Origin of the sequence: Microbispora sp. NPDC049125 (assembly GCF_040802045.1) — a bacterium.
GTDB lineage: Bacteria > Actinomycetota > Actinomycetes > Streptosporangiales > Streptosporangiaceae > Microbispora.
In genome coordinates, this window is record NZ_JBEZDW010000016.1 from 1 (window position 1) to 57261 (window position 57261).

52 protein-coding genes, 1 tRNA gene and 1 pseudogene are annotated in these 57261 nt (G+C 67.4%); 29 read left to right on the forward strand and 25 right to left on the reverse strand.

Annotated elements, in window-relative coordinates:
- The first annotated feature begins 351 nt into the window (after positions 1-351).
- The 5 genes and pseudogenes from AB0B72_RS19910 (at position 352) to AB0B72_RS19930 (ending at position 4047) form a co-directional block, all read left to right on the forward strand.
- Positions 352-741: an STAS domain-containing protein gene (locus tag AB0B72_RS19910; protein ID WP_367740316.1), complete on the forward strand. Its 390-nt coding sequence runs from the start codon at positions 352-354 to the stop codon at positions 739-741.
- Between the two features lie 143 nt (positions 742-884).
- Positions 885-1016, forward strand: a complete 132-nt coding sequence (locus tag AB0B72_RS19915) for a hypothetical protein (protein ID WP_367740317.1) — start codon at positions 885-887, stop codon at positions 1014-1016.
- On the forward strand, positions 1004-1312 hold the full coding sequence (locus AB0B72_RS19920) for a hypothetical protein (RefSeq protein ID WP_367740318.1): 309 nt from the start codon (positions 1004-1006) through the stop codon (positions 1310-1312). Before AB0B72_RS19915 ends, AB0B72_RS19920 begins: the two co-directional genes overlap by 13 nt.
- A gap of 23 nt (positions 1313-1335) precedes the next feature.
- Positions 1336-2138, forward strand: a pseudogene (locus AB0B72_RS19925) (IS5 family transposase); the annotation flags it as partial.
- A 148-nt stretch (positions 2139-2286) separates the two neighbouring features.
- Positions 2287-4047, forward strand: a complete 1761-nt coding sequence (locus AB0B72_RS19930; RefSeq protein WP_367740319.1) for a DUF262 domain-containing protein — start codon at positions 2287-2289, stop codon at positions 4045-4047.
- A 219-nt stretch (positions 4048-4266) separates the two neighbouring features.
- Here the strand turns inward: AB0B72_RS19930 and AB0B72_RS19935 are convergent, their stop codons facing one another.
- The 6 genes from AB0B72_RS19935 to AB0B72_RS19960 form a co-directional block, all read right to left on the reverse strand.
- Positions 4267-5415 carry a restriction endonuclease subunit S gene (locus AB0B72_RS19935; protein WP_367740320.1) on the reverse strand — a complete coding sequence of 383 codons (1149 nt, stop codon included), beginning with the start codon at positions 5413-5415 and terminating at the stop codon, positions 4267-4269.
- Positions 5402-6877 carry a class I SAM-dependent DNA methyltransferase gene (locus AB0B72_RS19940; protein ID WP_367740322.1) on the reverse strand — a complete coding sequence of 492 codons (1476 nt, stop codon included), beginning with the start codon at positions 6875-6877 and terminating at the stop codon, positions 5402-5404. Before AB0B72_RS19940 ends, AB0B72_RS19935 begins: the two co-directional genes overlap by 14 nt.
- A gap of 408 nt (positions 6878-7285) precedes the next feature.
- Complete coding sequence (gene hsdR, locus AB0B72_RS19945; protein ID WP_367740323.1) at positions 7286-9748, reverse strand: EcoAI/FtnUII family type I restriction enzme subunit R; 2463 nt, start codon at positions 9746-9748, stop codon at positions 7286-7288.
- 517 nt (positions 9749-10265) lie between these two features.
- Entirely contained in the window at positions 10266-14993 is a 4728-nt protein-coding gene (locus AB0B72_RS19950) for a hypothetical protein (RefSeq protein ID WP_367740324.1), read from the reverse strand.
- Entirely contained in the window at positions 14990-15379 is a 390-nt protein-coding gene (locus tag AB0B72_RS19955) for a hypothetical protein (RefSeq protein ID WP_367740325.1), read from the reverse strand. The genes AB0B72_RS19950 and AB0B72_RS19955 overlap by 4 nt, the downstream gene beginning before the upstream one ends.
- Positions 15380-15605: 226 nt before the next feature.
- Positions 15606-16361, reverse strand: a complete 756-nt coding sequence (locus AB0B72_RS19960; protein ID WP_367740326.1) for an XRE family transcriptional regulator — start codon at positions 16359-16361, stop codon at positions 15606-15608.
- Between the two features lie 161 nt (positions 16362-16522).
- Here AB0B72_RS19960 and AB0B72_RS19965 point away from each other — a divergent pair, with 161 nt between their 5' ends.
- From AB0B72_RS19965 to AB0B72_RS19980, 4 genes are read left to right on the forward strand one after another with little or no spacing between them, the layout of a single operon-like run.
- Positions 16523-16876: a hypothetical protein gene (locus AB0B72_RS19965; protein WP_367740327.1), complete on the forward strand. Its 354-nt coding sequence runs from the start codon at positions 16523-16525 to the stop codon at positions 16874-16876.
- Positions 16860-17351, forward strand: a complete 492-nt coding sequence (locus AB0B72_RS19970) for a GntR family transcriptional regulator (protein ID WP_367740328.1) — start codon at positions 16860-16862, stop codon at positions 17349-17351. The genes AB0B72_RS19965 and AB0B72_RS19970 overlap by 17 nt, the downstream gene beginning before the upstream one ends.
- A 57-nt stretch (positions 17352-17408) precedes the next feature.
- Positions 17409-17966, forward strand: a complete 558-nt coding sequence (locus AB0B72_RS19975) for an HD domain-containing protein (protein ID WP_367740329.1) — start codon at positions 17409-17411, stop codon at positions 17964-17966.
- Positions 17967-18025: 59 nt separating this feature from the next.
- Positions 18026-18601 carry a DUF6000 family protein gene (locus tag AB0B72_RS19980; RefSeq protein ID WP_367740330.1) on the forward strand — a complete coding sequence of 192 codons (576 nt, stop codon included), beginning with the start codon at positions 18026-18028 and terminating at the stop codon, positions 18599-18601.
- Positions 18602-18604: 3 nt separating this feature from the next.
- On the opposite strand, the gene AB0B72_RS19985 is transcribed toward AB0B72_RS19980, so the two are convergent.
- Positions 18605-19081 (reverse strand): NUDIX hydrolase, encoded by a 477-nt coding sequence (locus AB0B72_RS19985; protein ID WP_367740331.1) that lies wholly within the window; start codon positions 19079-19081, stop codon positions 18605-18607.
- A 4-nt stretch (positions 19082-19085) separates the two neighbouring features.
- Positions 19086-19826 (reverse strand): XRE family transcriptional regulator, encoded by a 741-nt coding sequence (locus AB0B72_RS19990; protein ID WP_367740332.1) that lies wholly within the window; start codon positions 19824-19826, stop codon positions 19086-19088.
- 150 nt (positions 19827-19976) lie between these two features.
- Here AB0B72_RS19990 and AB0B72_RS19995 point away from each other — a divergent pair, with 150 nt between their 5' ends.
- Positions 19977-20195, forward strand: coding sequence for a hypothetical protein (locus tag AB0B72_RS19995; protein ID WP_367740333.1), 219 nt, complete (start codon positions 19977-19979; stop codon positions 20193-20195).
- 177 nt (positions 20196-20372) lie between these two features.
- Here AB0B72_RS19995 and AB0B72_RS20000 read toward each other — a convergent pair whose 3' ends face one another.
- Positions 20373-20729, reverse strand: coding sequence for a GntR family transcriptional regulator (locus AB0B72_RS20000; RefSeq protein ID WP_367740334.1), 357 nt, complete (start codon positions 20727-20729; stop codon positions 20373-20375).
- Between the two features lie 111 nt (positions 20730-20840).
- Here AB0B72_RS20000 and AB0B72_RS20005 point away from each other — a divergent pair, with 111 nt between their 5' ends.
- The 8 genes from AB0B72_RS20005 to AB0B72_RS20040 all read left to right on the forward strand — a co-directional run bounded on the left by AB0B72_RS20005 (position 20841) and on the right by AB0B72_RS20040 (position 26783).
- Positions 20841-21182, forward strand: coding sequence for a hypothetical protein (locus AB0B72_RS20005; protein WP_367740335.1), 342 nt, complete (start codon positions 20841-20843; stop codon positions 21180-21182).
- Complete coding sequence (locus AB0B72_RS20010) at positions 21175-22515, forward strand: FtsK/SpoIIIE domain-containing protein (protein WP_367740336.1); 1341 nt, start codon at positions 21175-21177, stop codon at positions 22513-22515. Before AB0B72_RS20005 ends, AB0B72_RS20010 begins: the two co-directional genes overlap by 8 nt.
- Positions 22516-22533: 18 nt before the next feature.
- Positions 22534-23220 (forward strand): DUF2637 domain-containing protein, encoded by a 687-nt coding sequence (locus AB0B72_RS20015; RefSeq protein WP_367740337.1) that lies wholly within the window; start codon positions 22534-22536, stop codon positions 23218-23220.
- A gap of 18 nt (positions 23221-23238) precedes the next feature.
- Positions 23239-23586, forward strand: a complete 348-nt coding sequence (locus AB0B72_RS20020) for a hypothetical protein (RefSeq protein WP_367740338.1) — start codon at positions 23239-23241, stop codon at positions 23584-23586.
- Between the two features lie 22 nt (positions 23587-23608).
- Entirely contained in the window at positions 23609-23749 is a 141-nt protein-coding gene (locus AB0B72_RS20025) for a hypothetical protein (RefSeq protein WP_367740339.1), read from the forward strand.
- A 99-nt stretch (positions 23750-23848) separates the two neighbouring features.
- Positions 23849-25225 (forward strand): replication initiator, encoded by a 1377-nt coding sequence (locus tag AB0B72_RS20030; protein WP_367740340.1) that lies wholly within the window; start codon positions 23849-23851, stop codon positions 25223-25225.
- On the forward strand, positions 25225-25416 hold the full coding sequence (locus AB0B72_RS20035) for a helix-turn-helix transcriptional regulator (RefSeq protein ID WP_367740341.1): 192 nt from the start codon (positions 25225-25227) through the stop codon (positions 25414-25416). The genes AB0B72_RS20030 and AB0B72_RS20035 overlap by 1 nt, the downstream gene beginning before the upstream one ends.
- Positions 25413-26783 carry a tyrosine-type recombinase/integrase gene (locus AB0B72_RS20040; protein ID WP_367740342.1) on the forward strand — a complete coding sequence of 457 codons (1371 nt, stop codon included), beginning with the start codon at positions 25413-25415 and terminating at the stop codon, positions 26781-26783. The genes AB0B72_RS20035 and AB0B72_RS20040 overlap by 4 nt, the downstream gene beginning before the upstream one ends.
- Positions 26784-26987: 204 nt before the next feature.
- Here the strand turns inward: AB0B72_RS20040 and AB0B72_RS20045 are convergent, their stop codons facing one another.
- The 3 genes from AB0B72_RS20045 to AB0B72_RS20055 form a co-directional block, all read right to left on the reverse strand.
- A complete protein-coding gene (locus tag AB0B72_RS20045; protein ID WP_367740343.1) occupies positions 26988-27752 on the reverse strand; it encodes a DUF3800 domain-containing protein in 765 nt (254 codons plus the stop codon).
- Between the two features lie 378 nt (positions 27753-28130).
- Positions 28131-28219: transfer RNA gene (locus AB0B72_RS20050), tRNA-Ser, on the reverse strand.
- A gap of 76 nt (positions 28220-28295) precedes the next feature.
- Positions 28296-30752: an AAA family ATPase gene (locus AB0B72_RS20055; protein WP_367740344.1), complete on the reverse strand. Its 2457-nt coding sequence runs from the start codon at positions 30750-30752 to the stop codon at positions 28296-28298.
- Positions 30753-30938: 186 nt separating this feature from the next.
- On the opposite strand from AB0B72_RS20055, the gene AB0B72_RS20060 reads away from it, so the two are divergent.
- The gene (locus AB0B72_RS20060; protein ID WP_367740345.1) at positions 30939-31901 is read left to right on the forward strand and encodes an NAD(P)H-quinone oxidoreductase; all 963 of its coding nucleotides are present in this window, start codon (positions 30939-30941) and stop codon (positions 31899-31901) included.
- Positions 31902-31965: 64 nt separating this feature from the next.
- The gene (locus AB0B72_RS20065; RefSeq protein ID WP_367740346.1) at positions 31966-32493 is read left to right on the forward strand and encodes a bacterial proteasome activator family protein; all 528 of its coding nucleotides are present in this window, start codon (positions 31966-31968) and stop codon (positions 32491-32493) included.
- A gap of 48 nt (positions 32494-32541) precedes the next feature.
- Here AB0B72_RS20065 and AB0B72_RS20070 read toward each other — a convergent pair whose 3' ends face one another.
- Complete coding sequence (locus AB0B72_RS20070) at positions 32542-33336, reverse strand: HAD family hydrolase (RefSeq protein WP_367740347.1); 795 nt, start codon at positions 33334-33336, stop codon at positions 32542-32544.
- 272 nt (positions 33337-33608) lie between these two features.
- Here AB0B72_RS20070 and AB0B72_RS20075 point away from each other — a divergent pair, with 272 nt between their 5' ends.
- Together AB0B72_RS20075 and AB0B72_RS20080 are read left to right on the forward strand one after the other, a co-directional pair.
- Positions 33609-33812, forward strand: coding sequence for a cold-shock protein (locus AB0B72_RS20075; protein WP_030511000.1), 204 nt, complete (start codon positions 33609-33611; stop codon positions 33810-33812).
- A gap of 461 nt (positions 33813-34273) precedes the next feature.
- Positions 34274-35134, forward strand: coding sequence for an SAM-dependent methyltransferase (locus AB0B72_RS20080; protein ID WP_367740348.1), 861 nt, complete (start codon positions 34274-34276; stop codon positions 35132-35134).
- Between the two features lie 32 nt (positions 35135-35166).
- On the opposite strand, the gene AB0B72_RS20085 is transcribed toward AB0B72_RS20080, so the two are convergent.
- Entirely contained in the window at positions 35167-35718 is a 552-nt protein-coding gene (locus AB0B72_RS20085) for a TetR/AcrR family transcriptional regulator (RefSeq protein ID WP_367740349.1), read from the reverse strand.
- A 90-nt stretch (positions 35719-35808) separates the two neighbouring features.
- Here AB0B72_RS20085 and AB0B72_RS20090 point away from each other — a divergent pair, with 90 nt between their 5' ends.
- Positions 35809-36246 (forward strand): nuclear transport factor 2 family protein, encoded by a 438-nt coding sequence (locus AB0B72_RS20090; protein WP_367740350.1) that lies wholly within the window; start codon positions 35809-35811, stop codon positions 36244-36246.
- Positions 36247-36339: 93 nt separating this feature from the next.
- Here AB0B72_RS20090 and serS read toward each other — a convergent pair whose 3' ends face one another.
- From serS to AB0B72_RS20110, 4 genes are all read right to left on the reverse strand, one after another.
- Positions 36340-37605, reverse strand: coding sequence for a serine--tRNA ligase (gene serS / locus AB0B72_RS20095; RefSeq protein ID WP_367740351.1), 1266 nt, complete (start codon positions 37603-37605; stop codon positions 36340-36342).
- Positions 37606-37643: 38 nt separating this feature from the next.
- A complete protein-coding gene (gene pheA / locus AB0B72_RS20100) occupies positions 37644-38564 on the reverse strand; it encodes a prephenate dehydratase (protein WP_367740352.1) in 921 nt (306 codons plus the stop codon).
- Positions 38565-38838: 274 nt separating this feature from the next.
- Positions 38839-39258: a DUF4446 family protein gene (locus AB0B72_RS20105; protein WP_367740353.1), complete on the reverse strand. Its 420-nt coding sequence runs from the start codon at positions 39256-39258 to the stop codon at positions 38839-38841.
- Positions 39259-39428: 170 nt separating this feature from the next.
- Positions 39429-40859 carry a glycosyltransferase 87 family protein gene (locus AB0B72_RS20110; protein ID WP_367740354.1) on the reverse strand — a complete coding sequence of 477 codons (1431 nt, stop codon included), beginning with the start codon at positions 40857-40859 and terminating at the stop codon, positions 39429-39431.
- Between the two features lie 92 nt (positions 40860-40951).
- Here AB0B72_RS20110 and AB0B72_RS20115 point away from each other — a divergent pair, with 92 nt between their 5' ends.
- Positions 40952-43303, forward strand: coding sequence for a hypothetical protein (locus AB0B72_RS20115; RefSeq protein ID WP_367740355.1), 2352 nt, complete (start codon positions 40952-40954; stop codon positions 43301-43303).
- Here AB0B72_RS20115 and mptB read toward each other — a convergent pair.
- From mptB to AB0B72_RS20130, 3 genes are all read right to left on the reverse strand, one after another.
- Positions 43203-44720: a polyprenol phosphomannose-dependent alpha 1,6 mannosyltransferase MptB gene (gene mptB, locus AB0B72_RS20120; RefSeq protein ID WP_367740356.1), complete on the reverse strand. Its 1518-nt coding sequence runs from the start codon at positions 44718-44720 to the stop codon at positions 43203-43205. The genes AB0B72_RS20115 and mptB overlap by 101 nt on opposite strands.
- A gap of 253 nt (positions 44721-44973) precedes the next feature.
- The gene (locus AB0B72_RS20125; RefSeq protein ID WP_367740357.1) at positions 44974-45723 is read right to left on the reverse strand and encodes a glycosyltransferase; all 750 of its coding nucleotides are present in this window, start codon (positions 45721-45723) and stop codon (positions 44974-44976) included.
- A gap of 4 nt (positions 45724-45727) precedes the next feature.
- Positions 45728-46078: an STAS domain-containing protein gene (locus AB0B72_RS20130; RefSeq protein WP_367740358.1), complete on the reverse strand. Its 351-nt coding sequence runs from the start codon at positions 46076-46078 to the stop codon at positions 45728-45730.
- A gap of 222 nt (positions 46079-46300) precedes the next feature.
- Between AB0B72_RS20130 and AB0B72_RS20135 the strand changes: the two genes are divergently transcribed.
- A complete protein-coding gene (locus tag AB0B72_RS20135; RefSeq protein ID WP_367740359.1) occupies positions 46301-46753 on the forward strand; it encodes a hypothetical protein in 453 nt (150 codons plus the stop codon).
- 314 nt (positions 46754-47067) lie between these two features.
- Here the strand turns inward: AB0B72_RS20135 and AB0B72_RS20140 are convergent, their stop codons facing one another.
- The 4 genes from AB0B72_RS20140 to AB0B72_RS20155 all read right to left on the reverse strand — a co-directional run bounded on the left by AB0B72_RS20140 (position 47068) and on the right by AB0B72_RS20155 (position 50685).
- A complete protein-coding gene (locus AB0B72_RS20140) occupies positions 47068-47601 on the reverse strand; it encodes a hypothetical protein (protein ID WP_367740360.1) in 534 nt (177 codons plus the stop codon).
- Positions 47598-48719 (reverse strand): helix-turn-helix domain-containing protein, encoded by a 1122-nt coding sequence (locus tag AB0B72_RS20145; RefSeq protein ID WP_367740361.1) that lies wholly within the window; start codon positions 48717-48719, stop codon positions 47598-47600. Before AB0B72_RS20145 ends, AB0B72_RS20140 begins: the two co-directional genes overlap by 4 nt.
- A gap of 143 nt (positions 48720-48862) precedes the next feature.
- Positions 48863-49987, reverse strand: coding sequence for a sensor histidine kinase (locus AB0B72_RS20150; RefSeq protein ID WP_367740362.1), 1125 nt, complete (start codon positions 49985-49987; stop codon positions 48863-48865).
- A complete protein-coding gene (locus tag AB0B72_RS20155; RefSeq protein ID WP_367740363.1) occupies positions 49984-50685 on the reverse strand; it encodes a response regulator transcription factor in 702 nt (233 codons plus the stop codon). The genes AB0B72_RS20150 and AB0B72_RS20155 overlap by 4 nt, the downstream gene beginning before the upstream one ends.
- Positions 50686-50928: 243 nt before the next feature.
- Here AB0B72_RS20155 and AB0B72_RS20160 point away from each other — a divergent pair, with 243 nt between their 5' ends.
- The 4 genes from AB0B72_RS20160 to AB0B72_RS20175 all read left to right on the forward strand — a co-directional run bounded on the left by AB0B72_RS20160 (position 50929) and on the right by AB0B72_RS20175 (position 57199).
- The gene (locus AB0B72_RS20160) at positions 50929-51096 is read left to right on the forward strand and encodes a hypothetical protein (protein WP_367740364.1); all 168 of its coding nucleotides are present in this window, start codon (positions 50929-50931) and stop codon (positions 51094-51096) included.
- Between the two features lies 1 nt (position 51097).
- Entirely contained in the window at positions 51098-51379 is a 282-nt protein-coding gene (locus AB0B72_RS20165) for a DUF6412 domain-containing protein (protein ID WP_367740365.1), read from the forward strand.
- A gap of 57 nt (positions 51380-51436) precedes the next feature.
- Positions 51437-52099: a YidC/Oxa1 family membrane protein insertase gene (locus AB0B72_RS20170; RefSeq protein WP_367740366.1), complete on the forward strand. Its 663-nt coding sequence runs from the start codon at positions 51437-51439 to the stop codon at positions 52097-52099.
- A 327-nt stretch (positions 52100-52426) separates the two neighbouring features.
- On the forward strand, positions 52427-57199 hold the full coding sequence (locus AB0B72_RS20175) for a glycoside hydrolase family 2 TIM barrel-domain containing protein (protein ID WP_367740367.1): 4773 nt from the start codon (positions 52427-52429) through the stop codon (positions 57197-57199).
- Positions 57200-57261 lie beyond the last annotated feature (62 nt).

The window sequence follows — 57261 nt, forward strand, 5'->3', positions numbered from 1 at the left end:
TGTCTTACCGGGAGCCTCACCTCACCCTCAACTCGTCCGGCTCGCCCGCCTCCTGTGCTCATCCTGACCAGCGTGATCAGGATGAAAATGGCTCAGTAGGGCGCTGACCGCCTCGCGGCGTCGATGCCTCTCACCTTGACGTATGTCGTCGAGGAATCTCGGCCACCTCTTGATCATTCCGCATATATGTGTGTCGCGCTCCGCTATCCGTACTCATGGCGGATCGCCATAGCTCCATCGCCGTCGCCAGTAGCCATTCAGCCATTCCATACGAGGGTTGTAACAGGTACGTGCGTTGACGCGAGATCGGACGGGCGGCACCCTCTAGGAAGAATCGAAGCAGGAGGAGCCGTGGATCTGAAGTTGGGCCACCATTCCGAGGACAATCTCACCATCGTCGATGTCGAAGGCGAGATCGACGTCTACACCGCGCCCAGGCTGCGTGAGCTGCTGATCGACCTGGTCAACAAGGGTAACTTCCGCCTGCTCGTCAACATGGAGAAGGTGGACTTCCTGGACGCGACCGGCCTTGGTGTGCTGGTCGGCGGCCTCAAGCGAGTCCGCACGCACGATGGGTCACTGGAACTCGTCTGCACAAACGAGCGAATTCTCAAGATTTTTCAGATCACTGGTTTGACGAAGATCTTCGGCATCTACGCATCTGCGGAAGAGGCCAAAAGGAAGCATCTTAACGATTGGAGTGCCGCGACACCGGACTCAAAGGACTCGGAAGATGCATAAGAGTGCGAATCTATATCGACGATGAGCAAGAACACGAGTCCATCGAGGAGAGCTTTGACGAGTTTCTCAATGCATTCGCCATATCCATTACCGATAAATTCCCTCCCGTGTGGGAATCTTGGTTCCGGGAGTTCTAGGCGCACATGAAGACTCAGGACGCCCTGCCGACAGCAGAAGAGACCATGATAAAACTCACCCGGGCGATCGACATGCAGGCGCTGCACCGGACGCAAGCCGAAATTGTTGCCGCTCAAGGCGACGCGTGGCCAAAATGATCACAGCGCTGGACAAGACACGAAACGCTATCATACAGATCGGCTCTGTGTTGCTGGTCAAGGTCGACGACCGCCTGGTCGTCAGGAACCTGACCCAGGTTGAACTCGCCCACTGGGAGCGTAATCCAGCCCTGTTCCGTGATCCGGCGGCGGCTCTGGACGAACTTCAACGCGCAGCCAAACTGGCCTCATCCGGTGAGATGTCCAGGGACTCCAATCCGGGGCGTGGGGTGGCCCCACCGACGGAATGGCCTCCGAAGATCGGCCTGCCTAAGTGGATATTTGAGAAGGGTTGATAACGGTCTCGGGATCTGGCGTCATGACGGTCGAGAGTGGCGATCATGGCTGGATGCCGCGTAAACGCCGCTATCCCTCCGATCTCACCGACACACAGTGGGCACTGATCGAACCGCTGCTGCCCGCGCCCAACACCGGCGGACGGCCAGAGAAGCACCCCTGCCGCGACACCGTCGACGCCATCTTGTACGTGGTCCGCACCGGATGCGCCTGGCGTCAACTGCCGATCGACTTCCCGCCCCGGCAGACGGTGTACTGGTACTTCGTCCGCTGGGAAGAAGCCAAGGTCACCGAACAGATGCTCGCCGTACTGCGGCGACGAGTCCGCGCCTCGCAAGGGCGGACCTAGGAGCCCTTGGCGGGGATCATCGACTCCCAGAGCGTCAAGGGAGCCGACACCGTCGGCCGCGAGTCCCGCGGCTACGACGCGGGCGAGAAGGTCAACGGGCGTTAGCGGTTCATCGTCACCGACACGCTCGGATTGCTGCTGGTCGTGTGCGTGATGGCCGCCTCGGTCCAGGACCGCGACGGAGCCAAGACCACGCTGATCAGCATGTACCTGGTCACCCCGGTCCGGCACGTATTCGCCGACGCCGGCTTCGCCGGGACGCTGGTGGACTGGACCCAGCGCGTCCTGCGCACCGTGCTGCACATCGTTCGCAGGGCACCCGGTCATTCGCGGTGATCGAACGCCGGTGGGTCGTCGAACGCTCCCTGGCCTGGCTGACCAGCCACCGCCGCCTGGCCCGCGACTACGAGCGCCACCCGGCCACCTCCGAAGCCATGATCCGCTGGGCAGCCATCAACGGCATGACACGCCGCCTCACCGCGGAAGCGCCGCAACCAGAACGCAGGGTTGCCAACCGGGACCTCTCGAAGCGTCGCGGCGGACCACGCAGGCCGGGAACGTCGCACGCGAGCGAGCCGTCGGAGAGGGCGCAGCTATGGACTTCACCGATATGAGCGCGATTGCATGAATCTGCCGCGCTGCGATGAGATGATCTCCACGTCCGATGTCGTCGGTTTGGAGATGAAGTACATGCCATCCAGTCCCCAGGAGCGTGCGCATCGGCCACAGCCGGAGAAGATCACAGAACTGGCATCCCGTGTCAAAGCTGGCGAAATCAGACTACCGAAGTTTCAGCGCAGGTTCGTGTGGACCCGAGTGCAGGTCCTGGACCTGCTTGACTCCATCTCGCGTAACTACCCCATTGGCAGCCTCCTACTATGGGACAGCCAGATGGACCTGGCCAGTGAGTACAACATCGCCGATCTCGAGATCGGACCATTCGATGAGCGTGAGCGTTGGACGTACCTACTGGATGGCTGTCAGCGCCTCTCAACGATCTGTGGCGCCTTGTACTGGGAGCCAATTGGCGATCAGCGCAGCTTTTGGAACCTCGTCTACGACCTCCAAGAGGAACGCTTCCTTCATCGGTTCGATCTAGACGATCCTCCCGCACATCAGATGCCGCTCCGCCTGTTAACGCAGCCATCGGCTTACTTCAAGCGATTGTCCCGACAGTCGGAGGAGTATGAGGAAGTCGCACACCGTCTGTTCGACCGTTTTACCAAGTATGAGACCGCTGTTGTAACGCTCAAGTCGGCTTCTTTCACCGAGGTAGGCCGGATCTTCGAGCGGGTAAATACGCGAGGGACGCCGCTGACCACTGTCGAGTTCCTACGAGCTGCAACCTGGCGCAGTGACTTCGACTTGCTTGATGCTATCGATCAGGTGCGCAATGCACTATCGGCTAAGCATTACGGCATGATAGATCGCATGTTGTTACTCCGGGCCATATCAGCAGCCGCCCATCTTGGTTTCTCGAGTAGTGATATTGAGCGACTCCCATCCCTAGAACACGACCATCTCGTCAGAGCGATCGATGAAACTGAGGAGGCCGCCCGTCGGGCAGTGGACTTCCTAACTACGGAGATCGGCACCCCTACTGCTGAGTCATTGCCCTACCCGAACCAACTGGCCGTCGTTATTGAGATCTTCCGGCAGCTTCCGGGTCCGGATGGGCGGCAGTTCTCCGAGATCCGTAGCTGGTTTTGGCGGACTGCACTCAGTGGCTACTACGAAGGTTGGAACTCCCGCAAGATGGCTGCTGACCTACAGGCGATAACAGCCTTTGCGAGGGGCGATTCTAAACGCATCGAAGTCGAGACCGTTCCACTGACTACACGGTTGTGGCTGTCACACCAATACCGCAGAGACTCGTCTCGCACGAAGGCCTTGGCTCTGATGCTTGCCACTGCCGCTCCCGTCGACCTGATCACCGATGCTGCCATTGATACTGGCAAGGCGCTTGCAGACGCAAACGGAATGCAGTTCCACCACTTCTTCCCCAAGGCCAAGCTCGATCGGGAGGGAACGAGCTATGAGCAAGCCAATGTACTGGCGAACATCATGATGCTGACAGCGATCAGCAACCAAAGAATCTCCGACCAGGCGCCACCCGTCTACCTTCAAGCGGAGATCGACTTCAGCGGCGAGGCGGAGATTAGACGCCGGCTTGACACCTGCCTGATTCCCTCTCCCGCATTTGACGCAGCGTTGCGTGATGACTATAAGACATTTCTCAGTGCGCGAGCTGAATTTTTGCTGAGCTATGCCGAGGAATTGATCCAGCGGGGAGCCAGGACAGAAGCAAACGTATCCCCGCCTGATGCAGACGCGCAGCGTCGCGCAGACGAGATCGAAGTTGTAGACAACGACACGGACGATTAACATCTGCCATCGCTGATTGTGTTCATGGGCAGACGTGCAATCTAACGAGTTAGTAGACCTCTATAACTCAGGCGGAGCTGCCCCGGGAGCCCCTGTGCCGCTTACGTCATTTCCGGCGCCCAGCCCAGTAAAGCCCCTGAATGCATTAAACTTCACTGATAGGAATTCACCGCCTTCCGTACCAACTACCTCTTGACCATCGCCAGATGCCAGCAGAGCTTAGAGTCGACCTTTCAAGGCTGCGTCAACTAGAGACGCCCTTAGTGATTTCGTTAGCTCAGAGCGGGCATTCCGATCATTCATGGAGGCTAGTTTGTCGAGTTGGCGACCGATCTGTTCCTGTCGCTCCTTAGGCGGCAGCGAAATCATCTGCCCCTCCAAATTCTTAATGCCGAGAGTTTTGTTTCGACCTGCCGAGCCAGGCGAGGCCCGACGAAGTATTTCCAACCCATGCGTAGCCGTGAAAAAGTGTCGCAGGTAGGCAGGATCGGCCCTATCAGGGTTAACTTGGTATGTCATGAAGCGGTGACTCCCAATGAATCCTCGTTCCGATTCGCCTGCGAGCGCGACTGCGCCTTCCCATGCGAAGACGCTACTAAAAAGAAGGTCTCCTGGTTCAATATGAAAGACGCGCTTACCGCCTAGCTCGGCCCCCGTAATGGGCTCCTTATGGAACACTCCCTTTCCAAACGATCTGAGCCCGATCTCGCGATAGCCTTCCATTTCTTTAACCTCAACAGGACGGCGAATAAGTTCAATTATCTCGCCGATCACGACTTCGTCTTGTGCTTCAGAAAGTGCTTGAGCGATCAGGGATTCCGCAAGAGCAGACTTGATCTCGATCCGGTGCTCATAGAGTTGCTCGACGCGGTTGATCTTCGCTACTGCCGAGTCGAGACGGGCGGCAATACGGCGCTGCTCAGGCAGGTCTGGCAGAGGGATATTGATGCTAAGAAGACGATTAGCGCCAACCCGTACCTTTCGAGCTCCAAGCCCTTTCGACTCCGCACTCAGGCGGTTCCACAATTCCGGCCACGTGCAAATATGCGCTAGATATCGTTCGTCGATTTCGCTTCGATCGATCTCGAAGGTTGGAAATTCTGGCGATAGATGGTATCCGTCGAAGTCTTGGGCGACAAGCGCGATCGCGCCTTCAAATGCCTTCAGCCTGCTCATGACCAGGCGCCCACTATGTAGTCTGTTTAGCGTTTTGTAGCTTGTGTCGACGCCCTTGATAGGCTCACGTCTAAACAAGCCGCGGCCGAAACTGTAGACACCCCCGATTGAATATGTCTTCTCAGGATCTACAAGTACCTCATCTATAGCCGGCTGGATGACATCGCCTAGTGGACGCTCAGGAAGAGACATCGGTAGCTCCCAACTCCCGCTGAAGTGAGGTAAGGAGATTCAGCATCTCCTGCTCGGTCGCGATCAGTTCACCAAGGAGTTCATCCGGTGACCTGTGATCTATGTTTTGCAGAGCATTCGGATTATTGATGTCCAGGTTGTAACCGGATGATACGACATCATCGATGGAGACTTGCCAGGATCGCGCAGTGCTAACGCGCCCCTCGCGTTCCTTTCCGCCCCACCAATCCGCACATTCTGCGAATTCCTCGTATCGTATGGGCTTGGTTTTAGCGTAGCCCTTGCGCCCCTCGGGCGGTGTAACTTCGTAGAACCATATCTGCTCCGTAGGACCTGTCTTGTTGAAGAATAAGAGGTTGGCGGGGATAGGCGTATAGGGTGTAAACACGCCTTGAGGAAGGCGGACGATAGTGTGGAGATCGCATTCGGTCAGCAATTTCTTGCGAATCTTAGCGCCGATCCCTTCGCCAAATAAGGCGCTGTTGGGAAGGACAATTGCGCATCGGCCTCCCGGCTTTAGCTTACGAATGACGGCGTGGAGGAAGAGCCATGCCGTTTCTGGGGTCTGATAGCCCGCCGGGAAGCCCTTAGCAATAGAGGCCTCCTCCTCGCCACCGAATGGAGGGTTGGTGACGATAACATGGACCTGTGTATCAGGACTCGCATCCTCGATCATTACACGTAGGGCATTGTCGTTTAGAATATTAGGGGACGGAATGCCATGCAAAATCAGATTCATTATGCACAGCAGATAAGGAAGTGGTTTTTTCTCGATGCCGCGCAGGTCATGAATAAGCCGCTGCTGGACAATGCGGCCGGTGGCTTGAGGAGACAGCTCAGCGTAGGCCTCCACAAGAAAACCGCCAGTGCCACAGGCAGGGTCGAGTATTGATTCGCCCAGCTTTAAGAAGGTCTGCTCTACCATAAAGCGAATTACGGGGCGGGGAGTATAGAACTCACCGGAATCGCCAGCCGCGTCCCGCATCTCCTTTAGCAACGACTCATACAAGAAAGCCATTGTGTGAATATCGTCACTGCTACTGAAGTTTATTTTGCGGATCTGGTTGACCAGGTCTCGAAATAGGTAGCCCGAAAGCATGCGGTTCTGTACACCGCTAAATACCTGGCCGAGAACGTTACGAGCGTCACCCGATTCGTCACTGCTCAACCCTCTGAGGTAGGGGACGAGACTATTGTTGACGAAATTCAGTAGGGCCTCACCTGTAAAGGTCTCGTCGTCGGCCCACGCCCTCCACTGATAGTCCGGTTTGATGATTGGTTCTTCACCGGTTATCTCGCGTTCCTGCTCTAGAGCGTCAAAGGCACGCAAGAACAGCAACCAAGAAAGCAGCGGTAGGCGGTCCAGGTCGCCGTTGAGGCCAGCGTCCTTTCGCATGATGTCGCGGGCCGACTTGATGACGGCAGACAACCGGGCACGAGACGTGAAATCCTGCTTCTTCATATGTGATGCCATATCGTCGGAAGTCCATTTCTGTGAGTACGCGTTCAAGAGATAGTCCAGCCCGGGAACCAACGGCCTTGGCGACACGGAGGACCAAATGTCGGGCTATGGGTTCGCGGTACAGGAGGGTCATCACAGCTGTCATGACTGCCTCCTGTCCCTTACCTATCGCCCGCAGATTCGGCAATCACGTGAGCCGACGACGTCAGCTGGAAGCCCTCGCATTGGTCCAACTCATCTGCCGCAAGATCGGCTGCGTCGCGCGATGCGCGATGCGCGACCTGGTGCCAGAGCCGAGTACGAGCTTTTCCTCTCGCTGTCGCATGGAACCAGAGTAGCGCAAGTTGAACTTATAGTCGTTTCCACTGCGTGTGATAGGCCGAAATTGACCCCATGGGTCCAAAGGTTTCAGGACGCCTCGTAAATCTGAGTGCTAAGGGCGTCGATGGCGCTCCGAAGGCCAGCACCACCGCCGAACCGGGATGCCAACTCCACGACCGTACCTAGATCGGCATAGGCAGGCGATTTCAACGCCCGGATGTCCAGCTCCTCTTCGCCGCGAGCCGCATACTGCTCCAGAATCCTCTCCAGCACTTCACGGGCATCGTAAGCGAAGGAATCTAAGAATTTTCGGTGCCGCAGTTTGAAGCGTAGAGCACGCTCTGAGCGAGATAGCACCGGGAGATTCCAACCGATGTAAATCAAAAGATCTATTGAATCGGCATCGGGGCGGCCCGTCAGTTCACCCAGATCCGCAAAGGTGATTCCGGCATTCTCGAGTCGCTCGCGTAGCTCTTTGCGGCTCTGGCCGTGAGCCCATCGGGCAAGAAGCTGATGGGGGGAGAGGTCGAGCTCTCGCAGCCGGCCCTTGACGAACTGTTCGACGCTTACTAACCGGAGCCGCATGCCCGAAGCCTCGAACTCGGTGACATACATGGCCGTCCCGAAGACGGTGACCGGGACATCGTCGACATAGTAAGTGCGGCCTTGAGCGCGGATCTCGTCGATCTCATCAGGATCAGTGATTACCGTCTGCGACTGATCGCCAGCTTTCTCATGTTCCTGATCTTGCTTCAGCGACGCCCCGGAGTCCGGATCCGGATCGGGGTCGGGGTCGGGGTCGGTCAGGTCTTCAGTAATCGTGGTAACAATGTGGCCCTCATCATCGGTTTCGTCCCGGAGCCTGCGGATCGGCGGCCCATCGAAGCCTGGGTCGTAGAACAGGCGGCTGGCCTCTACGAAGTCAATGATGTCGAAAGCGTACTTGCCCGTTTCTAACGACAGTCGGGTGCCACGGCCGATGGTCTGCTTGAACTCCGGCATCGATTTGATCACTCGAAATATGACGATGTTACGAACGGTTGGAATATCGATGCCTGTAGACAAAAGTTTAGCCGTCACTGCAATCGTCGGGACCTGAGTGGCTGCGTCGCGGAACTTGTCGAGCAGCTCCCGGCCGGCGTCGCCGTCATCCGATGTGATCCTGCAGACATACGCGTTGCCGTACTGTCGGACTAGGTCGGCATTGGCGTTATGCAGTGCCTGCACCATGCGCGAAGCATGGTCCTTTGTCTGACAGAACACGATGGTCTTAGCCATCCGGTCGGTCTTGTGCAGGTATTCGGTGAGATAACGGGCGGCAGCATCGGTGCGATCGAGAATCGCCACGATACGCTCAAACTGCTTTGGACCGTACAACTCGTCCGGAATCTCTCTGCCGTACATGTCAAGTTGGCCCTCACTCGGGCGCCACCCGAACAGGTCCAGATCGAGGCGGACGTTGCGGACCCGATAGGGAGCTAGGAAACCGTCCCGAATACCTTGTGCGAGTGAATACTGGTAGATCGGTTCACCGAAGTAGCCATAGGTATCAGCGTCCTTCCTACTGATTGGCGTCGCCGTAAGGCCCAGGTGGATGGCTGAGTTAAAATACTTCAGCACATCCTTCCATAGGGAACCCTCTACAGCACTTCCTCGGTGGCACTCGTCAACAATGACCAGATCGAAGAAGTCTGGGGCGAATTGTTTGTAGAGATCCTCTGCGTTGCCGCCTCGCGTTAGTGACTGATACAGCGCGAAATAGACGTTCCGGCTTGTCAGTGCGACACCGCGAGTCAGTTTGTGAACTGCCTCGCCGAACATCTTGACGAAATAGTCGTCTTTGGGCTGATCGACGAGAATGTTACGGTCAGCTAAGTACAGCACTCGCGGGCGCCGACCTGCCGGCCAGTTCGCGTTCCACAGTTTCGCGACGATCTGTGCAGCGACTAAGGTTTTTCCAGTTCCCGTAGCGAGAACCAACAGAACCCGCTGCTCGCCCTTCGCGATTGCCTGAACCGCTAGATTGATCGCATTCAGCTGGTAGTAGCGGGGTTCCTTCGGAGTGTTGTCCCAGTTACGGACATTCTGATTCAACGGAGCGGAGGCCAGCGCGACCTGAAGATCATCGGCAAGGCCGCGGTGGGCGCAGTAGCGGCTCCAGAGTTCTTCCGGCGAGGGGAACTCTGTGATCTCGTGAGTCAGACCAGTGCAGGAGTCGATCTCGATCGTTCGCCTCCCGTTGGTGGTGTAGGCGAACGGCACGTCCAACAGCTCAGCGTATCGTTTCACCTGCTCGAAACCATCGGCAGGATCTCGGCGAGACCGCTTGGCCTCAACTACAGCCAACGGCAGACCATCAGAATATTCAAGCAGGTAATCAGCGATCAGGGGGCGCTCCTGGCGGTGACGGCGCGCAGTGGGCTGTATCCGCCCACGGCTGATGCGGTACTGACCTTTGATCTGCTCGGTGCTCCATCCGGCCTGAGCTAGCGCGGGAAGGACGAAGCGCTTGCAGGTTTCGTCTTCAAGAGGGCCGTTACTGGAGATCACAGCATCAGTTGTACCCGGAGGCGGCGACATTCTTCGGACTTTTGATGTCATCAACCCACGATCCTCCTCTAGGCCACGATCTTCAACCAGGTCCTGAGTGCCCGATCATGCGATCAAATCCGACCCCTTGGTCACGACTGCTGTACCAGCGGAGGAGGCCATGGCGACGCTAGGCCACACGGCGGGGCTCTTGCGGTTGATGCTGGCACCGCGAGACCCTGCGACGTCATGCTTGCCGTCCGTACCGCCAGAAGGTTAACCGGTGTCTCGTCTCGGCGTTTCAAGACGCGCGCAGGTGGCGCCGGCCGGGACCGGCCGAAGAGCCGCAGCCCGGGCGGCTGGCCGACCGGCGCGCGAGGCGGGCCGCCGTAGGCGGCTCGCCCTTGATAGCGAGAAGAAAAGTTGCTTCCGGCCGTGTCCTGCCCCCTGTGTCCTGCCCCCGCTGTCCTGCCCCCGCCCTCCTGACACGCGACGCCCGCAACGGCCTTCCTAACCCAGCAGCCAGCCTGCCTGATATTTAGCGCAGCGCCGAGAGGGCTTGCGCGGCTTCGAGCGCCACTCGCCGCCAGCCTCGAGAGACCCAGTGGAGTTCGAGTTCTAACCGCATGAGGTCCAAGCGATCCCAGGTCCTTGTGAACGCGTCATGCAGGGGGGTTCCGGGGGAGGCCGCATTGAGTAGTGCCCGGACCCACAGGGGGCCGGCACGGAGTGCGTGCTTCCAGTTGATGAGGTCATCGGTGAGCCGGATCCCGTGCTCGGCCTCGACAATGAGGACGGCGCTCGCGGCCCACGGGCGGGACAGCGGTCTCCCAGACACCCTGATCTCCTCGGCGGCGCCAGCGAAGGCGTCCGCCGCCCAGGGGTGGTGCGTGAGCCAGGCGGTGCCCCACAAGGTGGTCTGCGGGTGGAGGCCTTGGGGAGATTTGGCGTTGGGTGGTTCGTCGAGATTGAGGCGCTGGCCGTAGCGGCGCAACGTCCAGGCCGTCCAGCCCATCGAGATCCAGAAGTCGTGGTAGTCCCGCAACATTCCACGGTCAGTGCCTATCCTAAAACGGGCGGCCACCAGCCCGGCCGCGTCGGCAGGGGTCACTAACCCGGCGCTGAACAGAGCTTCCACGAGGGAGCCGAGAGTCTGGATCGGCGCGGTCAGCAAAAGCCATCGCGCCTCGTCGTAACTGACAACCTCCGCGACGGCCGACGCTGAAACGTCGCTGAGCACGATGACCAACGCTGCTGCCCCGGCCGCGTCGGCGGCGTTGTGCCGCTGCAGCCGCCTCCGGAGCCGCGAGGCGTCCATAACGGCGGCCATTTCCCGAGCGGCATTGGCACCCCTGGCACCGGCGATCTCGATAAAGCCTGCAGCGAGTATAGGGTGTGTGATCAGGCCGATCTCTGCCGTCCACAGCCGCCGGAACGCCTGCGCGGCCGAGTCGGGGATCAGGTTGGTTAGCACACGGTTCTCCACGGCGATGAGCCCGTGCAGGAACGCAAGCTGCTCGAACGCGTCTCCCTCGTCGGCGAGGTCGTGCATGGCCTCCTCGACGGCGGCGGTCACGCGCGGTGACTCGGTGAGCCGCGCGGCCTCTTCCGGGGAGATCGCGGCGACGGCGGCCAGGATAGGTGCGACGGACCGGCCAGGGGCGTGCACCAGGATCCGCTCCAGCCGGGCCGACCGCCGCCGGACCAGCGCCACAGCCCGGTCAGTGTCGAGTTTGCGCAGCAAGTTGAGAGCCTCGGGCAGGTCCCCGAGGGGAACGTTCAGCACGCGGTTGGTCCAGTCGCCGCCGGACCTATCGAGCTCGTCCACCTGGTCAAACGACGCCAACAGCCGCCCACCGGGATCGGGCTCCCCGTTGAGCACGAGGGTCGTGGTGACGGCTGTGGCGGCTCGCAGCGCGTTGAGCGCGTTGCCGTAGTTTGCGATGTGTTCGAATAGACGGTGTTTCTGGTAGGTGTCACTGTCGGCCAGCCACTCGGCGAAATCGGTCTCGATGCCGGGGAACAGAGCCACGCCGAGCTCGTGGAAGGCCGTGAGAGCTCCAGGATCCCGCGTTTCGGTCATTCGGGCGAGCATGGTAGGCCGGAGGATTATCCCGCGGTTCCGGATCCGGTCCAAGAAGTCGCCGCCGAGCGCCGACGGGGCCGCGAGTAGCAGCGCCAGACGGGGGGCTCGCTCGATGTTCGAGTGACGGATCCCCTGCTCGACGACCTCTAGAGCATTCTGCTCCGCGGCAGCGAGCACGGTACTGCGCGCTGCAGCGAAGCCCTCGATGAGGTGGCTCAGGACGCTGACGCGGCTGTCATCCCATAGGTTGTCGATCAGGAAATCCCGGCCGAGCGCGGCGGCGAGCGCCTGTGCGAAGCCATCTTCCAGCACACCGCACCGCTCCTCGATCCACGCAGCAGTGCGAAGCGTCAGGCTTGCACTCACCGCGTCATTGGTGGCGGTCATCCGGGCGGCCAGCGACTGGACGAGGTCGTGATCCACCAAATCACCCAGCAGCCGCAGCGAGCGCATCGCGAGGTCGGGCCGGACCTTACCGATCGCAACCAACAGGCGAGCTACATCCTGCGGGACACCAGTACGGTAGAGCGTCGCCGACCAATGGGTAATATCAAGCTGGGCCGCCAGCAACCCGGCGAGGGTGCGGTCGCGGCGGCGGCACAGGTCGAGCGTTGCGCTGAGCTCTCCCGGGCGCGCTTGACGTGCTTCCCCGAGCAGCTGCCGTACCAAGCGTTCTGCCGCCGGTTCGTCGCCGATAAACCGGGCCAGGATCGTCCTCGCCGCGAGCTGTGGCAGCCCCGGCCAGACCCCGGCCTCGGCGGGGCGCCGGACGAGCTCCTCGCCGACGGAATCCCATGTCGCGAGCTCGGCGCGCAGCTCACGACGGTCGGAGACGCGTTCGGCCCGTCGGGCGAAGTCGATCACCAAGAGCGCGTCGTCCACGGTCGGTGGACTCATGGGTTGAAGCAGCGCGGAGCCGAGGTCCGCCGAGACCACCTGGTCCAGCAGGGAGAAGCGGGTGAAGGCCCGGAGCAAATTGCGGCGGACGCCTGCGGGCCAGCGCTCCTCCTTCAAGCACCGCTCGGCCAGAATGAACAACCTCGTGATGGTCTCGTCCGCCCCCAGGGAGCGGCTGCTGGTGTCTTGCTGAAAGTTGTAGATGGTCTCTAAGGTCGCGATGATCGTTGGTAGCGGTGGGTGGTAATCGGCCTGGTCGAGGGCGAACTCGTAGAACCTCTCGGCCAGGGCAGCCGTGACCCGGGGCGGCAGCTCGGACCGCACAGCAGCGAGCACCTCGTTGACGGTCGCGAGATCGATCCAGCCCTGCGCCCAGACCTCCCACGCTGTCACTCCCTCGGAGTTAGGGCGGCTGAGGGCCCGGACGAGAGGGGCGAAGACGTACCGGTGGTAGCGGAGGTACCGGACGGCCGTCGCCAGCTCCTCCTGCCGGTGCGCCTCGGAGAGAAGTCGCTGCACATAGTTCTCCACGATGGGACGTGCGGCCCGGTCCGCCGCGAACCTGTCGAAGTTGAAGCCGATACGGCCCCCCCGGCGCACCTGCCGAACGAGGATCGCGCGGCACAGGAAGCCACTGTTGATCCGCACGGCGTCGAGTGCGTGGTTGTACTCGGCGCCGAGGCGGACCAATACGTCCACGCCGGCGGCCGCCAGAGCGAGGGGGCACCAGAGGTTGTATCGGCCCAGAGCGGCCACGTGCCGTAGCGCGCTCTCCGCTGCAGGAGTGATGTCTCCGATCCTGGACCGCCAGATCTCCTGGATGATATGCCGTTCGGCGTCCGGGTCGTACCATCGAGCTCCAAGATGGACCATGGCCCACAGGTCGAGGCCGACGACCTCCTTGAGTCGGGCGCGAGCCGCCTCTAACCGTTCGACGCTCCAGCCCGCGTATCCCGTGGAAAACTGCGGGGACACCAGTTTGGTAATGATCCCTGCGGCCTCGTCGTCGCGAATGGAGGATTGCGACAACCCTGGACGGTGCTCCCAGCTGCGCTGGATATCGGTCTGTGTGCTCTCCAGGGATACCAGCACGCTTACGCCGTAGCCGGACTCCGGGTCAATGCGGTTGAGTTCGTCCAGCTTAGCGACGAACTCCGACCATGTGGGGCTCCAGTCGATTCCGTCGATGACCAGCAGGCAGCGGTCGGCCTCGTCGCGAAGTCCTAGCGCGTACTTTTTCAAAGCGAGCAAGAGCCCGTCGGCGTCACTAATCTCGGCGGCGGGTTCGAGGTCCACGGTGTGCCAGTTGACTGCTCTCAGCCGGTCGCGGACGTCGCAGAGGATCCAGGTCTTGCCGCGGCCGACGGCTCCGCCAACCGTTGCGACGCCAGGGTGGTTCTCCTGGAAGTAGTCCACCAGCTGGGCGACCTGCTCGACGTCGAGTCGAATCTCCGTGCCGTCCACCTCGGCTCCGCCCTGCCGCCGCAACGTGTTCTCCTGCAGCCCGGCCTCCTTCAGGAGGTGGCCGAGATGGCCGGGACGCATCGCGAGGTAGGGGTTCAGGCCCTGGTGTCCGCCCCAAATGGTCGCGAGCGGCGTCTTGCGTTCTTTCTGCACTGTGTGGAGGCGGTCCATTACCGCCGACAGGGTCACCAGGCCCCTGTCGTCCGGGACGGCTGACACGGTGATCGCGTCGTGAAGCTCCTCGGTAAAGGGGCTCATGGCGTCGGCCTTCAAAGCGTCGCGGGCCTTGGCGTGGCCGGGGACGGCCGCTACGGTCATAACCGTCTTGTTGGAGCGTTTGTCCGGCTCGTCGGGGTCGACGAAGAAGTTCTCGATGTCTGCATCGGCCCCTTTGAGAAACTCGGCGCCCGCCTTGCAGCAGTCCAGGATGATTGTGACGGACTGCGCCGCTGACGTTCGTGCCCACTCCTGCACGTCGGCGAAACTGAGACCGGAGGCGTCCAGGTCGCTCCGTTTCGACTGAGCCGAAGACAAACATAGTTTGCCGCTCCGCTCGCCGATGTCGGCGTGGCCGCTGTAGTAGAGCAGCAGGTGTTCGTTCTTGGCGCCGACGAGAAAGTTCAGGACGGCGGTCCGCAATTCCAGCACGCCCGGGTTCGGCAGCGACTCGACCGCGAAGATCCCGGTCGGGGAGTCGCGGAACGCCCTAGTCATGTTCTTCAGGTCGTTCGGCGGCCCGAGGAGGTTATCGAACTTGCTTTCTGCACCATACGTCCACACGCCTATGAGGAGCGCTCGGTACCGTTCCGGAACGCTCATTTCAGGTGCTTGGCGACGTCTTTGGCGAACCGTAGAAGAGTTTCGTCGGAGATGTTCCGCCCCTCCACCGTTGCGCGCACCTCGGCGCCATCGGCCGCCCGGAACGTCAGCCGTGCGAGCCGGTCCCCTCGCTGCTGGAGCCAGACTTTCACCACACTGCACAGCGCGGTCAATCCCGCGCCTCCCGCGATCAAAGCCTCGACTGTCGAGCCGAGGTCCACGCCGCCCTTGGTCCCCGCCTCCTCCTGTTCGGTCAGGCGGACGCCCTTGGCGCGCAGAGAGCGGCGAAGATCGTTTACCTGCTCTAGGAACGCGCCATCCTGGCGGCCATATACGCGGCTAGCAGTCTCGATACTTACCGCCATATTCCCATACTCATCGCTCATGGAGTTATCATCCACACCGAAGCAAGATCATGCGGGTAAACTCCACGGGTGAGCTTGTTCCGGCCGACAGAATGGGCAGTTTGATAGCTTCCGATCAACTGTGGGCAGCCGGTTCACCGTCATCGACGATGGCGCCCATGCGTGCGAATCTGCGCGTCTACCCCTAGCGCGACCAGAAGCTCCATCTCAGCCGCTAGATGTTTGCAGTAGTGAATGCGCACCATCGCTACTTCTTGCCCCCAACTACTGCTTCTGATACTAGGCAGGGGCGAGCGGTGGCCCAGACGCGTTCGAGGCTAGTGAGGTAGACGGCAGTGCTGTCTTCGTCCTCGGTAGTTGTCAGGTGGAGCACGGGGGCTTGGGCTGCTGGGGTGCCGTAGGCGTGCACGTTGATGAGTAGGTCGTTGTCCGCTCGGTAGATCGAGTTGTACAGCACGGTCTGGTGAAGGCGGATCTCCACGCCGTCGACCTGGTGAAGTGGGCTGTACAGGGTGAGGGCGTTGCGGACGCGGGCGGCCATGACGTCGGCGCCGATGCCTTCTTCGGCTCCTCGGGCGGCTACTTGCGGGCTGTCGGGGTCGCCGAGAAGGATGCGGACCTTTGCGCCTGCGCGGGCTCGGCTGGCGAGTAGGCGGATCATGCCGGTGTCTTCGGCGAGGAACAGGCTGCTGTAGGTGAGGATGTCGATCTCACGTTCCGCGGCTTGGAACAGCCGGCGCCAGACGCCTTGGGGGACGGCCCAGCGGTGGGGGTAGACGGCTTGGACCTCGTGGGTGATGGTGCGCCGGGGTGGGGCGACGTCGGGCCACAGGTCGCCTTCGTCGGCGTGGAGGAGCTCGGCGATGGCCCAGCGGTGTCGGGGGTAGGGGATACGGCCGTTGAGCCAGCGATCAACGGTCTTGGGGTCGACTCCGAGCGCGGCGGCGACGTCGACGGGCTGAAGGCGGGCCCTGGCGAGGGCGTGGCGGAGGGTGTCGCTCACCGGGGGGCCTCCTGACTGGTCGGCTCTGTGACCGACCGTAGCACAAGACGTCCCTAGACGTCCCTCAGTCGTGGTGGAGAGGTTCCGTCCCGCGTCAGAAGCTCGTTCGACATGGGCGCACCCGGAAGCGCCCGGCCGTCGAGACGAAGGAGCGTCAGGCCATGGAGCCGATGAGACCGATCAAGGAAAAGCAGCGGGCCTACCAGGAACAGCTCTTGCGGGAGCTACACGATGAGCTGGTACCGCGCGGGGTCACCGCGGTGTTGATCGTCGACACCAGCGACCGGCCCGCGCTGGACGTGACCGACAGCCGGTTCCGGCCGCGCCGCGTCTACGTGCATCTCGCGTTCTTGTGGTTCTACTGGGGCGACCAGCACGACGAGCGGGTCTCCTGCCTGCGCATCGGTTCGGCGGCCGACTGGATCGAGAAGGCCGCGCGGGACGGCTGGCACGAGGGCGATCAGGGAGAGCTCCACGTCGACCTGGGCAAGGTCCTCGATGCCCACCGGATGTGAGATGCGTGAGGACTGGCTGACCGGCGGACAGATCTGGGGGCAGATCGCCGACCGCCTGCGCGATCGCATCACCAACGGGACCTATCCGGCAGGGACGCTGATGCCCTCAGAGTCGGCCCTGTCGGCGGAGTTCCGCATTGCCCGCAATACCGTTCGGCGTGCCTGCCGTGGCCTGGAGGCCGAAGGGCTGATCGTCACCGTTCCGTCCATGGGCCGGGTCGTCCGTGCCGGCAAGGAGGAGCCGGTAGTCGTGCCGTACCGATATCAGGTCCTCGCGCAGAGGCTCCGCGAGCGGATCGAGCGGGGCGAGTTCGGAGGGGAAGTTCCCCTTCCGAGTGAGGCGGAGTTGCGTTGGCTGTATGAGGCGTCCCGTAACACGGTGCGGCAGGCGTTCGCCGAGCTGGAAAGCGAAGGGCTGGTCGTGTCGATCCAGGGCAAGGGGCGGTTCGTCCGGCCTCGGGACGAGACGTCCTAGGACGTCTCCACTCGGAGGGGAGGCCAGCCAGCACTTGGTACCCCTATCGTCGAAGATGTGGGACAAGCTGAGTGGGCGCGCGACCTGGCCCGACGTCTGCTGGAGGCGCCGCTTCCCCGGCGCTGGGCGCACACCCAAGGGGTCGCCTCGCAAGCCGTATCCCTGGCCTCGATTCTTGGCGGCGAGGCCGACATGCTGACTGCCGCCGCCTACCTCCACGATGTCGGCTACTCCCCCGAGCTGGTCGACACCGGGTTTCACCCGCTCGACGGCGCCCGCTACCTGCGAGACGTTGCGGGCGCCGATGAGCAACTGTGCCGCCTGGTCGCCCATCACTCCTGCGCGGTCAACGAGGCCGCCGAACGTGGACTACTCGACATGCTCAACAGCGAGTTCACCCAGGAACGGCCAGAGCTGGTCGAAGCGCTGACCTACTGCGACATGACCACCGGCCCCGACGGCCGGCATCTCGACGTGGCCGACCGGCTCGCTGAGATCCATTCGCGCTACGGCCCGGATCACCTGGTCAGCCGCTCAATAAGTGCGTCGACGCCCTGCATCCTGGCTGCAGTACGGGCTGTGGAAAGGGCCCTCACCTCGTCTGCGCAGGCGTAAATGGCAGAGTTGTACCACAATGACGAATCGTGCGGCTCCCTACTCCCGACGACCCCCAGATGACGGCTGCGGTTGACCGCTATGTGCGTCCGCGCATAGGAAAGGCCCCTCGGTACTTAGAGCTCCTGCATGGCAACTTTCTTGCGCTCACGGAGAAGGTCCGCGTGCGATTCGGGCGAAAGCTGGTCGCCTCTGCTCGCCAGGCGACTGACGACGACCTTGCCCTGCTCCTTGACGGGGAATGGCGCTCTCGCCTTACCGCGGCCTGGCTGATTGGCGTGGACCACCGCACGCAATTCCGCGAGCGGCTCGGCATGATGCTTCTGGAGAGTGAACTTGTTTACTCAGGTCAGGGGTACTGCTTCGCGCTTGCTAGGTTCGCCGACGAAGCCTCCGCTGGGCATCTGGTCACCTACCTAGACCGGTACCTCCCAGATCCGCAGTGCTACTACAACCAGGACTGGGCAATGGGCGCGCTGCTTCATCTGGACGCGCAAATGGGAACAGATCGCGCAAGACGCTTCTTCGAACCAAGCGGGCTATGGGTTGGATCGGCCTTCGGCCGTCTCGATCCAGCCGAGCTGAAGGCGCAGATCGACGCGCTGTGCTCGTTCGTGGACAGTGTCAGCTCCTGAACCTCACCCGATGTGCGGCAAGCCGACGCCGGTGAGGTAGTGGCCGATCCGCAGGGCCATTGAGCGGTCCATCGGCAGGGCCTCGACCAGATCGCGCGGCACCCATCGGACTTCGGTCGACTCGCTGCTCGGGGTCGGGTCGCCGCTGATGGCGCGGGCGGTGAGCACGATGGAGAACTCTTGCCGGGCCTCGCCGTTGGAGGTGTAGAGGATCACGTGGCGGGGGTCGGTGTAGGTGCCGACGAGGCCGATGATCTCGCAGGTGATGCCGGTCTCTTCAAGGGTCTCGCGTACGGCAGCCTGTGGGAGGGATTCGCCGAGGTCGATGGCGCCGCCGGGAACGGCCCAGTTGTCGTTGTCGCTGCGGCGGATCATCAGGATGTCACCGGCGTCGTTGGTGACGACAACATTGACCGACGGGACCAGGCTGTTCGGCGCAGGGGCGTCGGGGTCGTCGTAGTAGTCGATCCGGCGGGCCATGATCTCAGGATTCTACCGGTGTGGCCTGCTCCCACACCCGGTCAAAGCTGTCGACATACGTGGTGACCATGTCACCACCGACGACCTTCCGCAGGTGCAGGACAGGGGCGTTGCCGGCGGGTGTGCCGTAGACGTGGGTGTTGACGAGAAGTTGATCGTCCCCGCGGTAGATCGAGTTGTACAGCACCGTCCGGTGAAAGCGGATCTCCACCTCGGCGAACCCCCGGAGCGGCTTGTACAGGACGAGGACGTTGCGGATTTTGGCGGCCATGCCGTCGTCGATGCCTTCGTCCGCGCCGCGCTGGGCAACCTCGGGGCTGTCGGGGTCGCCGAGCAGGATGCGGACCCGGACTCCGGCGGCGGCCTTTTCGCCGAGCATGCGGACGATGCCGGCGTCGTCGGCGAGGAACAGGCCGCTGTAGACGAGGATGCCGATCTCTTCCTGGGCCTGGGCGAACAGACGTCCCCAGGCGTCCCGGGGGACGGCCCAGCGGTGTGGGTAGACGGTGACGATCTCGCTTTCGGAGGCTGAGGCGACCTGTTCGCGGGTCAGGGCCTCGGGCCACAGGTAGGTCTCGTCCATGCCGAGGTGGGTGGCGACGGCGTACCTGTGCTTTCGGTACGGGGCGCGGCCTTTGGTGATCCACCGCTCGACCGTCTTGGGGTCTACCTCGATGGCCTCCGCCAGGTCGGCGACGCTCACTCCCCGTTCTAACAGGGCCGCGCGTAGTCGCTCGTTGGCCATTTCACCTGCCGCGTCGGGACGTCCAGGGACGTGGCAATCGTAGACGGGACGTCTTGAACATGTCCCGTCGTGTAGTGATCTCGTCCTGCCCTTCTCCCGCAATCTCGGTGTCACAAGGCACCACGACCTGCGGCGAAAGGAGAAGGGACCATGACACACACCACAATCACTCCCACCGAGGAGACCCCGGACTGCGACTGCGGGGCACTGCTGAAGCACGGGCAGACCCGCTGCAGCAAGTGCCTGGCCCGTGACCGCTGGGCCCGGCGCGACAAGGCCCGGCGCCGTGCCGCCCGACGTCGTGCCCTCACCCGGCGTCCCCCGCGCAGCCCGCTCAGCGCCGCCGCGAGCGGGGTGATCTGGTCATGAGCGCACTGCCTCTGATCATCGCCCTCGCGCTCAGCACGGCCGTGGCCGTCGGCTACGCGGCCGTCCTGGTCGGCCTCAAGCGGGAAGACAAAGCGATGTTCGATGGAGCCGCCTGCGGCGACCCCGCGGCGCGGCTGGCCCGGCGCGTCACCGGGTTACACGTGCGCAACGGCGGCCCTACGTCTCGGATCGCTGAGACAGCGTCGCTTCGACCCGTGCCAGGCGTTCGGCCAGGTCCCGTACGGCGGTGCGTAGCTCGATGACCTCGCTCGCCACGTCCCCTGCCGGCCTCGGCTCGACCTCGGGGGCGTCCTCGCGGACGAAGACTCCCTTGCCCTGCTGGCCGATGACCAGGCCCTCGTTCCGCAAGATCCCGACCGCGAGTTTCACGACGCTGAGCGAGGCGTCGTATCGGGTCGCGAGTTGGGCGGTCGACGGCAACGGGGCACCGGGCGGCAGAGATCCGCCGCGGATCTGCTCGCGCAGATCGTCGGCGATCTGGAGGTAACCGGGCCGTCCCGTCTTCTTGACCATCGCCCCTTATCTCAGCACAGCAACACGACCAAGCCAACCGAGAGAACATTGACAGCCAAGCCAACCTAGTTAACTATGTTGGCATCGCATCGAGTCCAAGGAGGTCCACACATGCGCACCATCCCGATCCCCGTCGACGTCACCAAGCTTCAGTTCGTCTGCGTCCGCGCACCCCGCCCGCGCGTCCTCAACCAAGACACCGGCGAGATCAAGACCGACAAGAACGGCAACACCGTCTACGAGATCGTCCTGTCGGTGGAAGACGAGTTCGGCCGGATCGAACTCGTCAAGGTCGGCACCTCCGGCGAACCGCAGATCGCCGCCGGGCAGGACGTCACCCCGATCGGCCTGGTCGGCTACGTCTGGGAGATGTCCAGGGGCGGTGAGGCCCGCTGGGGGATCAGCTACCGGGCCACCTCGATCGTCCCGGCGGGGGTGGCCGCCCATGCGTGACGCCCTGGTGCCGATGCTCGCGGGTCTGGCCGCTGCGGCGGCCGGCCTGTGGGCCTGGCGGCGCTTCCACTACCGGTCGTACTGGCTGCTTATCGGCTTCCCGCTGATGGCCATCACCGTGCGGGCGACTTGGCGCACGGTCGCCCTCGGCTGCGGGCTGACCAAGAAGCGGCAGCGTTTCTGGTTCACCACCGTCCCGCGCCTGATCGCCTCCACCGGGATCGTCAAGGTACGGCGGCGTTTCCAGCGGGTCGCGGTCGACACCAAGCCGTGGATGTGGCTCCCCCGACCCACCGTGCACGGCTGGCGCGTCACCGTCCACACCTTGGAAGGGCAGATCCCCGCCGACTTCTCTAATGCGGCCGAACGGCTGGCGCACTCCTGGGGTGTGCACGCGGTCCGGGTCTCCTCGCCCCGGCCGGGCCGGGTGGTCCTGGCCGCCACCGTGCGAGACCCGCTCGTCCGCCTCGACCACCTCCCGGCCTCCGGTGACCTGCTCACCGTCCATGTCGGGCGGCTGGAGACCGGCGGACTGTGGACGGTCGACTTCCGGACCGTGCCGCACTGGATCAACGCGGGCGCCACCCAGTCGGGCAAGTCCAACCTCGCCAACGCCCTGCTGGTCGGGCTGGCGCCGCAACCGGTCGCCCTGGTCGGCGTCGACCTCAAAGGCGGCGTCGAGTTCACCCCCTACGCGCCCCGGCTGTCGGCCCTGGCCACCACACGCGCCGAGAGCGTGAGCCTGCTGGATGACCTCGTCGCGCTCATGGTCGACCGGATGGGCCTGTGCCGTGCGGCCGGCGCCCGCAACATCTGGCAACTCCCGCCAGGCGTTCGCCCGGTCCCGGTCGTGGTGCTGGTCGACGAGCTGGCCGAGCTGTACCTGATGGCCGACAAGTCCGAGAAAGACGAGATCGCCCACACCTCAACCGCGCTGCTGCGGGTCGCCCAGCTCGGCCGGGCGTTCGGCATCTACCTGTTCTGCTCCGGCCAGCGGATCGGCTCCGACCTCGGCCCCGGCGTCACCGCGCTGCGCGCCCAGTGCTCCGGGCGCATCTGCCACCGGGTCAACGACCCCGAGACCGCGACCATGACCCTCGGCGACCTCGACCCCGCCGCCCTGGCCTCCGCCCGCGCCATCCCCGCCGAAACCCCCGGCGTCGCCATCGTCGCCTCACAGGACGGCCAGTGGTACCGCGCCCGCTCCTTCCACGTCGCCGAGCACACCGCCGAACACGCCGCCCGCACCTACGCCCACCTCACCCCCGACTGGGCCGACATCGTCCGGCCCGACCGGGATGAGGCCGCGCTGTCTGACCTGCTGTCCGCCTGACGACGAAAGGGGGTAACGATGCGACGCCTCGCCTGCTGGCTCCTCGACACCGGGCCGGTCCTCGTCCTGGCCGCCATCGCGGGTGCCGGATCGTTCACCCACATCCGCGACACCGCCACCACCCACGGACAGACCGGCTGGATGTCCTGGGCAGTGGCCGTCTGCGTCGACCTCACCTGCGTCATGGCCGCCCGCGAACGCCAACGCGACAAGAAAACCGGCCGTGTACGAAGCGGCGTCGTGTCCTGGCCGACGCTCGTCCTGGCCGGCGGGATCGTCCTGTCCCTGGCCGCCAACCTCCACCAAGCCGAACCCACCCTGTGGGGCTGGCTCACCGCCGCCACCCCCGCCGGGGCGTTCCTCATCGCCGTCTCAATGCTCGAACGCCGCACCACCGGCCCGCAGTCGTCCCCGGCGCCCGTCCTGGCCCCGTCCCCGGTCGGCGTTATGCCGTCCTCGTCCGTCCCGTCGTCCCAGGCTCCGGCGCTCGTCCCCGCACCCGGTCCCGCCACCCAGGACGGGCAGGACTGCGAGGTAGGACCGTCCCCGGCGCTGGTCGACTACGCCCGCCGCGTGGCCGACGAACACCACGCCAAGCACGGCAGACCGATTACCCGCGACCTGCTCCGCGCCCGGCTCGGGGTGTCCAACCAACTCGCCTCCGACCTGCTCCGCACCCTGCGCACCGCATCTGAGTCCGCCTGACGAAAGGAGACCCATCCCATGGACAACGACGACCACCGTCCCGCGCTCATCACCGGCCTGCGCGCCCTGGCCGACTTCCTGGAAGCCAACCCGGCCGTCCCCGCCCCGTACCGGATCAGCGGGTGCCACTTCCCCACCCGGGCCGACGACGAGGTGATGTGCGCCGAGATCGACCAGATCGCCGCGCTCCTCGGCTCCGAGATCGACTCCCTCAGGGGCGAGTACGGCCACTACGCCACCTCGATCGGCTTCGGCCCGGTGACCTATGAGGCCGTGGCCATCCTCGCCGCCCGCCGCGCCCGGTATCAGGCGGACGCCAGCTACGACGGCTGCGTCCAGCCCAACACTCCCGCCCACGCCGCTTAACGACAGAAAGGAACCCACGCCAATGAACGACACCGAACCGGCCCCACCACCGCCGCCCACGGAGGTCACGCCCAAGCACTGGCAGTGCTGCCACTGCGGCGGGGGCGGCCTGGACTCCTACGGCGACACCTGCCGCCACTGCGACGGGCTCGGCTTCTGCTAAAGCCCGTGAGCGCCCCCGGCCTGGCCGTACATCCGCCAAGACACACGCCAGGTCGGGGGCCATCCCCTCACCCGAACCGAGTGAAAGGAGGACACCATCTTGCCCGCATCCACCATCAACGCGCACGCGATCCGCGGCGCCATCACCCGACTGAACGACCCCAACTGCTCCCGCTGGGCATCCCAGATCCGCCGAACCGGAGGCTGCCGCCAACCGATCCACCTACGCGGCAAGGTCGAACACTGGGACACCGCCACCGGCACCCTGCTCCACCGCTACAGCACCCGCCTCGAACCCGACGGCGTCCTCCGCGTCCCGTGCAAGACCCGTCGCGCCTCCCGCTGCCCGTCCTGCGCCGACACCTACCGCGCCGACACCTACCACCTCATCCGCGCCGGCCTCGTCGGCGGCAAAGGCGTCCCGGACACGGTGACCGCGCACCCGTGCCTGTTCGCCACCCTCACTGCGCCGTCCTTCGGGGTTGTCCACGCGCGTCGGGAACGCAACAGGCGCGTGCTGCCCTGCCACCCACGCCGCGACGCTGAGACCTGCCCGCACGGGCGGGTCATGTCCTGCACCACGCGGCACAGGACCGAGGATGACTGCCTCGGCGAACCGCTGTGCCCGGACTGCTACGACTACACGGGCTCGGTGCTGTTCAACGCGGTCGCGCCGCTGCTGTGGAAGCGCCTCGCCGACGCCCTGCGCCGCCACCTGGCCAAACTCGGCGGCCTGACCCTGCGCGACATGCGAAAGCAACTCGTCGTGTCCTTCGCCAAGGTCGCCGAATACCAACGGCGCGGCGTCGTCCACTTCCACGCCGTCATCCGCCTCGACGGCCCGGCCGGACCTATCTCCCGGCCCCCGGCCTGGGCCACCCTCGACCTACTCGGCCAGGCCGTGCAGCACGCCGCCTCCGTGGTCACCGCCAAGGTGCCCGCGTACGACGACCAACCGGAACGGGTCCTGCGCTGGGGCACTCAACTCGACGCCCGCCCGATCACCTTGGACGGCGAGCTGACCGACCAGGCCGTAGCCGGGTACGTGGCCAAGTACGCCACCAAGGCGGCCGAATGCGTCGGCACCGTTGACCGGCGCATCGTCCCCGGCGAGGACCTGACCGCCCTGCCCGTCCGCGACCACGCCCGCCGACTCATCGCCGAATGCCTCCGCCTCGGGGCCCTCGACACGCTGGCCGACCTCCGGCTGACCCAGTGGGCGCACATGCTCGGCTTCCGCGGCCACTTCTCCACCCGGTCCCGCCGCTACTCCACCACCCTCGGCGACATCCGCGCCGACCGGCAGAACCACGCCAGAGGCGAGGAGATCACCACGGGGCGCCTGCCCCTCCTCGACGAGGACACCGTCCTCGTCATCAGCGAATGGGAGTACGCCGGAAAGGGCTACTCCCCGGGTGACGCCCTCGTGGCCGCTCTCACCGCCTCCTCGTCAACCGGCGTCGGAGGGAGCGGCTGATGGCGCGGAACGACCAGCTCCTCACCGTTCCTGAGGTGCTCACTGAACTCGGCGGAGTGTCTCGCCGCACCTTCTACCGCTGGCGTGAGCTCGGCCACGCGCCCAAGTGTGTCAAGCTCCCGAACGGCGAACTCCGCATCTGGCGGAGCGATCTCGCAGCCTGGCTGGAATCCCTCCGGGAGGCTGCGTGAACACCTCCTATGACGTGAAGCTCTGGGACATCCGGCCGAACCGGACCAGCAAAGCGCCCTCCTACATCGTGCGTTGGAAGGTAGGCCTGAAGGAGAAGTCCAAGGCCTTTCGGACCAAGGCCCTGGCCGAAAGCTTCCTGTCTGACCTCCGCCAAGCGTCTAAGCGTGGTGAGACTTTCGATCTGGAAACGGGGCTTCCCGTCTCCTTGGTGAAGGTCAAGCAGGCCGTCACCTGGTTCGCCTTCGTCCTGGCCTACATCGAGATGAAGTGGCCGCACGCTGCGGCGAAAACCCGGGACAGCCTGACTGACGCTCTCGCGACGGTGACGCCCGCCCTCGTCGACGAGGACGCTCCCGGCAGACCGGATCTGATGGTCCTGAGAGAAGCGCTGCGCCAATACGTTCTTCCTCCAGCATCTCGGCAACTGGAGCGACCAGCAGGCATTACGGCGGCCGTCACATGGCTCGAACGTCACTCGCTCGCCGTTGCCGACCTGGCGAAGGTTCGAAACGTGCGGCTCGGCCTCGATGCCCTGACGCTTCGGCTAGATGGCGGGGCAGCTGCGGCTACCACGATCGCGCGTAAGCGCTCGGTCTTCTACAACGTCCTCCAATACGCCGTGGACCTGGAAGAGCTGCCCTCGAACCCCATCGACAAGGTGAAGGCGTGGAAGCCCCCGAAAGTCCGTGAGGTGGTGGATCGGCGGGTAGTGGTCAACCCCGCCCAAGCTCGGGAGCTGCTCGCCGCAGTGACCTACGCGGGCCGCCTCGACCGTGGCCGACACCTCCGGGCCTTCTTCGCCGGCCTCTACTTCGCCGGCCTTCGACCCGCTGAGGCACTTGGCCTCCGCGCGCAGGACTGCCACCTCCCGGAATCTGGGTGGGGACGCCTGGTCCTGGCGAAGTCCAAGCCTCAGGCCAACAAGCGATGGACCGACAGTGGTGAGGCGCACGACGATCGCGGCTTGAAGCACCGTGCACAGGATGAAGGGCGTCCCGTCCCGATCCCGCCGGAGTTGGTGGTCATCCTCCGCGAGCACATCGCAGAGTTCGGGGTCCACGATGACGGGCGCCTGTTCCGAACGACCCGGGGCGGTGTGATCTCCATAGGGACATACTGCGAAGCGTGGCACAAGGCGCGGACGTTGGCACTTACGCCGGAACAGGTCGTGTCCCCACTGGCGGCCCGGCCGTATGACCTCCGACACGCCGCCGTATCGCTGTGGCTCAACGCCGGAGTAGCCGCTCCTGAGGTCGCCGAACGCGCCGGGCATGGCGTCGATGTGCTGCTCAGGGTCTACGCCAAGTGCATCGATGGTGGTGCTGAGGCGGCCAATCGCCGCGTCGAGGAAGCTCTGAATAGCTAGGAGAGCCACGCTAGCCAGAGCTATCTAGGTAGCTATCGAGTCACAAGTACTAGCTGCGCCGTAGGCAGGATCCGCAGCAACGACTAGACTGAGGTCAGAGCAAGGACCGCCCAAGCGGTCGCGGGGAGAACGCTTGGTCTGCTGCCAGACCCTTCCGGAAGGCCGGTTGAAGCACCCCGGACCCCTTGGGGGTCCTTTCTCCGTCTACAGGCCATTCTGCGGCCACCAAGGCATGCCCGTTATGGTCGCGTCATTACCGAGCAGTTTGAATCCAAACTTCCAGCTTTTCCCTGCGGCATCTCTCCGGATCTGGTGACGAATGGCCAGCAGATGGCTGGGCTCGTATCCCCCGAACTGGTCTGTACGGATAGCTGCATTTAGCATTCCTGCGTACTGGTCAGCGGCTTGAAGCCCGTCCCACTTTGCCTGGTCGTCAAATTTCACGGTTCCTCGAAGCCGGTTCCAGGGGACCCAGTCCGGCGAGGATTGCCGTTTAATTTCGAAGTAGTCACAGGTGGTGCGGTGATCGAATCCCCGGACATGACCGAACCTCACAACCACGTCTCGGCTGGCCCCTGGCCATCCTTTCGTTGCCAGCAAAATGCGTTCCATCATAATGCCAGCCGCAAAGTTGTAGAAGATCGCCTGGTCATGTCGCATTCCCGCCTGGGCAGGTATAGCGGCCTTCTCTACCAGTACATAAATAACTTGAAGCACGGAAAGCGCCCCAAGTGTCGTCGCTACATGCTGTCGGCGCGGATAGACCTTGACATGATCCTTCCAGTGCAGCGCCTTACCCGGGGGAGTCCTGAGATCCCTTCGCAGCTGAGACATCGCCGCCCTAAGGCTAGGCTCATCCTCATCTGCAACCAATACTGCAGCAAAAGCAAAGAAAGGGGACGACGCAGCAGAGACACCGCGATCACCCGTCTCATCGATGTACGCCCGGATAAGCTGGCGAGTGGGCACGTTCGCCTCCGCCGGTCTGGTTTACGTCAGTAGATCTAACTTTACCTCAGTAGCGGCGTCTCGACCACAACATGTAGGCGTAGAACTTAGATTAGACACTAGATGTTGTGGCTCGATCGAACCGATGCGCCTTTGCCGGCTCGGGCTGTGCGTCGGATGCACAAGAACCTACCGCCACCGAGGCAGAAGGCCTATCAGGCCAGCACGCGATCGATCAGAGCGCAGACCCGAGCAGAGCCTTCAAGATCATCCCGTGGATATAACGTGAACAGCGGCCGAGGACTGCTCCCGGTGACCTACAGCTGCATATGGGTAAAACGATCAACGGTGTCCGACCGAAGCGAAACCGCTGGTCAGACGCCGTTTCACGAGGTCGAGCGGAGAGCGTGGGATTCGAACCCACGAGACCGGTCACCCGGCCTAGCGGTTTTCAAGACCGCCGCCATCGTCCACTAGGCGAGCTCTCCTCAGCAGGCGTCCCCGAGGGGACGCCACGCTGCAGCTTAGTCTCTCACCGCCCCGCCGGTGCGCGGGACGGTGAGCCTACAAGTGATCGGGAATCTCGGAGAATCTCCGCTCGGCAAGGCCCTGCGGCCCGGCGAAGCCGTCGCCGACCGAGGCGGCGAGGCGCAGGTACGCCTCCCGGGTCGGCTCCTGGAGCCGGTCGAGGTCGATCTCCGCGCCCTCCTCAAGATGCGGGTCGTACGGCACGCGCACGACGGCCCGGCAGCGGGCGGCGAAGTGCGACTCCAGCTTGTCGAGATCGACCGTCGATTTGGAGCGCGGCCGCACGCTGCACAGCACCACGGTGGCGGCCCGCACCAGGTCGCCGTAGTGATGTGCCTCCAGCCAGTCGAGTGTCGCCGAGGCGGCGCGGGCGCCGTCCACGGAGGGCGAGCTGACCAGCACGATCTGGTCGGCCAGCCCGAGCACTCCGGACATGGCCGAGTGCAGCAGGCCCGTCCCGCAGTCGGTGATGCAGATGGAGTAGAAGTTCTCCAGCACCTGCGACACCGCGTGGTAGTCCTTGGCGCTGAACGCCTCCGACACCGACGGGTCGCGGTCCGACGCAAGGATCTCCAGCCGCGACGGCGCCTGCGACGTGAACGCTCTTATGTCCACGTACCGCTTGATCTGCCCACGCTCGTTCAGCAGGTCGCGCACGGTCGCCGACGTCTCCAGCTCCACCTTGTCGGAGAGCGTCCCGCGGTCGGGGTTGGCGTCGACGGCGATCACGCGGTCGCCGCGCACCTGCGCCAGCGTCGCGCCCAGGCCCACGGTCGTGGTGGTCTTGCCGACGCCGCCCTTGAGGCTGAGCACGGCGACCCTGTGGTGCCCGGTCGCCACCGGCGTGCGGGCGCGGTTGACCAGCTCCCTGCGCCGCCGCACCTCCGGGGGCTCGCCCGGCTTGATCAGCCCGGCCGACGCCTTGTAGATCAGGCGCCGCCACCCGGCCGCCGGAGCGTTCCGGCGGCCCTTGAGCAGGGTGATCGGGTCGAGGCTGTCGGCGTTCGGCTTGCTTCCCGTCGTCCGCGCCGGCGCGCCGAACGCCGCGGCGGGCGGAGGCTGCCTGCGTCGCGGCTGGTACGGCTCGCGCTCCGCGCCGACCGCCCGGATCGGACCCGTTCCCCCGTCGGATGCGGCCGCCCGATCAGACACGGCCCCCCGGTCAGACACGGCCCCCCGGTCAGACACGGACGCGCGATTGGACACGGCCTCTCGCTCAGACGCGGCCGCCCGGTCGGCGCCGCCCCCCAGCTCGGGACCGTTCCCCCGGCCCGCACCGGCCCCCAGATCCACGCCGGTTCCCCGGTCCATGCCGGTCCCGCGGTCCAGGCCGGTTCCCCGGTCCCATTCGTCCCCGCTTCCACCGTCCCGGGCGTACGGCTCGCGCTCGGTCACGCGGTCACGCTCGAACGGCTCGCGTTCGGTCACGGGGTCACGCTCGTACGGCTTGCGCTCTTCGCCGGCCAGGTCCTCCCGCAGTGAGCCGGTGAACCGGTCGTCCGCGAAGTCCGGGGACGGCTCGCTGCGCGTCACCGGCGCGAACGGCGACTTGGCCTCCACGGGGGCGAAGGGCTCGTCCTCAGGCTCAGCGGGCCGCGCCGCCGGAACGGCGGGGAACGCGCCCGAGGAATGAACGGAGGTCTCGGCGTGGTCGGCCTCCCGGTCCACCAGCTCTCCGATGGCCACGACGTCCAGCTCCGGAGTCGCCTCCGGCACCACGGACGTGTCCGGCTGGAGCGCCTGCTCGACCGGTACGGCCGGCTCAAGCCAGCCCCGCAGCGGCTCACCCGGCTCGATGGCCTGCGTGTCACCGAAGGCGCCGATCTTGTACGAGTCGGTGTCGGCGGGGGACTCCGCGAAAGCGCCCACGCCGAACTCGGAGTCGCCGTACAAAGGAGCCGAGAAGGGCTGGCTCCCCAGCGCGCCGGGCGGCGAGGTGGGGTAGTCGTCCTCCCCCGGCCCCTTCCGGTCACCGGCCGTCCGTTCGGGCGCCTGTGGACCAGCGACGGGCCCAGCGACGGGCCCAGTGGCGGTGTCGCGTCCGAGCGCCGTCTCCGAGTCGGAGGAGGAACGTTCCGCCTGTGAGCCGTAGCCCGAGCGGCCGCTTGAGGCGCCGTACGGGGACTCCTGGCCGAACCCGGTCTCGTTCTCCGAGCCGAAAAGCGGTGGGCGAATCTGCCCGAAATCGGACTCGCCACCGGAAACAGATCCAAATCCGGCCAGCGGCTCCGCAGCCGATCCGGAGCCCGGCGCCTGGCCGTACGCCCCGGAGTCGTCACTGTCACGCTCGTCCACCGTCGGCGAGCCGTACACGGAGTCGACGGCGTTGCGGAACAACGCGCCGGACGTGGGCTCGGACGGGACGAGGCGCCAGGGGTCCTGCGGATACGGCGACGCGGCCTCCGGCTCCGCGGGTGGCGCGGGAGGAGGTGGAGGGGACGACAGAGTCGCGGAGGTCACGGCGCTGACCGCGATCTCCACCTCGTCCGGCATCTCCTTGATCGCGTCAAGCCATGCGAGCTGGTCCTCGAGAGAATGGGGATCCTCACGATCATGTCTCGCCACCGTGTACCCCCTCGGGATGGGCTAATGGGGTAGCAAACACATTGCAGATTAGCGCCACGTAATACGGTGAATCCGGGCAACCGCCGAGTTCACCGCCACGCTACTTTAGGTCACATGCGTGCGATCGTGATTACCCAGCCTGGTGAGGCCGACGTTTTGGCCTGGCGGGAAGTGCCCGATCCGCGTCCCGCCCGAGGTGAGGTGGTCATCGACGTGGCGGCCTCGGCGGTCAACCGGGCCGACATCCTGCAGCGCCGCGGGTTCTACCCTCCGCCGAGGGGCGCCTCCGAAATTCTGGGCCTGGAGTGCGCGGGCGTGATCGCGGAGATCGGCGAGAACGTGGAGGGGCTCGCGGTCGGCGACCGGGTCTGCGCCCTGCTCGCCGGAGGCGGGTACGCGGAGCGGGTGGCCGTCCCCTGGGAGCAGGTCATGCCCGTCCCTGACGGTCTGTCGCTGCGCGAGGCCGCCGGCCTGCCGGAAGTCGCCTGCACGGTCTGGGCGAACGTCTTCATGGCCGCCCGGCTGCGCAGGGGCGAGACCCTGCTCGTCCACGGCGGCGCGAGCGGCATCGGCACGATGGCCGTACAGCTCGCCAAGGCGTACGGCGCCCGCGTGCTGGTGACGGCGGGGTCGGCCGCGAAAATCCAGCGGTGCCTCGACCTGGGCGCCGACGAGGCCGTGAACTACCGCGAGGAGGATTTCGCTGAAAGGTTCAACGGCAGAGCCGACGTGATCCTCGACATCATGGGCGCCAAGTACCTCCCCGGGAACCTCGCCGCTCTCGCCACCGGTGGCCGGCTGGTCGTCATCGGGATGCAGGGCGGCACGACCGGCGAGATCGACCTCGGCACGCTGCTGGCCAAGCGGGCCTCGATCACGGCGGCCGGGCTGCGCAACCGGCCGGTGGACGAGAAGGGCGCCATCTGCAGGGGCGTGGCTGGCGACGTCTGGCCGCTGGTGGCCGCCGGGGCGATCCGCCCGGTGGTGCACGCGGAGATCCCGATGGAGGACGCGGCCCGGGCCCACCGCATGCTCGAAGAGGGCGAACACATCGGAAAGATCCTGTTGGTGCGGTGAGCTAGGTTGGTTCGAGTGAGCAGGGAGCGAGCCAGCCGACTCAACCAGGAGTGGTAAGCGATCGATGAACGCAGACGAGAGCACCCCGCAGATCGTCGTCGTGGGGCCGCAGGGCCTCTCGGCCCCCGGCGACGACGGTAAGGCGGACGAGCGCGAGGAGCGATCCGTCGCCGACCTCGTCGAGCAGCCGGCCAAGGTCATGCGGATCGGCAGCATGATCCGCCAGCTCCTGGAAGAGGTGCGCGCGGCCCCCCTCGACGACGCCAGCCGCAAGCGCCTCAAGGAGATCCATCAGAGCTCCGTCAAGGAGCTGGAGGAGGGCCTGGCGCCCGAGCTGGTGGCGGAGCTGGACCGGTTGTCGCTGCCGTTCACCGACGACAGCGACGAGCCGCCGAGCGACGCCGAGCTGCGGGTCGCGCACGCCCAGCTGGTCGGCTGGCTGGAAGGCCTGTTCCACGGCATCCAGACCACGCTGTTCGCCCAGCAGATGGCCGCGCGCGCCCAGCTGGAGCAGATGCGCCGCGCCCTGCCGGGCGGCATGCCCCAGGTGCCGGACGAGAGCCACCGCGGCGCCGGCGGCCCCTACCTCTGATCGAGGACGTCCTCCCGCCTCTGAGCCCCTCGTGACCGCGCGAAGGGCTCAGAACAGGCCCTCCAGCACCATGGCCACCCCGTCGTCGTCGTTGGCCGCCGTCACGTGATCGACGGTGGCCAGCACTTCGGGGTGGGCGTTCGCCACGGCGTACGACGTGCCGACCCAGGCGAGCATCGCCAGGTCGTTCGGCATGTCGCCGAAGGCCACCACCTCGACGGGCTTGATCCCCCGCTCCTCGGCCAGCGTGGCGAGGGCCGTGGCCTTGGTCACGCCGTACGCGCTCATCTCGATCAGAGCCCGTCCGCTCGAATGCGTGGGGGTCACCAGGTGGCCGACGACCTCGCTGACCCGCAGGTGCAGTTCGTCAGGGTCCATCGACGGGTGCTGGGCGAGCAGCTTGGCGCACGGCCGCGATGTCAGCGTGGCCGCCTCGACCTTCCGGTCCTCGCCCTCCCGGGAGTCCCATCGGCCGACGGCGAAGTCGGACTCGCGGGCGAACCCGCCCTCGTACTCCACGGAGAACCGCAGGCCTGGCACGTGGTCACGCAGCCGCCCGACCGACTCCTCCAGGATGTCCGGGGCGATCAGGCGCGCCTCGACGATCTCCTCGCTGTGCAGGTCGTACACGAGCGCCCCGTTGGCGCAGATCGCGAGCCCCCGATGCCGTACGGCTCCCGCGACCGAGTGCATCCACCGGGGCGGCCGTCCGGTCACGAAGACGAGCGTGGCCCCGGCCTCCTCCACCCGCGCGAACGCCGCCGCCGTCCGCGGCGAGATCGTTCCGTCGGTGCGCAGCGCGGTGCCGTCGAGGTCCGTGGCGACGAGGCGGGGGCAAGTCATGACATGTCCAGTGTGCACCGTGCCCTGCGCTGACACATCCCCCGTCCTGCACTGACACATCCTCACGGCACATCCTGACGGCCGACGCGACGAAAACTTCGCCAGGACATGGAACACCAAGGGGCTACATAGTGTTAGATGTGAAGGCGTTGTATTAGCTGTTCCCGTAGCGAAAACCAGTTTGACTGTATGAGCCACCCGGGGAGCTGTGCGACACAACCGGGGTTCACGAGGTGTGGACCCCAAGATTCACTTCCTTAGGGAGAGCAGTAATGGCTCAGGGAACCGTCAAGTGGTTCAACGCTGAGAAGGGCTTCGGCTTCATCGCTCCGGACGGCGGCGAGCCCGACGTCTTCGTGCACTTCTCCGCCATCACGGGTAGCGGATACCGCAACCTGGAGGACGGCCAGCGGGTCGAGTTCGAGGTCATCGCGGGCCCGAAGGGCCCTCAGGCGTCCAACGTCCGGGGTATCTGACCTGACTTGACGAACAAGGGCGGGGCTCGCCTGGCGGGCCCCGCCTTTCGTCTGTTCCGACCCGACCGGTCCCCGCCTTCGTCCTGTTCCGGCCCGGCCACATCGTCGGCCACCGCCTTTCGCGTGTTCGAGCCCCCTGCCACATCGCGGGCCCTCCTTTCGTGTCTCCCGGGCCGAGCAGCCGCCTTTCGAGTCTCCCGGGCCGAGCAGCCGCCTTTCGAGTCTCCCCGGCCGAGCAGCCGCCTTTCATGCGCGTCCTCGCCACACCGCCGGGCTATCGCTTTCGTGTGCCGCCTCACCGCCGAGCTGCGCCTTTCTTTGTTCGCCGCCCGGCCGCACCGCTCAGCTCTCGCCTTTCACGTGTTCGCAGCTCGCCATGCCGTCAGCTTCCGCCTGCCCGCTTTCGCGTCGCTCGATGTAGGCTCTGGCCGAATGCGGTGATCACGAACGGGAGCGCGTGGTTGGCAGACGATCCCCCGGTCCCGGCCGGCGACGACCCCCCTCACGACGACGACACTCCGCCGGACGGGTGGCCCGCCCCGCCAGGCGTCGATCCCTCCATCCCCAGCTCCGCCCGCGTCTACGACTACGCCCTGGGCGGCCGGAACAACTACGCGATCGACCGTGAAACGGCCGAGAAGGTCTTCGCGGTCGCTCCTGAGATGCGGGCCATGGCCCGGCAGAACCGGAGCTTCCTCGGCCGGCTCGTCCGCTTCCTGAGCGCCGAGGCGGGCATCCGGCAGTTCCTCGACATCGGGTCGGGGCTGCCCACCCAGCGCAACGTCCACCAGGTGGCCCAGGAGATCGCACCCGGCAGCCGCGTGGTCTACGTGGACCACGACCCCGTCGTCCTCCGCTACGCCGAAGCGCTGCTCGCCACCAGCGACACCGTGACCGCCGTACAGGCCGACCTGCGGCGGCCCGAGGAGATCCTCGGGCACCCGGACGTGCGCGGGCTGATCGACTCCTCCCAGCCCGTGGCCGTGCTGCTGGTGGCGGTCCTGCACTTCGTCCCCGACGAAGACGACCCCCTGGCGGCCGTGGCCCGGCTGAAGGACGCGATGGCGCCCGGCAGTCACCTCGCCGTGTCGCACGTCACCAGCGAGCTGCGCCCGGTGGAGATCGGCAGGCTCGTCCAGCTCTCCGCGCGGGCGGGGGCGCCGTGGGTGGCGCGCGACCGCGCGCAGATCCAGCGCTTCCTCGACGGCCTGGAGATGGTGGATCCCGGCCTCGTCACCGCGCCGGAGTGGCGGCCCGAGGTCGCACGGAGCGTGGACCCGGAGAAGATGTGGGTCTACGCCGGCGTGGGCCGCAAACGGTGACAGGCCCGGCGGACAGGGCGTACGTCAGGAGTTCAGGGGCGTAGACCGTCGAGGAGCCGGGCGACGGCGCGGTGGCGAAGATCGGGCGTCCACCCGGCGGCCAGTGCGCCGTGGCAGGCGGCGGTGAGCAGCGCGACGACTTCATCGAGCCGCACCTCCGCGCGGACGACACCCGCCTCCCGAGCTCGCGTGAGCAGGGCGTCGAGAGCCTCGCCAAGGCCCGCGACCTGATGGTCGACGCCCACGTCCGTCCCACCGGCGGCCAGAAGATGGACCACTGTGCGGGCGCCGGCCGCGCGTTCGACGACTTCGGCGAAGAACGTGAAAAGCGCGGTGGGGCCGCCCTCGGCGGCAAGCGTCCCCGCCCGCACGGCCAGACCGCCCTGGAGGTCCTTCATGATCGCGGTGAGCAGGTCGGCCTTGGTGGGGAAGTGCCGGAAAACGGTGCCGATGGCGACGCCCGCACGACGCGCGACCTCCTCGGTCGACGCGGACGTGCCGTGTTCGTCGAAGACCTCGACGGCGGCGGCCAGGATGCGGGCCCGGTTGCGGCGGGCATCGGCGCGAAGGGTCGGCTCAGGCACGGTGATCTCCGGACATTGACAACATGAGTGACGACTCATAATTTGGGGTCGACCAGGATCATGAGTCGCAACTCATGTTAGGAGTTCACAGTGACTGAAGTCGACCAAGGGCCCTTGGCAGGGCCACGCGAGGCGTTCGAACGCTTCCGAGACCACCTGCTGGCGGGGACATGGGCCGGGCCGCTCGAGACGATGCTCGCCGACGACGGCGTGGTAGAGACCCCGTTCGCCCCTCCCGGTGCGCCGCGGCGGATCCAGGGACGGGAGGCGTTCGCCGCGTGGGCCGTCCCGCAGCGGGAGGCGCTTGGCGGGCGCATCCGCTTCACAGCCGTGCGCGACGTGGTCGTCCACCAGACGGCCGACCCGCAGGTCGCCGTCATCGAGTACGAGGTGGAAGGGGTCCGCGAGGCCGACGGCATGCGTGCCGCGGCCCCGTTCGCGGTGGTGGTGCGGGTCCGGGACGGGCGGGTCGCCCTGTGGCGTGAGTACCAGAATCCGCTGGCGATGGCACTGCTCGCGACCGCGTGACCGATCCGTACGCGCCTTCGCGCACGCGTGTGCCGCGATCCCGGCGACCCGCCCCGCCGCCCCTACACCCGAAGCACCGCCTCTGACGAGGCCCTAACGGGAGACGGGCTCCAGCACGTCCAGCCCGACGTACGGCCGCAGAGCCTTGGGAACCACCACAGAGCCGTCGGCCTGCTGGTGGTTCTCCAGGATGGCCACGATCCACCGCGTCGTGGCGAGTGTGCCGTTCAGCGTCGCCACGTGGTGCGGCTTGCCGTCGGCGTCCCGGTAGCGGACGCGCAGCCGGCGCGCCTGGAAGTCGGTGCAGTTCGAGGTGGAGGTGAGCTCCCGGTAGCGGCCCTGGGTGGGAATCCACGCCTCGCAGTCGAACTTGCGGGCCGCCGAGGTGCCGAGGTCGCCGGCCGCGGTGTCGATGATCCGGTACGGCAGCTCGACCTTGTCGAGCATCTCCTTCTCCCAGGCGAGCAACCTGAGGTGCTCGTCGTGCGCGTCCTCCGGACGGCAGTACGAGAACATCTCGACCTTGTCGAACTGGTGCACCCGGATGATGCCCTTGGTGTCCTTGCCGTACGAGCCCGCCTCCCGGCGGAAGCACGACGACCACCCGGCGTACCGCAGGGGCAAGGAGCCCGCGTCGAGGATCTCGTCGGCGTGGTAGGCCGCGAGCGGCACCTCGGAGGTGCCGACGAGGTAGAGGTCGTCGTCCGGCAGGCGGTAGATCTCCTTGTCGTGGGCCACGTGGAAGCCCGTGCCCTGCATCGACTCGGGCTTGACCAGCACCGGGGTGATCATGGGGGTGAAGCCCGCCTCGACGGCCTGCTGGATCGCCATGTTCAGCAGCCCGAGCTGGAGCCGCGCGCCGACGCCCTTGAGGAAGAAGAACCGGGCGCCCGACACCTTCGCGCCACGCTCGATGTCGATCGCGTCGAGCAGCTCGCCCAGCTCGACGTGGTCGCGCGGCGTGAAGTCGAAGGACGGCCGGTCGCCGATCTCCTCGATCACGACGTAGTCGTCCTCGCCACCGGGGGGCGCGCCCTCCTCCACGAGGTTGGGCACCGACAGCAGCAGCTCGTCGAGCTCGCCGCCGAGCGTCGTCGCCTCGGCCTCGGCGGTCTTCACCTGCGCCGCCAGGTCCTTCGCCCGGTCGAGCAGCGCCTGCCGCTCGTCGCCTGAGGCCCGGGACACCGACTTGCCGATGCTCTTCTGCTCCGCGCGCAGCGACTCGAAGCCGTTGAGCGCGGCGCGGCGGCGCTCGTCGAGGGACAGCAGGGCGTCCACGACCGAGTCGTCCTCGCCGCGGGCGCGCTGCGACGTCCGGAGCCGGTCAGGGTCCTCACGAAGGGTTCGCAGGTCAATCACGGATCAAAGGCTACCGGAGCCGGTGCGGCCCCCGCCCGTCACACGCGACCGGCGCGGATCCGCTCCAGCCAGCCTGCAGCCTCGCTGAAGTCGGCGTCCGCCGTACCCTTCCTGACCTGCGTGGCGACCTTGTCGGCCCGGGGATAGCTGCCGAGGAAGCGCAGGTCGTCGCAGAGCCGGTGCAGGCCGGAGATCGCCTCGCCGACCCGGGCCTCGGCGATATGGCCTTCGCAGTCGAAGTGGAAGAAGTAACGGCCGATGCCGTCACCGGTGGGCCGCGACTCGATCCGGGTCAGGTTGACGCCGCGTACGGCGAACTCGCTCAGCATCTCCAGCAGGGCGCCGGGATGGTCGTCGCGGAGGAAGGCGACGAGCGAGGTGCGGTCGGCGCCGGTCGGCTCCGGCAACCGGCCCGGCAGGGTCACCCGGACGAAGCGGGTCACCGTGTCGGAGCGGTCGCCGATCCCGGAGGCGAACTCCTCCAGGCCGTAGTACCCGGCCGCGATGGCGGGGCTGATCGCCGCGTCGTACGGCGAACCGGGGGCGGCCACCTCCTGCGCCGCGGCGGCCGTGGACGGCCACGCGATCACGACGGCCCCGGGCAGCTCGCGCTCCAGGTAACCGCGGCACTGGGTGATCGCCGCCGGATGGGTGATGACCCGCTTGATCTGGCGCAACTCGGTGCCGGGCCGTACGAGCAGGGAGAACTCGACGGGCAGGAGCAGCTCACCGGTGATGACGAGCGGCGGGCCCCATGCGAACTGGTCGAGCGTCTGGGTGATCGCCCCCTCCACCGAGTTCTCCAGCGGGACGACCGCTCCGTCGGCCTCGCCCGCACGCGCGGCGTCCAGGGCGGCTGCGACGTTGCCGCAGGGCAGGCGCTCGGCGTCCGGCTCCAGCCCACGCAGGGCAGCCTCGCAGAACGTGCCCTGAGGCCCTAGATACGCCAGCTTCGACATGTCAACAAGGGTAACCCCGGACTCACGGCCGCCGTTCGACGTGCACAGGCACATGTGGACAACGGAAGCGAGGCGCGAGAAGGCAGGCACGCGGCGGATGGCGAGATTGGGGCCGCGCATGAGAAGACGCGCGGAAGGACCGGCGGCGCAGAAGCACCGGCGGCGCAGAAGGACCGGCGGCGCAGAAGCACCGGCGGCGCAGAAGGACCGGCGGCGCAGAAGGACCGGCGGCGCAGAAGGACCGGCGGCGCAGAAGGACCGGCGGCGCGGAAGCTCAGTGGCGGGCCCGGTGAGGCTCCACTTCGGGCCCGATGCCGAGCCGCGCCGCCCGCACCGCCTGCTCCTCCTCGGGCGCGAGCGGCTGCATGCCCTTGCCTCCCCGTACGGCACGCACGTAGGTGCGGGTCTCAGTGCGGCCGTTGATCGAGGTGAGCACGATGCCGTCGCCGAAGCCGTCGATGAGGGCCACGGAGAAGGACATGCGGCCGCTCATCTCCTCAAGCGCGTCGTACCGGTAGACCGCCACGTCACGGATGGCCTTGTTGTCCACCGAGCCGTCGGTGGCGCTTTTGCGCGCGAGCGCGTCGAGGCACTCTTCCACGGAGCCGCGCGCGGCGCGCAGGGTGAGGAGGCCGATCGTCACACCGGTCACTCCCGCGAAGACACCGGCAAGTAGCACAACGGTAACCAGCACGCCACCGAGAGTAATCATCCGGTCAAGCCGGCGCACCTCGAACACGCGAGCCGCCGCACCTCGAACGGGGTCGGCTCGAACGGCGACAGGCCGCCGCACCTCGAACGGGGTCAGCTCGCTGCGGGGCGGCTCGCTGCGGCCGCACCTCGAACAGGGTCAGCTCGAACGGGTCAGGGCGCCGGCGTCGCGCTCCTGCGGGGCAGCCAGGAGCCGAGCAGCCAGACGAGGGCGATCGCCCCCAGGCCGAAGGCGTTCTGCACGATCTTGCCGGCGACCGGGCTGAGGACGGGGATCTCCAGCGCCTTGAGAGCCACTCCCCACCAAGGGATGGGCAGCACGTAATAGAGCCAGACGCCTGCGGCGACGAGCAGGCGAAGCCGGTCACGGCCCGACCCGGCGATCGCGGCGATCACAATCACCATCCAGGCGAGGTGGTGGATCCACGCCACCGGCGACAGCAGCACGGCCATCAGGCCGGTCAGCGCCACGGCGGTCGTCGTGTCGCCGCGGAGGAAGGCCCGGCGGGCCAGGCGGAAGCCGTACCAGCCGATGACCGCCACGGCCGCGAGCCACAGCAGCGACGTCAGCCACTCGGGCAGGTAGAGCCGCAGCAGCATGCCGCGCAGTGACTGGTTGGTCGTGGCGGCGTTCGCCCCGAGCCGCTCGGAGTCGAGCAGCGCCCCGAACCAGAAGTCCCGCGCGTCGCCGGGGATGACCAGGAACGGCAGGAGCGTGAGCAACATCGCCGTGTACGCGGCCATGAAGAAGGTGCGGCGCTGCTGCGGGTCCCCGTCGCGCCGCGAGAACCCGGTGACCGCCAAGTAGATCAGGAAGACGCCGGGAGTGAGCTTCACGGCCGTCGCCAGCCCGATCAGCATCCCGCGCGGCCACCAGGGCCGGCGGGCCAGGCAGTCGGCCAGGCACAGCGCGACGAGGAAGATGTCCACCTGGCCGAACCGGAACTGGTCCCGGATCGGCATGAGATAGGTGCAGGCGATCGTCACCACGGCGAACACCAGAGGCGCGGCGACGCCCCCGAGCCGACCAAGCACCCCCAGCCGCCCGAGCGACCCAAGCCACCCCGGCACCCCGAACCGCCCAAGCACCCCCGATTTCCCGAGCCTGCCGAGCGCTCCGTGACTTTCCGGCTCCGCCGTGCTCGCGCCTTCCCCTAGTCGCGCGCTCGCGGCCCGACGCCCCATCCGGCCGCTCCCGGACAAGCGGCCCGTACGGGCACCGTCAAGGAGGGGGCGGAAGGCGCAGGCGACTGTCGCCGCGAGGGCCGCGAGGAGGGCCGCTGTCCACACCCACTGCGCGACCGGCCACCACATGGCGCCCAGCGGCACGGCCAGCATCGCCGCCACCGGCGGATAGGTGAAGGGCAGGAGCTGCGGAGCCGGGGTGATCACGTCGTAGACGGGAAGGCCGAGCAGCAGGGCCGACCCGCCCGTACGGTAGACGTCCAGGTCCACCAGCCGCTGGTCCTGCGGGTTGGTGAGCCAGTAAGCGATCAGCGGGGCCGCCGCGGCGGCGACGGCCAGGAGAGCGAGCACCCACGCCCACGCGGGAGTTCTCGCCTCGGGCGTCGGGCCGGTCGTCATGACCAGGCAGGCTACCGTGGACCCTGTCCGTACCGCGTTCGATGACCTCGTCGATCATGTCGGCGATCGCCTGCCCGAGGAGCCCGCGAACCGTGCCAGCCCAGGCTTCTCCACGACGTCCCCAGCACCGGCACCGGCCCTGGCGCGGGCAGCGGTGCGGCCGGTCGCGCCGGCTCGGGGGCCGGCTCAGGGGCCGGGCCGGAGAGGGCCGTTCCCCGGTGGCGCTGGTGCCGGCGCTCCTCGCCTGCCTCGTGACGTGCCTTGCGGCCTGTCTCGTGACCATGGCCGCGCCCGCCGCGGCAGAGGCGCTCGGCCCCTCGGCCTCCGTCGCCTCCAGTGCTCGGCAGGCAGGCCCTGCGGGACGGGTCGTGGTGATCGGGGTGCCCGGCCTCCAATGGGACGACCTCGACCCGGCCAGGACACCCGCGCTGTGGCGGCTGGCGGCCGGAGGCGGCGCCGCGTCGCTGTCCACCAGGACCGTCCCTCCCGAGGGGCGGGCCACGACGTGCCCGGTGGCGGGCTGGCTGACGGTGTCGGCGGGCCAGCGGGCGGCGGCCGCCGGTACGGCCTGCACGCCGCCTCCGGACCCGGCCGTGGCCGCCGACGGGTCCACGACGGTCCCCGGCTGGGCGGCGCTCGCCGAGGCTCAGCGGTCGAGCCCCTTCCGGGCCCAGATCGGGCTCCTCGGGCAGACCGTGACCGCCGCCGGAGGGAAGGTCGCCGCGATCGGGCCGGGGGCGGCGCTGGCGGCGGCCGACGATTCGGGAAGAGTCCAGAGGTACGCGGCCTCCCCGAGTGAGCTCGCCGACCTCGGTCCGTACACGCTGGTGGTCGCCGAAGCCGGGGAGATCGGCCGGGCTTGGACAGACGCCGAAGCACGCGACGCGTCCGCCTCCGGCTCGGACATCGCCCCAGACGTGCGGCGGCAGGCGGTCGCCGCCGCGGACCGGACGGCCGGCGCGGTGCTCGCCCTGGTGCCCCCGGGCTCCACGGTGTTGCTGGCCGGCCTGTCGGACTCCGGCTCGATCGCCCATCTCCATGTGGCGATCGCCACCGGCCCCGGTGGCGCGGAAAGCGGGCGGGAGCCGTACCGGCGGGGGTTCCTGACGGCGTCCTCCACCCGGCAGGACGCACTCGTCACGATCACCGACCTGACCGCGACGGTCACGCACGCACTCGGGATCGGCACTCCGGACGGCGTCGTCGGCAGGCCGTGGCTGAGCGGCGGGGAGGCCCCGGAGGCGGCAGGCAGCGCCGTGACACGGCTCGCGGACGCCGATCTGGCCAGCCAGGTGCTCAGACAGGTCAGGGAGCCCTTCTTCGCCGTGCTCGTCGTGGCGCAACTGCTGTTCTACGGCCTGGCGGCCGTAGTGATCAGACGACATCGGCGGATGCTCACGGCGACACAGGTCGTGGCGGTGGTCAGCGGCGCCGTTCCGGTGTCCACCTTTCTGGCGCAACTCGTGCCGTGGTGGAGCCACAGCCACCCGATGGCCGGCCTCCTCCTGACGATCGCGGGCTTCGCCGGGCTGGTCGCGGGCCTCGGCTTCGCCGGCCCATGGCGGCGCCACGTGCTGGGCCCGCTGACGGTCGTCGCGGGAGTGACCTCGCTGGCCCTTCTCCTCGATGTCATGACCGGCTCGCGGCTTCAGGTCAACGCGGTGACGGGGTACGAGCCCGTGACGGGAGGCCGCTTCTACGGGTTCGGGAACATGGCCTTCGCCGCCTACTCGACGGGGACGATCCTGCTCCTCGCCGGGATCGCGCACGCGCTGCGTGCCCGGCGGCGGCTCGCGGTCGCCGTGTGCCTGGCGTACGCCCTGCTCGCGATCATGGGGGACGGCTGGCCCGCCTGGGGGGCCGACTTCGGCGGCGTGCCGTCGTTCGTCGTCGGGCTGGCGGTGTTCATGCTGATGATCACCGGCCGGAAAGTCTCCGCCGTCCGGCTCGGCCTCATCGGGCTGGCCGGTGCCGTGCTCATCATCGTGATCGCCGTCGTCGACTGGCTGCGGCCCGCCGACCGGCGGACCCATCTGGGGACGTTCGTGCAACAGTTGATCGGCGGCGAGGGTGGCTCGGTGGTGGGGCGCAAGCTCGGAGCCATGCTCCACACGCTCGGCAACCTGCCGCTGACGTTGCTTTCGCTGGTGGCGCTGGCGTTCCTGTTCCTCGTGCTGTCCCGGCCGTCCCGCTGGGGCGCGTCCGCGCTGAGCCTGGCCTACGCCCGCGCTCCCGAGTTGCGCGCGGGGCTCTTCGGGGCGCTGACCGCCGCCCTGGTCGGGTTCGGCATCAACGACTCGGGCATCGCGATCCCGGCGATGGCCCTCACCGTGGCCGTACCGCTCACGCTGGCCGCCTCCGTGCGCGCGCTCCAGCTCGCGCCGCCCACCACACCAGCGCGACCGTCAGCGCCAGTAGAAGCGACGGCACCACCTGCTCCCTGACCACGTCGACGAGCCATCGCAGATCGTACGGCTGCCCCGCCTGCCGGGCGGGAAGGTAGGCGAGCGAGAGCGCGCCCAGCCGGGCGACCATGAAGGCGTCCACCCCTGAGGCGGGGACGAGCGCGAGCAGGGCGAACGCCAGCCCGTCGTACCAGGGCAGCGCGTACGGCGCGGCGAACAGCCACGCGACCACGAAGGCGAGGGCCACGGGCGGCCCCTCCCGCGCCGCGACGCCGGACGGCTGCCGCCACGTCCCGGCCATGTCCCTGAGAGGGCCGCGCAGGAGGAGGACGGCGAGCGCCGCCATGAGAAGCAGCGAGCCCGCCTGGATCCAGGCTTTGTACGCCCCGGGGTGGAAGAGCTGCGCCGCCCCCTGGACCAGGTTCCACGGGCTGGCGAGCGACACCAGTTTGCTCGCGTTGAGCACCTGGTCGAGCGCGTGCGGCCCGGCCAGCCAGTAGGTCACGATCACGGTGACCGTCGCGGCGACGGCGACGAGGGCCAGCGTGCGGGGGCGCCGTCTCAGCTCCCAGGCTGTTCCCAGCGCGACCAGGCCGGTGGTGACCTTCACGGCGATCCCCAGCCCGAGCAGCGCCCCCCGCCGGGTGACCAGCCCGGCGACGACGAACGCGATCGCGAGGGTGTCGAGGTGCATCCCGGCCACGAGCTGGTAGACGAGCAGCGGGTTGGCCGTCCACAGGAGGGCCGCGCGACGCTGCCGTACGGGGTCGTCCCGGGTGGCGCGGTGCAGCAGCAGGCCGGTCGCGGCGAACGCGGCGGCGTTGACCAGCGCCATCACGAAGACCGTCAACCCGAGGGACTCGCCGCCGATGTGGCTCGCCAGGGCCTGGACGGCCGTCGCGACCGGACCGTAGACGCTGGGGACCGTCCGCCACTCCTCCACGGCGCCGATCACCGGATCGGCGGGCAGGTCGGCCGGCACCGTGACGTACGGATCGTGCCCGAGCGCCGCCTCCCGGCCGTAGGCGGCGTAGTTCAGATGGTCGGCGGAGCCGGACGGCGGCAGGAACGCGAGGATCCCGGCGGCCAGGCAGCCCAGGAGCACGAGCAGGCGCGCGGACGGCATCCGGCGGACCGACAGCAGCCCCGCGCCGAGACCGGCCGTCCCCAGGATCAGGGCGGCGGCGCCGAGCGCGACGACGAGATGGGCGTCCGGCGTCACGCCGAGCGAGTACGGCGGCTGCCAGGCGCTCCCGCTCCCCAGACCACCCGCCGAACCGGGCGTCAGACCGCTCCCCAGACCACTCGCCAGATCGGGCACCATCGCCGAGGGGCCGAGCAGGCCGATCGTGATCGTCGCGAGGACCGACAGCGTCGTCGCGACCACGCCCACCCAGGCGAGCGGTCCGCCGGACTCGCCGTGCGCCAGCGCCATGAGCTTCTCGACCGGCCTCATGAGCTTCCGGGCCGGAGCCGTGAGTTTCGCGACCGGCGCCGTAAGCTTCCCGGCCGGCGCCGTAAGCTTCCCGGCCGGCACCGCGAGCTTCCGGGCCGGAGCCGTGACGGATCGGGAGCGCGGCACGGGTGGACGGGGGACGCGGCCGTTCATCGCTGCCGGACCGGCCGTCTCCGCGTGCATCCTGGCATTCCACCACACGTACGGCGACCTTCCGGCCCCGCTCTCCTCGGGGAAGGGCGAGGCCGGCGCCTCATGGGCGGGTATGCGCGCGAATGCTTTCCAGCCCCTGCTTGACGACGGGCTCGCGGGCGGCCAGGGCCAGCCCGACGTCGCGGAGCTGCCGCGCCCTGTGCACCTGCGACCGCCAGTCGGTGCCGGTCGCCCGGTGGGCCATCGCGACCTCCACCTCGACCACGCGGAAGCCCTTCCTGAGCAGGTCCACGGTCATGCCCGTCTCGACGCCGAAGCCGTGCGCGAGCGGCCGGGCCGCCTCGAACGCGGCCCTCGTCAGGCATCGCTGCCCGTTGAGCGGCTGGGCCGGCTCCCAGCCGGTGAGCCGTTTGATGCCGTCCCGGGCCAGCCGTACGACCACGCCATGGCCACCCAGCTTCACACGGGTGGCGAAGACGGCGATGGTCGCATCGGCCTCGCCGGCGCGCACGGGGATGATCAGTGGCAGCGCGCCCCCGGCGGTCTCGCCGAGGTCGGCGTCGAGGAACAGCAGGTGCCGGGGCCTCCCCTCGTCGAGGAGGCGCACGGCCTCGGCCCCGCTCTCCAGGGCGGCCGCCTTCCCCCTGTTGCGGCTGTGCCGTACGACCCGGGCGCCGGCCGCCCTGGCCACCCGGCCGGTCTCGTCGGTCGAGCCGTCGTCGACCACGACCACGAGATCCACACCGGGCAGCTTCAGCGCGGCGGCCACCGTGACGCCGATCCGTTCGGTCTCGTCCTTGGCCGGGATCACGACCGCGGTGTCCGCCTCCGGCACCACCACGTCATCCATGCGTCTAGCCCTGCGGCTCGGCCGTGAGCAAATCGTCCGGCACGGTCTCGTGGACCGTGAAGACCGAGTCCAGTCCGGTGACCTGGAGGATCTTCCGTACGGCGGGCCTGGGCGCCGCCACCTCCAGGTTGCCGCCCCGCTCACGCAGCCGCTTGAGCGCGGAGAGCAGGACGTTCATGCCGGTGGAGTCGCAGAACTCCACCCCGGACATGTCGATGACCACCCGGTCCGGCGCTGCTTCCAGCAGGCGGGTGAACTCCGCCTGCAACCGAGGCGCGGTATATAGATCGATTTCGCCGAATACGGCCATGACGGCCTGACCGGCGTGGGACTGCGTCGCGACTTTGAGCTCCACGAGCCGCACACTAGCGCCGTCCCGGCCCGGGGTCACGTTACGCCGGAAACGCCGAAGAGTCGTCCGCCCTTTGTCCCCGATTCCGGCCCCATGGAAACGGCGCGTGCGCGAAGCTTGACGCTACGCGACGCCGGCTTGGCCGGACGGAGGGCCCGGAACCTCCGCGTCTTGGACGTCACTTCGTAAAGGAGGGCGGGCGCCGAGCACTGTGGGCCCGACAGCATGATGAACAGTGAAGTTCCCGAGGATCTCCAACGCCGGGCGCTACGCGAACAGCTGGAGATCATCCAAGTCAGGACCATGAAGGCGTCGTCGTGGCGTGCCGCCGCCGAACCGCTCAGGGCCCTGGTCAACCGCGAGGGGTACGTCCCGGTCAGCGCGAGGCTGGCGGCCGAGGACCTCGACTTCCTCGCCGAGGCGCGTGAGGAGCTGCTGGGCTTCTCCGAGCTTGGCCTGCGGCTGCTCGACCTCCATCAGCCGCGCGACGCCGGGGGCATCTCCAGCGACCCGGCCCACCCCATCCTCCGATGCCGGAGCTGCATGTGGCGGTGGCCGTGCCCGACTTTCCGTGCCATGGCCGAGGCGTTCGCCTATCGCGGCCGGGACGCCTCCGACGACCCGGAGCCGGCTGGCCACCCGTGGCGCGGCAGGCTCCAGCATCAAGGCGAGCCGTAACGACCACGTCCCGCCCGGGGCAGCCGTGACGACCTTCGTGAGCCGACCGGTCCCGAACGGCTGCCGCGTGTGACGCCCCGCCCCTCCGGGCCCCTCAGTGTGCCTATGACCGCTTGGCGGCGACGACCTCTCGTCGCCGCCTCCGGCTGCATACGCCCCTTTTGCGGCCGTGCATCCCTTGTTTGCACCAATCGACGATGTGAAGCAACCCCGCGCGCGGCGGCACATCCCGCCGAGGGCCCGTGACGCGCATCGAGTTCACCACCGTCCGGACCCCTTTGGCCTACCAGGTCAGACGCGTCTCATAGGGGCGACTACAGGTGCGCCTGGTTCGGCGGAATCCGAAGTCGTCTGCCTTGCTGCTCCATGAGTTGAAGCAACTTGAAGCCGTCGTTCCGGGTGCAGCATCCGTCAGTGACACCCTCACTGATCAGTTCTGCCGTGTCCCGCGTCACGATTCCGATCCGGCGGGCGTAGTCGCGAGCGTCGTGATCATCGGTGATCCAGTACGACCCTTCGTACTCCTTCCGATTACGGAGCACATGGATTGTCTGTGCTTCACCCAGATGCTTCAACGGCTCCTGCGGCGTTCCACCGAAAACGGCTCGCCGGACTCGTTCGATATGATCGACCTCGTCCGGATCGTCGATTTCGATCGGCTCCCCAAGCCAACCTGCTGTCGCTATCCCGCTCAAGGCGGGGTGGATGCGCGCCGAGCGGCTTGCTTCGTATGCGATCGCCTCAGTCCAGCGCCCACGGCCACGCAGGATCTGCTGCAGGAGCGGAAGGCTCGCCACGGATGCGAAATTGCACAACACCGTGTTGTCGGGAAACCAGTACAACGTCATGACGCGAGCGGGGAGTCCTCTCTCGGGTCACTGATGGCCTGCCTCAACACGGTCGTGTCCACACCGATCAAATTGGCGAATGGACGTAGTGTCGCCTTTCCCTCCGCATACGCCTGGAACGTGGTGCGCACCAGAGGAAGGGGGACCCGCGGATGGGATGTGTACTGGATCCACTCGCCCAGGAACTCGACGGCTCCTGCCAGCCCTGCGGCATCCCAGGCCGTCAACGCTCTGAAAGAGTCGCACGAACTCCGGTCGATCAGTTCGAGGTTGAACAGTCTCCAAGCGAGAGTGCTCGGGGAGACCCAGAGCCGGCAGGCAAACTCGGCGAAGGCCTCGCGTGTCCATGTCGCGCGCTCGGCCTCCTCGCGGAGCATCCGCGCCGGTAGGAGCAGTTCCGCGGCGAACGCGTTGGCGCGTATCTCGGAAGGCTTGCGCTTATGGTCGGAATCGTGGATGTCCACATCCACGCATACCTTCTGGTCATCCCCAGCAAGGAGGTGTCCCAGCTCGTGCGCAATGGTGAACCTCTGGCGTGCGGGGACTTCGGAGGTGCCGACCACGATCAGCGATGAATTCTCGTCAGCCCACGCCAACCCGTCGAAACCGTCGGGCAGGCGGCAGATTCCCACATCCACGCCGAACGCGGCCTCGACGGCTTCGGCCAGATCCCTTGTTCGCCAGAGTGTCACTCCCCGCTTTGACGCATGCTCAGCGGCCTGGACGGCCAGGTCGTGACCTTGGTCGACGCAGCGCGTTGACCGTCGGGTGGTTTCGAAGGTCGGCACCTGTTGCCGGTAGCCGAGGAAAGCGAGGTCCGCTCGTATCTGCGCAAGGCGTTCAGCTTCGCGGACGGCCCTCTCGGCTGACGTCGCGGGGGCCGAAGTGCGTGCGGCCATGGAAGGCGTGGAGGGATCAGCGCCGAGGATCCAGTCCACGGATACGCCACACAAGTCGGCGATTCTGGCCAGGTCCAGCGACGTGAATCTTCTGACGCCCGACAAGGACTTGGACATCTTGGATGCGTCCAGCCCCGTCTTGGCTGCGAATTCCGCTTGGGTGAGGCCGCTGTCCGCTATCAATTGACGTACTCGCGCCGCCGCGGTGTTCTCGGCCATGACCAAATACTATGCACCGGTTGCGAAAATCGCAAGACCAGGCGCCTGTGGCGTCGGTGGAACCGAGCCGCCTGGCCAACGAGGCGATGACCGTCCTGCCGGGATGGCCGTCCAGGCAGAGCGGCGGTCAGGCCGGGTGACAGTCAGGCGCTGGCGGCCAGGGGGAGGCGGATCTCGAAGCGGCAGCCGGGCCCCTCGTTGGCCACGCCGATCTCGCCATCATGGGCCTCCACGATCCCCCGGGCGATGGCCAGGCCCAGCCCGGCGCCGCGGTCGGGGCCGGGAGTCCTCGCGTCCTCCCCCCGGAAAGCCACGTCGAACACCCGCGGGAGGTCCTCCTCGGGGATGCCGCCGCAGCCGTCGAGGACGGACAGGCGAGCCGTCCCGTCCTCCGCGACCGCGCGCACCGAGACCCTCCCGCCCGGCGGGGTGTGCCGGATCGCGTTCACCATGAGGTTCCGTACGGCCCGGCTGAGCTCCTCGGAATCGGCGTTGACCGGCAGGGCCGCGTCGGCCTCCCCGGTGAGCTGGACCGGCTTCGCCCGGGCCAGCGGCTCCACGCTCGCCAAAGCATCGGCCAGGAGGTCCCCCAGCCCGATCCGCGCCCGGGACGGCGTGAGCGACCCGGCGTGGATCCGGGACAGCTCGAACAGGTCGTCCACCATGCCCGACAGACGGTCCACCTCCAGCCGGATCTGGGCGTGGTAGCGCTTCACCGTGTCCGGATCGTCCGCCACACCGTCCTCGAGGGCCTCGGCCATCGCCCGCATCCCCGCCAGCGGGGTGCGCAGGTCGTGGCTGACCCACGCGACGAGGTCACGCCTGGCGCTCTCCAGGGCCCGCTCGCGCTCCCGGCCCAGCCGCAGCCGCTCGTACGCCTGCTCCAGGGCGGCGCTGATCGTCTGCAGCTCGGCCGGCAGCGGCCCGTCCGGCGGGGTGAACCTCCCCGAGGGCGTCACGCCCTCCAGCGCGCTCACGAGGCGCCTGCTCGCCAGCACCACCCTTCTCGCGACGACCAGCGCGACGACGAGCCCGACGAGGCCGCCGATGGTCACGACGGTCAGCACGATGTCCTTCGGCCGGCCGTCGATGACCATGGCCAGGGTGATCGCGACGACTCCGCCGAGCGAGCCCACCACGGTCACCACGGCGACGATCGCGAGCATCACGCCGATCGACCGGCCGCGCACCACGCGCAGCAGGATGAGGCCGAGGCCCGCGACGGCCAGGCCCAGCCCGGCGGTGACGGCGATGATCTGGAAGATCATGTGAGCGGCTCGTAGCGGTAGCCGACGCCCCAGACGGTCACGATGCGCCTGGGATCGGTCGGATCCGGCTCGATCTTCTCCCGGAGCCTGCGCACGTGGACCGTCACCGTGGAGGAGTCGCCGAACGACCAGCCCCACACCTGGTCGAGGAGGGCGGCCCGGCTGAACGCCTGGCGGGGGTTGCGCAGGAGGTAGGCGAGCAGGTCGAACTCGCGCGCGGTGAGCGTGATCTCGGTGCCGCCCAGCCGGACCTCGTGCGCGCCGACGTCCACCACGAGGTCGCCGTCGCGCAGCACACCCGTCCCGGTGGGGCTGAGGGCCCCCCGGGCGCGGCGCAGCACGGACTGCACGCGCAGGGCCAGCTCCCGGGGGCTGAACGGCTTCGTCACGTAGTCGTCGGCACCCGTCTCCAGGCCGACCACCCGGTCCATCTCCTCCCCCAGGGCGGTCAGCATGATCACCGGAACGGGGGACCGTTCGCGCAGCTTCCTGCAGACCTGAAGGCCGTCCATCTTCGGCAGCATGAGGTCGAGCACCAGCAGGTCCGGCGGGTCGGCCAGGGCCCGCCGCAGCGCCTCGGCGCCGTCGCCCACGCACTCCACCTCATGGCCGTCACGCTCCAGATAGCGGGCGACGACCTCGGCGACGGTCGGGTCGTCGTCGACCACGAGGACGCGGGCGGGAGGGTTTCCACTCATCGGGCATCGGACTCCTCAGGAGGCACACCCCCACGGTATGGCCACGCCGAGCCCGCTCCGATGCCCGTCATCACACCGTAAGAGGCACGGGCCACTCATGCCCAATCGGCATGATTCACGTGAAACGCAGGCTGCGCGTGGAAGGCGCCCGGTGAGGTGGACGGCTCACCGGCCCTGCGAACGTTTCGGCATCACCTTTCGATCAAGCTCGCGGTTGTCGGTCGCGCCGCGTACCTTGTGGTTATGGCCCGTACCGCTCTCGCCGTCGTGGGAATCATCCTCGCCATCTGGCTGGTGTTCGGATTCGTGATTCCCGCCTTGTTCGCGACGCTGAAGTTCCTGCTGCTGTTCGCTTTCATCGCACTCGTCGTCGTCGCAGCGATCACCCTCATCGGGAAGCTGTCGCGCTGACATGAGCGCCGTCCAGGCCGTCATCGGATCGCTCGCCTGGCTGCTGGCCGGGCCGGCGGCCGGGTCCTCCGGGCCCGGCCTGCTGGCCATGCTCGGCATGGCCGGTGTCGCGGTCCTGTTGTTCGCCTGGATGCTCGGCCGGCTCGCGGGGACCCTCGCGACCGAGCCCGCCCCCGCCGGCCGGACCTACCGCGACCATGTGGTCTTCGTCAGATCCCGTGATCCGGGTACGGCAGGCCGTCCCAGACCCAGAGCCCCATCGGGAAGCCCGGCGCTCGCCTGATCACCCGTTGATCACGAGCGCCTTCGTCATGTCCTCACCCAGACGAAAGGCTTCCCCATGCCCGGCTTCGTGCTCTCCGCCGCCTACGACCTCGTCCACTCCCTCAGCGACCTCGCCGGTGCGGGGCTCGCGATCGTCCTGTTCACTTTGGCCGTACGGCTGCTGCTGCTCCCGTTGAGCATCCGCGTGGCCCGCGCCCAGCGGATCCGGCTGCGCCTCGCACCGCAGGCGGACAAGCTGCGCAAGAAGTGGAAGAACGACCCGCAGCGCCTGATCCGGGAGGTCAACGCCCTGTACGCCGCGGAGGGCGCCTCCCAGTTCTCCGGCCTTTTGCCCTCGTTCGCGCAGGCGCCGTTCATCATGGTGACGTACCGGCTGTTCACCTCCGCGGTCATCGCGGGCCATCCCAACCTGCTGCTCGGGCAGGGCGTGCTCGGCGTTCCCCTCGGCGAGCACGCCGGTGCGGTGCTCGCCGGCGCCGGGCTGTGGAGCGCCCCCGCACTCGTCTTCCTCGGGCTGTTCGCGCTCCTCGTCGTGGTGGCGGGGATCACTGCACGCCGGGTCGATCCCGCGGCGCCCATGCGGCGGGTGCTGGTCGTGCTGCCGTTCGCGACGGTCGCGGCCGCGACGGTGCTCCCGCTCGCGGCCGGTGTCTACCTGCTCGTGTCGTCGGCCTGGACGACCGCGGAAAGGGCCCTGCTCTACCCTCGCACCGCGTAACCGGGGCGCTCCGGCCCGGCATCCGTCGTGTGCCCGGGCTCCGCCCGTGATTCGCCGTCTCGGCACCCCGACGCCGCGACGGCCGATGACGGTCATATTCGCTGGTCAAGGCGCGTTTCCATTGCCGGGGCAGGCCCTTCCACGGCTTCTCCACCAGCGAACGAATGCACCTATGCCGCAGCAGACGTCCGAAAGGACGCTTAAGGCGCATAAACGGAGAACTTGTACCTCGAAACGTTTCGATGTTATGTATCTGCAGATGTCACTTCTTGTCAGCCCGGCCAGTTAGAACGTCACAGGAACCGCCCAACGTCCCCCGGAGTGGCGATGTCCCTTCGTTCCCGCCGTCTCGCCAGGTCCCGCGGATGCGCCGTCGCCGTCCTCACGGCCCTGGCCCTCATCCCCGGCGCCCTGCCGACGTCCCCCGCAACAGCGGCGTCCCTCTCAACCGCATCGCCGACGCCGACCGAGTCGCCCACACGAACAGAGTCACCGGCGCCGTCCCCCACACCGACACCGTCACCGTCGGCATCACCGTCGGCGTCTCCGACCACCGGCGCGACGGACCCGACGACGCCGGTCTCTCCGGACGGCGGCCCGGCCGACGCCGCCGCCGTCTACCGCTACCTGGAGAACCCCCAGATGCTGGGCGAGGGGCAGCAGCCCCAGCACAGCGTGCTGCGGCCGTACGCGGACACGCGCGGCGCGGCCGGGGACTCGGCGGAGCACAGCGCCCGCTCGCCGTGGATCGCCTCGCTGAACGGCGAATGGCGGCTGAACCTGTACAACCGCCCCGACGACGTGCCGGCGGACTTCCACTCGGCCGGGTACGACGTCTCCAAGTGGCCGAAGGCCTCGGTGCCGCACACCTGGCAGTCGGACTTCATCGACCACCCGATGTTCCGCAACGTCCCCGAGGAGATCTGGCCCGACGACCCGCCCCGGGTGCCGCACGACGTGAACCCGACCGGCGCGTACGTCCGGACCTTCGACGTGGCCGAGAACTGGTCCGGCCGGCGGGTCTTCCTCCGCTTCGAGGGCGTCACCAGCGGTTACTTCGTCTGGGTCAACGGCCGCTACATCGGCTACGACCAGGGCGGCTACACGCCGGCGGAGTTCGACGTGACCTCCGCGCTCAAGCCCGGCGCCAACCGGGTGGCCGTCCAGGTGCACCGCTGGGGCTCCGGCTCCTACCTGGAGGACTACGACCAGTGGCGGTACAGCGGTATCTTCCGTGACGTGTGGCTCTACGCCACGCCCCAGACCCGGCTGCGCGACGCGTACATCACCACCGACCTGGACGCCCAGTACCGCGACGCGACGCTGACGGCGCGGGTGGACCTCGACCACGCCGCCGCCGGCGCGGCCGGTCGCTACACCGTGCGCGGCACGCTGGTCGACCGGCGTGGCACGAAGGTGACCACCGTCGAGGGCCAGGCGGACGTCGCGGGCGCCACCGCCCGCACGACCCTCACCGCGCAGGTGACCGGCCCCGCCAAGTGGAGCGCCGACGCCCCGAACCTCTACTCCCTGGTGCTGGAGCTGCTCGACCCGCAGGGCAAGGTGGTGCAGACCACCTCCCAGGCCGTCGGCTTCCGTGAGGTCGAGGTGCGGGACGCCCAGGTCCTCGTCAACGGCAAGCGAATCCTGATCAAGGGGACGAACCGGTCGGAGACCGATCACGACACCGGGCGGCACGTGAGCCGCAAGGCCATGATCCGTGACGTGGAGCTCATGAAGGGCCTGCACATCAACGCGGTCCGCACGTCGCACTACCCGTCCGACCCGTACTTCTACGACCTGGCGAACCGCTACGGCCTGTGGCTCGACGACGAGGTGGACATCGAGACCCACGCGCACGAGTCGTGCCCGTCGGTCTGCCTCGCCTCCAAGCCCGAATGGCAGGCGGCCTTCGCCGACCGCTTCCAGGCCATGGTCCAGCGGGACAAGAACCACCCGAGCATCTTCATGTGGGACACCGGCAACGAGGCGGGCCTCGGCACGGCGCACTTCGCCATGGCGGAGTGGGCCGACGCCAACGAGCCCACCCGGCTGCTCTACCACCAGTCCAACGACCCCAACGGCGACGCGCCGTACGCCGATGTGTGGGGGCCGCGCTATCCCACGCCGAGCTACGTCGAGTCGATGGGCAAGACGGCGACCCGGCCGGTGATCTTCGGTGAGTACGCCCACGCGATGGGCAACGGCCTGGGGAACTTCGACCAGTTCTGGAGCCTCGTCCGCCGATATCCCTCGCTGCAGGGCGGCTTCATCTGGGACTGGGCCGAGGCGAACATCGGCCAGCCGCTCGTCTTCACGCCCGACTCCTCACGCAACAACATCCAGACGTTCCTCGTCGGCAAGCCGGAGCCGGCCCCCGGCCACCGCGGCCAGGCCGTACGGCTGTCGAGCCTGGACGACTTCGTCGACGTGTTCCGCGACCGGAGGCTGGACATCGCGGGCACGGCGGTGACCCTCGACGCGTGGGTCCAGCCGGGGGCGTGGGCGGGCAGCTTCCCCATCCTCACCAAGGGCCAGGCGTACGGCCTGGAGATGCGTGACGAGCGCACCCTGCAGTTCGGCGTCACAGCGGGCGGCGGCCGCACGACTGTCAGGGCCGCGGTGCCGGCCGACTGGTACGGCGGCGTCTGGCACCGGGTGACCGGCGTCTACGACGGCGCCGCGCTCACGCTGTACATCGACGGGAAGCAGGCGGCGACCGCGGCCAAGACCGGCGCGATCGACCCCGGCCTGTACGAGGTCCGCATCGGCCACAACGCCGAGACCCAGCAGGACAACTTCGGGGGCGCCCGCATGGGCCGGGGCCTCGTGGACGACGCGCGTGTCTACGACTCGGCGCTAACCGCCGGACAGCTGTCCGCCGGCGACGACCCGGCGTCGCGCGCGGTGCTGGCGCTCGACTTCGACCGCTTCGACCGGAAGGGCGACTTCCTGAGCCTCGGCCGCAGCCTGTCCGGTACGGACGGTCTCGTGGGCTCCGACCGCTACGTGCAGCCGGAGACCGCCGAGATGGCGTGGGCCCAGGCTCCCGTCCGCTTCACCGGCGCCAACCCGTCGTCGGGCCGCGTGCATGTGCTCAACGAGGAGCCGGCCACCACGCTCGACTTCACGGTGCGCTGGTCGCTCCAGGAGGTGGACCGCACATTGCGCTCCGGCACCCGGGACGTGCACCTCGGCCCGGGCCAGAGCGTGGACCTCGACTTCGGGGCCGCGCCGGCCAACCCGCAGGACCGGCAGCGATGGCTCCAGGTGCAGGCGATCCCGATGCGGCGGCCGAGCTGGGCGCCGCAGGGCTACCGGTACGGCTGGAACCAGTTCTCCGCCGGCGGCCGGATCGTCCCCGGCGTCATCCCGCCAGGCGACGGCGCGACCGGCCCCACGCTGCGGCGTGACGGCACCGGTGTCACCGTGTCGGGCAAGGGCTGGACGTACCGGTTCGACACGGCCACCGGCACGCTCACGTCCATGGACGCGGGCGGGCAGCAGTTGCTGCGTACCGGCCCGGAGCTGGACGCCTACCGGCCGCCGACGAGCAACGAGACCTACGACTGGGGCGTCGCGGACCGCCTGATCTGGCATCAGGTCGGCCTCGACCGGCTCCGTACGCAGGTCACCGGCGTGGAGACGTCGACGGCCGACGGCGCGGCGGTCGTCGACGTGCGCAGCACGGTCGCGGCCCCCGGGGCCGAGGCGCTGCTGTCGTTCCAGCAGACGATGCGCTACCGGATCGACGGCCAGGGGACCGTCACGCTCCAGCACCGGGTCGTCCCGCAGGGCTCCCGGCTGGGCGCCCTGCCGTACCTGCCGCGCGTCGGCGTCCAGGTCAAGGTGCCGGCGTCGATGAAGAAGTTCACCTACTACGGCAAGGGGCCGCAGGAGACCTACAACGACAGGCAGAGCGGCGCCTTCACCGACGCCTGGAGAAGCGACGTCGACCGCGAGTACGTCCGCTACTCCCGGCCGCAGGCGTACGGCAACCACACGGCCGCCCGGTGGGCGACGCTGAACAACGGCAAGGCGGGGCTCCTCGTCGGCCGTGCCGACGGCGACATCGACGTCAGCGTCACGCCGTACGACGAGCTGGACCGCGCTGAGTACGACTTCCAGCTCCCGCTGGTCCGCAACGACGGGTGGGTGACACTGCACGCGGAGGCCGGCGAGACCGGGATGGGCGAGACGCCGAACTCGGTGCAGGAACCGTTCCGCGTGCCCGCCACGAAGACCCAGGACTACACGCTCACGCTCCGCCCGCTCACCGCGAAGGAGGTCCACGCGGGCGGGGTCGTGGACTCCGAGGCCGCGGCGCCGTGCCCGCCCGACGCCGCCGTCACGAGTGACGGGAACATCCGGCCCGGGCAGGCCGAGCAGGTCACGGTCACCGTCTCCGCCCGCTGCGCGGGCGGTGTGAGCGGGGTCAGGGCCGCCCTGGCCGTGCCCCAGGGATGGACGGTGACGCCGGCCTCCGCCGATGTGGGGCAGGTGGCCGCCGGAACGCCGGGGAAGGCCGTCTTCTCCGTCACCGCTCCGGCGGGCACCGACTACGGCGACTACGGGCTGACCGCCACCGTGACCGGCACGTCGGCGGGCTTCCCGTTCAGCGTGACGGCGGCGGGTTCGATCCGCGCTCCGCTCGCGGAGGGGTACGCGTGGGTCAGCGACATGCCGTACACGGCGCCGGAGAACGGCTGGGGACCGGTCGAGAAGGACCAGAGCAACGCCGAGCAGCCGGCCGGCGACGGCAGGAAGCTCACGATCGGCGGCATCACTTACGACAAGGGCTTCGGCGCGCACGCCGTCTCCCGGATCGTGGTGGACCTCGGCGGCCGGTGCACCGCCTTCCGTGCGGACGTCGGCGTCGACGACGAGACGGGCGTCAACGGCTCGGTGGCCTTCGAGGTGTGGGTCGACGGGCAGCGCAAGGCGGCCACCGGCGTCCTGACCGGAGGCGGAGGCGCGGAGGCGCTGTCCGCGGACGTCAGCGGCGGCGAGCAGATGGAGCTGCGGATCACCGACGGCGGCGACGGCGTCGGCAACGACCACGGCGACTGGGGCGGCGCGCGCCTCGCCTGCGCCTCCTGACGTGAAATTCAGCCGGGCCGGTGACGGCCGGTCCGGCTGAGGGTCAGCTCGGCCGGTGACGG

Coding starts and splice junctions, on each gene's coding strand:
- AB0B72_RS20170 (WP_367740366.1), top strand. CDS start 51,437: ATGCCCGGCTTCGTGCTCTCCGCCGCCTACGACCTCGTCCACTCCCTC.
- AB0B72_RS20145 (WP_367740361.1), bottom strand. CDS start 48,719: ATGGCCGAGAACACCGCGGCGGCGCGAGTACGTCAATTGATAGCGGAC.
- AB0B72_RS20125 (WP_367740357.1), bottom strand. CDS start 45,723: ATGGATGACGTGGTGGTGCCGGAGGCGGACACCGCGGTCGTGATCCCG.
- AB0B72_RS20110 (WP_367740354.1), bottom strand. CDS start 40,859: ATGACGACCGGCCCGACGCCCGAGGCGAGAACTCCCGCGTGGGCGTGG.
- AB0B72_RS19980 (WP_367740330.1), top strand. CDS start 18,026: ATGACGGCTGCGGTTGACCGCTATGTGCGTCCGCGCATAGGAAAGGCC.
- pheA (WP_367740352.1), bottom strand. CDS start 38,564: ATGTCGAAGCTGGCGTATCTAGGGCCTCAGGGCACGTTCTGCGAGGCT.
- AB0B72_RS19930 (WP_367740319.1), top strand. CDS start 2,287: ATGAATCTGCCGCGCTGCGATGAGATGATCTCCACGTCCGATGTCGTC.
- AB0B72_RS20155 (WP_367740363.1), bottom strand. CDS start 50,685: ATGAGTGGAAACCCTCCCGCCCGCGTCCTCGTGGTCGACGACGACCCG.
- AB0B72_RS20160 (WP_367740364.1), top strand. CDS start 50,929: ATGGCCCGTACCGCTCTCGCCGTCGTGGGAATCATCCTCGCCATCTGG.
- AB0B72_RS20135 (WP_367740359.1), top strand. CDS start 46,301: ATGATGAACAGTGAAGTTCCCGAGGATCTCCAACGCCGGGCGCTACGC.
- AB0B72_RS19970 (WP_367740328.1), top strand. CDS start 16,860: ATGCCCACCGGATGTGAGATGCGTGAGGACTGGCTGACCGGCGGACAG.
- AB0B72_RS19985 (WP_367740331.1), bottom strand. CDS start 19,081: ATGGCCCGCCGGATCGACTACTACGACGACCCCGACGCCCCTGCGCCG.
- AB0B72_RS20015 (WP_367740337.1), top strand. CDS start 22,534: ATGCGACGCCTCGCCTGCTGGCTCCTCGACACCGGGCCGGTCCTCGTC.
- AB0B72_RS20065 (WP_367740346.1), top strand. CDS start 31,966: ATGAACGCAGACGAGAGCACCCCGCAGATCGTCGTCGTGGGGCCGCAG.
- AB0B72_RS19995 (WP_367740333.1), top strand. CDS start 19,977: ATGACACACACCACAATCACTCCCACCGAGGAGACCCCGGACTGCGAC.
- AB0B72_RS19990 (WP_367740332.1), bottom strand. CDS start 19,826: ATGGCCAACGAGCGACTACGCGCGGCCCTGTTAGAACGGGGAGTGAGC.
- AB0B72_RS20055 (WP_367740344.1), bottom strand. CDS start 30,752: ATGCCGGACGAGGTGGAGATCGCGGTCAGCGCCGTGACCTCCGCGACT.
- AB0B72_RS20070 (WP_367740347.1), bottom strand. CDS start 33,336: ATGACTTGCCCCCGCCTCGTCGCCACGGACCTCGACGGCACCGCGCTG.
- AB0B72_RS19955 (WP_367740325.1), bottom strand. CDS start 15,379: ATGAGCGATGAGTATGGGAATATGGCGGTAAGTATCGAGACTGCTAGC.
- AB0B72_RS19915 (WP_367740317.1), top strand. CDS start 885: ATGAAGACTCAGGACGCCCTGCCGACAGCAGAAGAGACCATGATAAAA.
- AB0B72_RS20010 (WP_367740336.1), top strand. CDS start 21,175: ATGCGTGACGCCCTGGTGCCGATGCTCGCGGGTCTGGCCGCTGCGGCG.
- AB0B72_RS20035 (WP_367740341.1), top strand. CDS start 25,225: ATGGCGCGGAACGACCAGCTCCTCACCGTTCCTGAGGTGCTCACTGAA.
- AB0B72_RS19940 (WP_367740322.1), bottom strand. CDS start 6,877: ATGAAGAAGCAGGATTTCACGTCTCGTGCCCGGTTGTCTGCCGTCATC.
- AB0B72_RS20165 (WP_367740365.1), top strand. CDS start 51,098: ATGAGCGCCGTCCAGGCCGTCATCGGATCGCTCGCCTGGCTGCTGGCC.
- mptB (WP_367740356.1), bottom strand. CDS start 44,720: ATGAGGCCGGTCGAGAAGCTCATGGCGCTGGCGCACGGCGAGTCCGGC.
- AB0B72_RS20060 (WP_367740345.1), top strand. CDS start 30,939: ATGCGTGCGATCGTGATTACCCAGCCTGGTGAGGCCGACGTTTTGGCC.
- AB0B72_RS19965 (WP_367740327.1), top strand. CDS start 16,523: ATGGAGCCGATGAGACCGATCAAGGAAAAGCAGCGGGCCTACCAGGAA.
- AB0B72_RS20150 (WP_367740362.1), bottom strand. CDS start 49,987: ATGATCTTCCAGATCATCGCCGTCACCGCCGGGCTGGGCCTGGCCGTC.
- AB0B72_RS19950 (WP_367740324.1), bottom strand. CDS start 14,993: ATGAGCGTTCCGGAACGGTACCGAGCGCTCCTCATAGGCGTGTGGACG.
- AB0B72_RS20005 (WP_367740335.1), top strand. CDS start 20,841: ATGCGCACCATCCCGATCCCCGTCGACGTCACCAAGCTTCAGTTCGTC.
- AB0B72_RS20020 (WP_367740338.1), top strand. CDS start 23,239: ATGGACAACGACGACCACCGTCCCGCGCTCATCACCGGCCTGCGCGCC.
- AB0B72_RS20000 (WP_367740334.1), bottom strand. CDS start 20,729: ATGGTCAAGAAGACGGGACGGCCCGGTTACCTCCAGATCGCCGACGAT.
- AB0B72_RS20025 (WP_367740339.1), top strand. CDS start 23,609: ATGAACGACACCGAACCGGCCCCACCACCGCCGCCCACGGAGGTCACG.
- AB0B72_RS20075 (WP_030511000.1), top strand. CDS start 33,609: ATGGCTCAGGGAACCGTCAAGTGGTTCAACGCTGAGAAGGGCTTCGGC.
- AB0B72_RS19935 (WP_367740320.1), bottom strand. CDS start 5,415: ATGTCTCTTCCTGAGCGTCCACTAGGCGATGTCATCCAGCCGGCTATA.
- AB0B72_RS20175 (WP_367740367.1), top strand. CDS start 52,427: ATGTCCCTTCGTTCCCGCCGTCTCGCCAGGTCCCGCGGATGCGCCGTC.
- AB0B72_RS20140 (WP_367740360.1), bottom strand. CDS start 47,601: ATGACGTTGTACTGGTTTCCCGACAACACGGTGTTGTGCAATTTCGCA.